Consider the following 56380-nt stretch of genomic DNA (forward strand, 5'->3'; position numbering starts at 1 on the left):
GCAGCCGTTCGCGGGGTAAGGTTGACGGCCTATGAGTTTTCTGGCTGTCAGGCTTTCCAAGCTGAGCGCATTTGCGTAGAATGCGGCCTCTTCATGCGTGGGTGTTACCCAAATACGTCAAAAACGTAGTGGTGGCAGCGCTCAATGAAGGCCTTAATGGTACTAAGCATGGTCATTCCAGCCGCTTTGTGGCTGTGTGTCAGCTGAGTGCCAAGAAAACAGCACGACGAGTGTTCCGATAGCGGTTAGCGCTATGACCACACTCTCGTAACTTCAACCGAAGGATAGTTATCGTATGGTTACCATTCGTTTGGCCCGTGGTGGCGCCAAGAAGCGTCCCTTTTACCACCTGACTGTTACTGATTCGCGTAATGCACGTGATGGTCGTTTTATCGAGCGTGTTGGCTTCTTCAACCCGGTTGCCCGTGGTCAGGAAGAGCGTCTACGCGTTGATTTAGACCGCGTTGTTCATTGGCAGAGCCAAGGCGCCCAGGTTTCTGGCCGTGTTGCTGAGCTGCTTAAAGAAGCACGCAAACAGGCCTAAGCCTGCTGTGTGGGATCTTTATGTGGAATAAATTGAGTGCTGTGGCTAGCTGAGGTCGTCAATGTCGCGTTTTGAAATAAGCCAAACTGACGACACACATGTGGTGCTAGGCAAGCTGACTAGCCCTTATGGGGTGAAAGGTTGGCTCAAGGTGTACTCCTACACTAGCCCGATAGACAGCATTCTAGAGTACCCGGAATGGTGGGTGCGCCAAGGCGAAACGCTGAATCGCATTAGTATTGTTCAGGGGCGTCGGCAGGGCAAAGGACTTGTAGTGCAACTGGAAGGTGTCGACGACCGTAGTGCGGCTGAAGCATTGGCCCAAACGGACATCTTGATGCCCAAACAGGCACTGCCTGAGCTTACTGACGACGAGTATTATTGGCACGAGCTTGAAGGCATGGTGGTCTTCACTCAGGCTGGCGAACGGTTAGGACGGGTAAGCTATCTGTTCGAAACCGGTGCCAACGATGTCATGGTAGTCCGCGGCGATGTTGATGCAATCGACAAGCGTGAGCGGCTGCTGCCATTTTTGCCAGACGATGTCATTATCGAAATCAGTTCCCAAGAGGGCCGCATGGTCGTCGATTGGGACCCTGAGTTTTGACCAAACTTATGAACAGTTTGAGTAATGATACATCTTCCGGCTCAACTGAGTTGGATAGTGGCAACGCTCCGGCAGCGGAGAGTGAAGCAGTAGCGCCTGCAATGTGGATTGGTGTGGTGTCGTTGTTTCCCGAAATGTTCGACGCGTTAACGCAACAGGGCGTGGTCGGGCGAGCGGTAGAGAAACAGCGTATCGCATTGGAGTTTTGGAACCCGCGGGACTACGCCACTGACCGCCATCGTAGCGTAGATGACCGCCCCTATGGCGGTGGTCCAGGGATGTTGATGAAAGTCGACACTCTGCGCGCAGCGATCTTTGCGGCTCGTGAGCGGGCGCAACAAGCCACCGGCTTAGTGCCGACGGTGATCTATCTATCGCCTCAAGGGCGAAAGCTGGATCAGCAAGGCGTTCAAGCACTGGCTTCCGCCGGGCCTTTAGTGGTCGTGGCAGGTCGCTATGAAGGCATTGATGAACGCGTGGTGGAGAGTGACATCGATGAAGAGTGGTCGATTGGTGACTATGTGCTGAGCGGCGGTGAGCTGCCGGCGATGGTGCTGATCGATGCAGCGGCAAGGCTGATACCCGGCGTGCTGGGCCATCAGGATTCCGCTGTCGAAGACTCGTTTAATGACGGTCTGCTAGACTGCCCGCACTATACTCGTCCGGAAATAATTGACGGGCGCCAAGTGCCAGATGTGCTGCTAAGCGGTAATCATGCAGCTATCAAGCGTTGGCGATTAAAGCAGTCGCTAGGCCGGACATGGCAACGCCGTCCAGACCTGTTGGAAGGGCGAACGTTAGATGCCGAACAGCGCAAGCTGTTAAATGAGTTTATCGAGGAACACGCTCTGTCCACTAAGTAGGTTGTTTTCAACTAGTTTTATTAACTAGGTTGTTTTCAACTGCTTGAACCAGAGCGGCGGTGCAGGGCGAATACGGCAGTAGCTTACATAGAAGTCTATGTTTGAATAACTAGCCAACGCACCTGTGTCACCCATAACGACTCCCGCGAAGCTCGTTTCGAGCGCCGGGATCACGGCTTCCGCCACCCATGTTTGAGCGGTTAAGCCAACACGTTATTCAGGAGTATGAAGATGAGCAGCAAAAGCAAAGTGATCCAGGCGATCGAATCTGAGCAAATGGGCAAGGAAATTCCTCCCTTTGCCCCCGGCGACACTATTGTCGTTCAGGTAAAAGTAAAAGAAGGCACCCGCGAGCGTCTGCAGGCGTTTGAAGGTGTGGTCATCGGTAAGCGTAACCGTGGCCTGAACTCCGCGTTCACCGTGCGTAAAATTTCTCACGGCGTTGGCGTTGAGCGTACCTTCCAGACTTACAGCCCGCTGGTTGACTCGATTGAAGTCAAACGTCGTGGTGATGTGCGTCAAGCCAAGCTTTACTACCTGCGCGAGCGCAGCGGTCGTTCTGCACGTATCAAGGAAAAGCTGGCTTAAACGCCACTGTTCCGTGGGCGTACGCTGTGCTTCTATAGGCGTGGCGCCCAGATACCAAGACCCCGTCACCGCTTTGCGGGGCGGGGTTTTGTTTATACAGCTGCTTGATAACAAACAGCCGGAGACTGCTGCCGTATGAGCGTGATTGATGCTTTCCTGGATGCCCTCTGGCTTGAACAGGGCGCCAGCGATCATACGCTAGCTGCCTATCGGCGTGATTTAACCGCGTGGCAACGTCATTTGGAGAGCCATGGCGAAGCGCTGTTGGCGCCACCGCCGGAACGGATTAGCGAATGGTTCGCCAGCCGCCGGGGACAGGGTTACCAACTGCGTAGCAATGCCCGGCTGCTGTCGACACTGCGCAGCTTCTATCGTTGGGGGCGTTTAAACAACCAAGTGGCGAGCGATCCGCTCACCGATATCAAGCTGCCGCGCGTCATTCCCGGCTTGCCTAATACGTTGGAAGAAGACGAAGTAGAGCGCCTGCTGATGGCGCCGGATACGGAGACGCCTTTAGGCGTGCGCGATCGTGCCATGTTGGAGTTGCTTTACGCCTGTGGCCTGCGGGTCTCAGAACTGGTGGGGCTGACCGGCGATGCAGTCAACCTTCGCCAAAACGTGGTGCGGGTGCGCGGTAAGGGTGATAAAGACCGCCTGGTGCCGATGGGGGAAGAGGCCGCGGATTGGATTGCGCACTACATGGAGACCGCACGATTGGCCTTGATGAGCGACCCAACACGCCCAGCGTTGTTTCCAGGCCGGGGCGATAAAGCCATGACTCGGCAAACGTTTTGGCATCGTATTAAGGTGCATGCGATAACAGCGGGGATTACCCGGCCACTGTCACCTCACACGCTTCGCCATGCATTTGCCACCCATTTATTGAATCATGGGGCCAATTTGCGGGTCGTACAGCTGCTGCTAGGTCATAGTGATCTGTCGACGACCCAAATTTATACCCATGTAGCCCAGGCCCGCTTGGAAAGCCTACATGCAGAACATCACCCACGAGGTTAAATTGAAGATGCGTCAACGCCGTTTTGTAACTCTACCTTTACTAACACCTTCCTCGATGTTGGCGTGTTTGCTAACCGCCACCCTGTTACCTTCCGCTGCTCAGGCTGACGACGTGGCAGATCGACTGGCTGAATCACTTAGCGTCAATGGCCAGTCGATGCCCGTGGAAGCGGTCACCGAAACACCGATGGATGGCGTTTATCACGTGCGGTTGGAGAGCGGCGAATCGTTTTACACCAATGCAGACGGCAGCCACTTTCTGGTCGGCGACCTATATGAAAATGCGCCCGATGGGTTGGTCAATTTGACCGAGCAGGAACAGAACCAAGAGCGTGCCGATGCGCTGGCGGCAATACCTGAAAGTGAGCGAGTGATCTTCCGCGGAGCTGACGAGCCGAAGGCGACCATAACGGTGTTTACCGATCCTAGCTGCCCTTACTGCGCACGTTTGCACGACACTATTCCAGAATTGAACGAGCGCGGCATTGCCGTTCACTATTTGGCGTTTCCTCGCGCGGGTATGGGAAGCCAAGCCGCTACAACGCTGCAGCAGGTGTGGTGTTCGGACAACCGCAGCGAAGCGATGACCCAAGCCAAAGAGGGCCAGGCTATTTCCAGCTCGGCAAGTTGCGACAACCCGGTGGCAGGTCAGTATGAGTTGGGCAAAGCGTTGGGCGTGCAGGGTACGCCAGCGATTATTTTGCCCGATGGGCAGTTGGTTCCCGGATTTGTGCCACCCGAGCGGCTCACGGCCATGTTAGGCTTGGATGATGAGGAGTAGTGCCGCAACGATTAGACGGCACACAACGCTGAGACACTGTCTTAACGCGCGATTTTAAAGAGTTTATAAAACCGCTTCTAAGACTAAATTTAAGACCAGCACCACCAGGTGCACGAGACGAAAGGGGAAGTATTTTGAAACCGGTAAGAGTAGGTATCTGTGGTCTAGGCACTGTCGGTGGCGGCACCTTTAACGTATTGACCCGCAATGCTGACGATATTTCGCGTCGTGCTGGCCGCCCTATTGTGATTGAGCAGGTTGCTCATCGCAGTATTCATCCTGACTGCGATATTACCGGCATCAATGCCACCTCCGACGTGTTTGAAGTCGCGACCAATCCCAATGTGGATGTCCTGGTGGAGCTGATAGGCGGTTACGATATCGCCCGTGAACTGGTACTTACCGCCATTGCAAACGGCAAGCACGTGGTCACCGCCAATAAAGCGCTGATTGCTGTGCACGGTAACGAAATCTTTAAGGCCGCTCACGAAAAGGGCGTCATCGTGGCGTTTGAAGCCGCGGTGGCTGGCGGTATACCGGTGATCAAATCGCTGCGCGAAGGCCTGGGCGCCAACCGCATCGAGTGGGTGGCGGGTATTATCAACGGCACCGGCAACTATATTCTTACCCATATGCGCGACGAAGGCCGGGCGTTTGAAGATGTACTCGCGGAAGCTCAAGCGTTGGGCTACGCCGAATCTGATCCCACCTTTGACGTTGAAGGCATCGACGCGGCGCACAAGCTGACGATTTTGGCCTCGATTGCCTACGGCGTGCCGCTCCAGTTTGAGAAAGCTTTTACTGAAGGCATTTCACGGATTACTGCGGAAGACGTCGAGCAAGCCGACAATCTGGGCTATGTGATCAAGCACCTGGGTATCTCCAAGCGCACCGATCAGGGCCTGGAACTGCGGGTCCACCCCACGCTGATTCCTAAAGAGCGCCTGCTGGCCAATGTTCACGGTGTCAAAAATGCCATCGCAGTCATGGGCGACGCGGTAGGGCCAACGCTCTACTACGGTGCCGGTGCGGGTGCCGAGCCCACCGCGTCAGCGGTGGTGGCCGATTTACTCGACGTGGCGCGGGATATCTCCACCGAGCACCGCTACCGGGTGCCCTACCTGGCCTTCAGTGGCATCGACGAAGATGTCAGCCAACTGCCCATCATGCCAATGGAAGATATCATCACGGCCTACTACCTGCGCCTGCTGGCGGTGGATCGCCCCGGCGTGTTGGCGCGGGTGGCCACGATTCTATCTGAGCAGGGCATCTCGATTGAGGCACTGATTCAGAAAGAGGCCACCGAAGGCGAGCTGGTGCCGATCATTCTGCTCACACACCGCACCAAAGAGAAGCAGATGAACGCAGCGATTCGTGAAATCGAATCCATGGCCGATATTGCGGGCCCCGTCACGCGTATTCGCGTGGAAAGCTTGAGTGAAGGGGAGTAAGCCTTGATGCGCTATATCAGTACGCGTGGGCAGGCGCCCGCGCTCTCCTTTGAAGAAGTGGTGCTCACCGGTATGGCCAGCGACGGCGGCCTGTATGTGCCGGAAACACTGCCGGAGTTCTCACGGGAAGAGCTGGCCGACATGGCCGGGCTCTCCTACGCGGAAATCGCCTTTCGGGTGATGAAGCCGTTTGTGAACGGTGAAATCGACGACGCGACCTTCCGCAGCATCGTCACCGAGGCCTACGCGACCTTTAATCATGACGCCGTGCTGCCGCTCAAACAGCTGGATGCCAATCACTTTCTGCTTGAGCAGTTCCACGGTCCGACCCTGGCGTTTAAAGACGTAGCGCTACAGCTGCTCGGGCGCTTGCTCGATCATTTCCTGAAAAAACGCGACGAGCGTGCGGTGATCATGGGCGCGACCTCCGGCGATACCGGCTCGGCGGCCATCGAAGGCTGTCGCCACTGTGACAACCTGGATATCTTTATCCTGCACCCGCACAACCGGGTCTCGGAAGTTCAGCGTCGTCAAATGACCTCGGTACTGGCCAATAACGTCTTCAATATTGCCATCGAAGGCAATTTCGACGACGCCCAGGCGATGGTCAAGGCCAGCTTTGCCGATCAAACGTTCCTGAACGGCACGCGCCTTGTGGCGGTGAATTCGATCAACTGGGCGCGCATTATGGCTCAGATCGTTTACTACATCGCCTCAGGCGTCGCGCTGGGTGCACCGCACCGCGAGGTGAGCTTCTGCGTACCTTCCGCCAACTTTGGTAACGTGTTTGCGGGCTATATGGCCTACAAGATGGGCCTGCCGGTGAAGCAGTTCATCATCGCCACCAACGCCAACGATATTCTGCACCGTACGCTGGCTGCTAACGACTTCTCCAAAAAGGAGTTGGCGGCGACGTTGGCGCCTTCCATGGATATCGTGGTGTCGTCTAACTTCGAGCGGCTGCTGTTTGATGCCTATGATCGTGACGGCTTAGCCGTGGCAGCCCTGCTTGAGCGCTTCCAGCAGGAGCCCTCGGCTCTGGCCGATGCGCCGCTGGCCAAGCTGCGCGAAAAGTTCTCAAGCTATAGCGTGGACGATGCAACGATTCTGGAAGTGATTCGTGACGCTCATAAGCGCACCGGTGAGATGCTCGATCCGCATACGGCGACCGGTTATATTGCCGCAGAGCGCGCTCGCGCTGATCAGTCAACGCCGGTAATTACCCTGGCGACTGCGCATCCGGCCAAGTTTGCCGAAGCCGTAGTGAAAGCGGGCTTCTTAGGCGTGCCACTACCACCGCATATGGAAGACCTGCTAGAGCGCGAAGAGCGTTATACCGTGCTGCCAGCAGAGCTTGCCGCCGTTCAGCAGTATGTCGCGGAAAACCGGCGTTGAATGCCCGTTCGTTGAGACAGCGATGACCTCAGTGACCGATTTACCCCATAGCACGCTGACGTCTAGCAAGAGCGAACCGCGTTTAGAGCCTCGTCCTGTGGACGAGGCGCTGTATGCCCGTGCCCAAGCCGAAGGCTTAAGCGAACTGCAGGCGCGGCTTCTGGCGTCACGTTTGCCCGGCTACAGCGGCGAGCTGTTGCCGTTAATCTCGCCGAGCCTGCGCTATCTGGCCCACCCGGAGAAACTGGCCGACGGTCGACGCGCCGCTGAGCGTATCGCCCAGGCGGTGGCAGAGGGTGAGGCGATCGGTATTCTCACCGACTACGACGTGGATGGCATTACCTCCCACGTGGTGATTAGGCGCACGCTGGTGGAGCTGTTTGGGGTGCCGGAAGGCAAACTGCACAGCTTGATCGGCCATCGTATTCACGACGGCTACGGGATTAGCCTACCGCTGGTAGAGCGCACCCTTGCGCAAAAGCCGTTTCCTACCCTGGTGATTACCGCTGACTGCGGCAGCTCCGATGAGCCGCGTATCGCACGCCTAAAAGCGGCGGGTATCGATGTAGTAGTTAGCGACCACCATGCGCTGCCTATCGAGGGGCCACCATCTTCTGCTTATGCCTGTGTAAATCCTACCCGCTCGGACTGTGATTACCCTGACAAAACTATCGCCGGCTGTATGGTGGCGTGGCTGTTGATGTCACTGGCGCGCGGTGTGCTAATTGAGTGGGGAGCGCTGTCAGAGTCGACGCCCAAGCTGTCGCCCTGGCTCTCCTACGTGGCATTGGGCACTGTGGCTGACTGTGTGTCATTGGGCGGCAGTCCCGCCAACCGTGCGGTGGTCAATCAAGGGTTAAAGCTGATCAATCGGATGGATGCGGCGTGCTGGCGTGCCATGGCCACGCGGCTAGGTGCCGACAGCGTGCCGTTTAACGCGGAGACGTTAGCGTTTCAGATGGGGCCGCGTATCAACGCCCGCTCGCGGCTGGACGACCCCTACGCGGCACTGCACTTTATGCTGGCCGAGAACGATGGGGTCGCCAATCGTCAGCTCGACGTGCTGGATCAGGATAACCAGTCCCGCAAAGCGATTGAGGCCGATATGGCCGCCGAGGCGCGCACTCTCGCTGCGGCGGCTCTGGACGCCGACGAGCCCGCCGTGGTGGTGCTGCTGGAAGACGGGCACCCCGGCGTACAGGGTATCGTCGCCTCGCGGTTAGTGCAGGCCTACGGGCGCCCGGCACTGGTGCTAACTCAAGCATCGGCACCGGGCATGCTAACCGGCTCTGGCCGCTCGATTGACGGGCTGCACCTGCGCGATGCCCTTCAGCGTACCTTTGAGCTTGCTCCCCAGGCGTTACCACGCTTTGGTGGCCATAGTGGCGCGGCAGGGGTAGGCGTGCCACGGGATCAGCTTGAGGCCTTTAAATCGGCTTTCTTGCAGGCAGTGGGTGAGCAGTTAGAGGGACGAACGCTCTATCCGCGCCTTTGGACGGATGGCGAACTCTCCACGGCGCAGCTTTCGCTGACGACATTAACGGAGATCGAAACACTCGGCCCCTACGGGCGTGAATTCGACCCACCGTTGTTTGAAGGCCGCTTTATTGTTGAGGCGCTGCGCCCGGTGGGAGCTGATGGCGCGCACCTGATGCTAGAGCTTTCCACTGGCCCCGTGACCTGCAAAGCGATCTGGTTTCGTGCCTTAACACCGGGGGAGCTGCCAGGGTTTAACGTGGGCGATACGCTGCACTGTGCCTATAAGCTCAATCGTAATCGTTGGCGTGGCCGCGAAACGCTGCAGTTAATGGTTGAGCACGCTAGCGCTATCTAAACTAATCACTTGATAACCTCAACAGCCTAAGTAAGGACGCTCCCATGCGTGTTGAAGACTTACCCAAGGATCAACATCGTCCCTATGAAGACGTGATGGCGATGCTGCTGGGCACGTTCTTTGTCGCGCTGGGGGTGACCTTTTACACCCATGCGGTGTTGCTGACCGGCAGTACGGCAGGCTTGGCGCTGCTGCTCAGCTATATGACCAGCAGCGTGACCGGCTGGGGCTTTGGGGTGTACTTTTTTGCAATTAACCTGCCGTTTTACTACTTGGCGGTTAAGCGCATGGGCTGGAGTTTTACCCTGCGCACTTTCGCCGCTATTGGTCTGGTATCGCTATTTTCGGAGCTAACCCAAGGGTGGGTGCAGTTTGACAGTGTGCCCTCAATCTACGCTGCGTTAATGGGCGGCGCGCTGATGGGCATTGGTATGCTGATGCTGTTTCGTCACCGCACGAGCCTAGGCGGTATCAATATTCTCGCGCTCTACTTGCAGGATAAACACGGCTTTCGTGCAGGTTACGTTCAACTGGCGATTGATGGCGTTATCCTGCTGATTGCGCTGACCCAACTACCGCTGGATCGTGTGGGGTATTCGGTACTAGGGGCGCTGACGCTCAACCTGATTATCGCCCTGAACCATAAGCCAGGGCGCTATATTGGAGTGAGCTAAAAACGTTTAGCCAAGCCAGAACCACCACACTATCAGTGCGATGAGTCCCAGACCTGCCAAATTGATCAATAAGCTCATGAGGCGTCCTCCTGGCTAGCTTTCCACAGCCGCAAGCGGTTGGCGTTACTCACCACGGTGATGGAAGAGAGCGACATGGCAGCGCCCGCTATCATCGGTGAAAGCAGCATGCCGGTGATCGGATAAAGCACCCCCGCCGCGATAGGAATACACAGCAGGTTGTAGCCAAAGGCGCCCACCAGGTTCTGTTTGATATTGCGCAGCGTGGCGCGACTGATCTCTATCGCAGACGCCACGCCGTGCAGCGAACCACGCATTAGCGTGATCCCCGCGCTCTCAATCGCCACATCGGTGCCTTGGCCAATCGCAAAGCCCACATTCGCTCGGGCCAGCGCTGGGGCATCATTGATGCCATCGCCCACCATGCCAACGATTTCCCCTGCCTTTTGACGGCGCTCAATCTCGGCGTGCTTATCTTCAGGCAACAAGCCCGCGCGAAACTCATCGATGCCCACCTCCCGAGCAATGGCTTTGGCGGTGTGCTCGTTATCCCCGGTTAACATAACGATGGTTAAGCCGTCTTTCTGAAGGCGCTTAATCGCGGCCACCGTGTCGTGGCGAAGCGGGTCGCTGATGCCAAAAAGCGCGGCCAGTTTTCCATCTACCGCTAGATAAACCAGCGTGCGGGCCCGCTCCTCCAGAGCGCGAGCCTGCTCTTCACCTGCTTTGAGATCCACACCGGCCTCGCTTAACAGGCGCGCATTGCCCAGCAGCAGCGCTTTGCCGTCGGCGGTTTGGGCTTTTACCCCGCCACCGGTCACGCTGTCGAAACCATTAACCTCGGCAGGGGGAGCGTTGTGTTCATCTGCGTAGTTCATTAACGCCGCTGCCAGGGGGTGTTCGGAGCCGCGCTCAAGCGCGTTCACCAGCGCCAGCACGGTAGATTGCTCCACGCCAAACATCTGTGCATCAGTAACGCTGGGCTTGCCCTGGGTGAGCGTGCCGGTTTTATCGACGACTAGCGTGGTCAGCTTGCTCGCGGTTTGCAGCGCCTCGCCGCTGCGCACAAGCACCCCGTGCTCCGCTGCTTTACCGACGCCTATCATGGTCGAGATTGGCGTGGCCAGGCCCAGCGCGCAGGGGCAGGCAATGATCAGCACGGTGGTCGCCGTCACCAGCATATGGATCACTTGGGGAGCGGGCCCTAGGTTGAACCACACCAGGGCAGTCAATACGGCAATGATCATTACCGCAGGCACAAAAACGCTGGAGACCTGGTCGGCGAGCTCGCCAATCGGAGGCCGCGAGTTCTGAGCGCTTGCCACCTGCTCGGTAATCTGGCCCAGCCGGGTGTCGGCGCCTACTCGCGTTGCTTGATAGACCAGCCCGCCACGGCCATTCACCGTGCCAGCGCTGACTTCATCCCCCTCGCGCTTCGCTACAGGTACAGGCTCGCCGGTGAGCATCGACTCGTCGATATGGCTTTCGCCTTCGGTCACCTGACCATCCACAGGCAGGCGTTCTCCAGGCCGCACTCGAACGTGATCACCCGTTTGCACGGCATCGATCTCAATCTCCTGCTCGTGACCATCGCGAATAACCCGCGCTGTTCGGCTCTGTAGATCAAGCAGGCGCTTTAAAGCATTGCTAGTGCGCCCACGGGCGCGAAGCTCCATGGCATTGCCGAGCAGAATCAGCCCGATCACCATGGCGGAAGCTTCAAAATAGATGCCTTGAGCGACTTCCGGTAACCATGGTGCGAACAGCACCACCGTCATGGAGTAGAGCCAGGCAGTGCCGGTGCCTATGGCAACCAACGTATCCATATTGGCTTGGCGATGCTTAAATTGCTTCCAGGCGTTGACGAAAAAGTGTCGCCCAGGGAAGGCCATAATGCCCAGAGTTAATAGACCAATCACCAACCAGTAGAGACGCCCCAGCCCCATGGGATGAGGGTGGAAAAACAGCATGCTAACCATGAGTGGAATCGCCAGTGCCAACGAGATGGTGCTGCCGCGTAGCCGTTTTTGGTAGGTCTTGGCATCCTGCTCTGCCCGGGTGCGTTCGGCTTCCCGCATATCCACAATCGGCTCGGCACCATAGCCCGCTGACTCAACGGCGGCGATTAACGCTTGGGTCTCGGCACTGCCAAACACCTGGGCGGAGTGGCTGCCAAAGTTGACGCTGGCGGTGTCCACACCCTCGGTACGTTCAAGCGCTTTCTGAACGCTGTTGACGCAGCTGGCGCAGGTCATCCCGCTAATTGCCAAGCGCTGTTTCTTGCTTTGCCCTTGAGAATGGGAGTGAACACTTGCAGTTTTTTCAGCTTCGGCATCAGCGGGTGCCGCGGTTTCTGGCTGCTTATCAGCATCGTCTGGGGCTGCTTCCTCCAGCGCTGCTTCGCCTGGCGGGTAGCCCGCCGCGGTCAAGCGTTGATCAAGCTCGGCGTCGGTTAGAGTCGAAACAACCTCGAGGCGTTTTTCGCTAGGCATGCCGGTGACGTCTGCTTCAGGGTCACCACTTTGAATCGCCTCGCGCATACGCTTGACGCAGCCCTGGCAATTCATGCCGGGGATGGTTCGCGTGGTGGCTCCATTGGCAGGGCTTACGCTTGAGGCGGCTTCGGTAGAGGCGTCGCTCATGGGGTCTCCTTGGTAGACGTGGCGTCAGGAAAACTCTCAATCAGGCGGCACACGCTGTGGCCGTCGGGGGAACCGTCGGGCATCTGCTGCCAGCTCTCCATGGCCTGTTCCATTCGTTCGGCTAGCGCTTCCAGCTCGGCAATGCGTGCGCGAATTTGTGGCAGGCGGCTGGCAAGTAAGTCGCGTACCAAGGGGCAGGGGGAATCGCCTTGATCGGCATGAGTGAGGATGTCGCGAATTTCCGCCACGCTAAACCCTAGTTTGCGCGCCCGCTGGATAAACCGTAGCCGCTCTAAGTCGTTATCTGAAAATAGCTGATAGCCGTTATCCGGGTGGCGCTGAGGAGCAAGTAGCCGCTCACGAGCGTAGTGGCGCACGGTCTCCGCAGTAACCCCGCCACGTTTGGCAAGCTCGTTAACTTTCATGGCCTGTTCTCCCGACCGGTTAAATAGTCGCTATTGAGTGTAGAACCTATGGGTTACCCATAGGTCAAGGGTGCCTTTATTCAATCAGCTGAAATGACTAAAACACTGATTTAAAACGGTCGTGCGACTAATGTATAAGCCAGAAATAAAATAAAACGAACGTTTGCCCTTGAACCTTTGGCTCAGTTGCGAGAAAACAGTCATGTAAAAATAAAGAGGGTGGATCGTCGGTATCCACTGGATCATCGGGAAGAGAGGCCCACTATGAATAATAAATTTAATAAGCTCACCCTGGCTGCTGCCATTACGGCCGCTTTCGCTAGCCAAGCCCACGCGGGCGGGTATCAAATTAACGAGCAGAGCGTGAGTGGGCAGGGTTATGGCCATGCCGGGCGAAGCTCTAACATCCATGATGCAACCATTGTGTACGGTAACCCGGCGGGTATGTCGTTTTTGGATCGTGCGCAAGTGACGGTTGGGGGAACCTATCTAAACGTAAATACTGATCTTTCTAATGTCGAAGCTAGCCGCTTTATTGATTCGGGTGTGGCCGCTGGCGGGGCCCCCAATGGCAATCAGATTCCCATCGGCAGCATTCCTGGGGGGAATGATGGCGATATGGTGCCAGGTACTCCCATTCCTTTTGCATTCTATGCGCAGCCAGTGACTGATCAGTTAGCGTTTGGGTTCGGGGTATATGCACCCTTTGGCTCCAAAACCGACTACGAAGATGATTTCCAGGGACGCTATTTTGGCGACTATACCGAAGTCAAGGTGATCAGTGCGCAGCCGACGGTTTCTTATCGCTTTAATGATCAGTGGTCGGTTGGTGCGGGTATTACCTATAACCAAGTGGAAGGTGAACTGCGTCGCCAGCTACCCTCTGAAGCTACGTTTAATCCAGCTACCGATATCGACTCGCGCGTTGACGGCGAAGACGAAGCGTGGGGCTACAACTTAGGCGTGATCTATCGCCCGATACCCGAAACCACCTTGGGTCTGACTTACCGTTCAAAAGTGGACTACACATTGGAAGGGGATTTTAGCGCTACCGATCCCCAGGGTAATGTCCTTCGCTCAGATACCGCGAACCTGGATTTAACCACCCCGGAGACGGTTAACTTCTCCGTAACCCAGCAGATGACCGATCGTCTCAAACTGATGTTCGGGGCGTCCTGGGTTCGCTGGAGCCAATTTGATCAAATTTTGGTTACCGGTAGCCAAGGCGATACGATTACCCAAGAAGTTCAGAACTATTCAAACGCCTGGGCGTTTGCCTCCGGCGGCGAGTATCAGTTAACGAAGACATTAGCGCTTCGTGCTGGGGTAACGTTGGACTTTACACCCACCAATGATGAAGACCGCAGCGTGCGTATTCCTTCTGACGATCGGCGTATTTTCTCGCTGGGGGCAGGATGGAGCCCAACGCCTGATATGACCATTGACGTGGCGTACTCCTATCTCACGGAGCGAGGCACCTTTGTTGAACAGGATCGTAACGACCTGCTCCAAGGTGCAGGCGGCGCGTCCTACGCAGCCGACTATAAAAACGAAGCCCACGGTTTCGGTGCGCAGTTAACCTATCGCTTTTAAGCCCTTACAGCGTTAATCTCCAACGAAACCCGGCGCCTGCCGGGTTTTTTATTGCCTTGTGGCAGGCCATTGGATGCGGGGCGTGTCGGCTTTCGTTACACTATGCGCTTTTCTGATCGATACACCTCTGTACGACCAGATACAGACAAAGCTAGGGCGACCCCATGTTGGAAACCAACCCGATTCATAACCAGATCAAGGACCTGTCTGAGCGGACAGATGTTCTTAGGGGGTATCTTTGACTATGCCGAGAAGAAAGATCGGCTAGAAGAAGTTACTCGCGAACTGGAAGATCCCAATGTCTGGAATGATCCAGACTACGCGCAGAAGTTAGGCAAAGAGCGCGCCTCCCTCGAAGCCATTGTGGCCACTATCGATGATCTTGAGCAGGGCCTGGGCGATAGCCGGGATCTGTTGGAGCTTGCCGAGATGGAAGAGGACGAAGGCACGGTCGACGAAGTGCGCCAAGAGTTGGACGGTATGCAAGCCGCGCTGGAGAAGCTCGAGTTTCGGCGCATGTTCTCCGGTGATATGGATCAAAATAACGCTTACCTGGATATTCAGTCCGGCTCCGGTGGTACCGAAGCGCAGGATTGGGCCAATATTTTGCTGCGCATGTATCTGCGCTGGGCCGAGAGCCACGGGTTTAAAGCCGATATCACCGAAATCTCCGCGGGTGAAGTGGCGGGCATTAAATCAGCGACCGTACATGTTCAGGGCGATTACGCTTTCGGCTGGCTGCGTACCGAAACCGGCGTGCACCGGCTAGTGCGTAAAAGTCCGTTTGATTCTGGTGGCCGCCGCCATACTTCCTTTGCCTCGGTCTTTTTGTCACCGGAAATTGACGACAGTTTCGAAGTGGAAATTAACCCATCGGACCTGCGCGTTGATACGTACCGCTCCAGCGGCGCAGGCGGTCAGCACGTTAACACCACCGACTCAGCGGTGCGGATTACCCACGAGCCGACCGGCATTGTCGTCGCCTGTCAGGGCCAGCGCAGCCAGCACGCTAACCGCGACTTTGCCATGAAGCAGTTGAAAGCGCGGCTCTGGGAACACGAGATGCAGAAGCGTAATGCCGCCAAGCAGGAGGCCGAAGACTCCAAGGCGGATATCGGTTGGGGCAGCCAGATCCGTTCTTACGTGCTTGACGACCAGCGCATCAAGGATTTGCGCACCAGCGTGCAGTCCAGCAACTGCGATAAAGTGCTCGATGGGGATATCGATCAATTTATCGTCGCCAGCTTGAAGCAAGGTTTGTAATTTTTTTAGCGTTTGAACATGAACAGGGTGCCCCATGGCTAACCAAGACGCGTCTCCTGCAGACAACGAAAACCACCTGATCGCCGAGCGCCGTGCCAAGCTGACTGCTCGCCGCGAGCGCGCCGCTGAGCAGGGAAAGAGTGCTTTTCCCAACGATTTTCGCCGCGACAGCTTAACCGTCGAGCTGCAAAACGCCTTTGGCGATAAAGACAAGGCCGAGCTTGAAGCGCTGGATCACCACGCCGCTGTGGCCGGTCGTGTGATGCGTCAACGTGGGCCCTTTATCGTTATTCAGGATGTGGCCGGGCAAATCCAGCTCTACGTGGATAAGAAAGGCCTGCCCGAAGATGTGCTCGAAGACGTTAAAAGCTGGGATATCGGTGATATCGTCGCCGCCCACGGGCCGGTACATAAATCTGGTAAGGGCGATCTGTATGTGATGATGAAAGAGGCGCAGCTGTTAACCAAAAGCCTGCGCCCGCTGCCGGATAAGTTTCACGGCCTGACCGATATGGAAGCCCGCTACCGTCAGCGCTATGTGGATCTGATCATGAATCCGCAGTCGCGTAAGGTGTTTGAAACCCGCGCAGCGGTCATTAGCTCCATGCGCCGCTTCTTTGAGGCGCGCGGCTTTATGGAAGTGGAAACGCCGATGCTGCAGCCGATTCCCGGCGGCGCCGCGGCGCGGCCGTTCATTACCCACCACAATGCGCTGGATATTGACATGTATCTACGTATTGCGCCTGAGCTCTACCTCAAGCGTTTGGTAGTGGGCGGTTTTGAAAAAGTGTTCGAGATTAACCGCAACTTCCGCAACGAAGGGTTATCCACGCGCCACAACCCAGAGTTCACCATGGTGGAGTTCTACTGGGCCTATGCGGATTACCGTGATCTGCTCGATATGACCGAAGCCATGCTGCGCACAGCGGCCGAAGAAGTGCTCGGTAGCGCGGTGATCGAGTATCAGGGCGCGAGCTACGATTTCGGCAAGCCCTTTGCCCGTTTAACGCTGCGCCAAGCGATTCTGGATCACGGTGACGGCATTGCCGACAGCGATCTGGATTCCTTGGACGCTGCGCGGGCCACCGCTGAAAAGCTCGGCATCAAGGTCAAAGAAAGCTGGGGCCTGGGTAAGGTGCAAACGGAGATTTTTGAAGAGGTGGCCGAGCATAAGCTTGACCAGCCAACCTTTATCACCGAGTACCCAGCGGAAGTCAGCCCATTGGCGCGGCGCAATGACGCGAATCCCTTCGTTACCGATCGTTTTGAGTTCTTTGTCGGTGGCCGTGAAATCGCTAACGGGTTCTCGGAGCTCAACGACGCCGAAGACCAGGCGGAGCGTTTTCGCGCCCAATCGGCGGAAAAAGACGCCGGCGACCTGGAAGCGATGTATTACGACGCCGATTACGTGCGCGCCTTGGAGTATGGCATGCCGCCCACGGCCGGTGAGGGCATCGGTATCGACCGTCTTGTGATGCTGTTCACCGATAGTGCCTCGATTCGTGATGTGCTGCTATTTCCGGCGATGCGCCCTGAAGTGGACTAACACGCTAAGATAACGGATGAAAAGTTGGTAAGGGCGCGTCATAGCGCCCATAATGATCAACGTTTCGACGGCGAGGAGAATCCCATGAAACTGCTTAACCGCTCCGCACTGAGCGTCAGGCCGACCCAGCCCTTTGTGGACTGGATCAATGCGCTCGAACCCACCATGGGAGACGACGACCTGACCCTGGACGACGTCGAGCGCGAAAGTACCATTTACCTAATTCCCGAGATGGACACTCCGGAAGCGCTGGAAGCGTTTGTGCGCGAGCGGTACGTGGAAATCCTCGAGACTGAGCTGCGCGCTTGGGAAGAGGATGAGCGCCAGTGGCCGGACAAGATAGATTGGGCACTGTTTCAAAAATTTGTGCGCGTTGAACATAGCTACCTAGCAATTGATTTGGACGACGAAACAGCCCTTGAGATTTCCGAAGTCGATGATGCATTGTTATTAGACAGTGAGCAGGATTAGCGTGCTAATATTTTAGGCAAGCTCAGTGCTGCCTGCGCGGCTGTTTGATACAGCCATTTAGCGCACTAGGAAACCGGCTTAGGCCGGTTTTTTTGTTTTCAAGTTAATTGTTTTGAAAACAATAGTTTTGAAGACGGCGGTTTTGAAAATAAGCATTCTGAAAATAATGGTTTTAGCCGTTTCGTTTAAAGAAATCTCTTCCCTAGGACTTCGCTATGCGACTGTTTGAAACTCGCCCTGGCGACGATGGCCTGCCTGGGCCTGAGCGTGCCTTGGCCGTACTGGCGTTGGTAACCGGTACCTTGATGGCGGTGGTGGACACCACCATGATCAATCTGGCGCTGCCCACCATCGCTGCGGATCTAAATGTGTCAGCATCCCGAGCGGTATGGATCACCAACCTCTTTCAAGTGGTCTGTGCGGCATTTTTACTCGTCTTCGCAGGCATCAGTGAGCTGATCACGCGTCGCAGGCTTTACCTGTTCGGGCTGGCGACCTTTGTTGCTGCTGCACTGGGGGCGGCGCTATCACGCAACCTGGAAACGCTGCTGGTGTTTCGCGCTTTCCAGGGGCTAGGCGCCGCTGCAACGCTCTCCATTGGTCCGTCGCTCTATCGGGCTATTTTCCCTTCGCGATTGCTGGGCAGTGCGCTTGGTTTGAGTGCGCTGGTCGTGGCCGGAGGTTACGCCGCGGGGCCCACATTGAGCGGCGTAATCTTGTCCTTTGCTGACTGGCCCTGGCTGTTTGCTTTAAATGTGCCGCTTGGTCTCTGCTCGCTATGGCTGGCTAAGCGTGCGTTGCCCCGAGAAGAGCCGCGCAAAGGCAGTTTTGATGTCGCTGGGGCATTGCTCTCGATCGTTATGCTGGCCAGCTTCTTTATTGCCATGGATGCCGTCAGCCACGCAGCGCCGATTTGGCAAAGCGGTGGCTGGGCGCTGCTGGCGATATTGGCTTGTGTTGGGTTTATTGCGCGCCAGCGACGTGCGCCGTACCCACTATTGCCACTGAGCGTATTTGCCGAGCTGCGGTTTACCCTGGCGGTATCAGCCTCTGGGCTTGCCTTTATAGGCCAGGGCCTGACGTTTGTCGCGCTGTCGTTTTTCTACCAGGAGCAGATGGGCTTTTCGCCACTGGAAACCGCATGGCTGTTCACACCTTGGCCGCTGGCTATCATGCTCGTCGGGCCTATGGCGGGGCGCTTAGCTGACCGTGTTAATCCCAGTATTCTTTCCAGCACAGGGCTTAGCTTGCTGATCATTGGCCTGATTGCGTTGGCGTTAGTCGATGAGTCGACCGGCGTGTCAGGGAGCTTATGGCGCACCGCGTTATGCGGTATTGGCTTTGGGCTGTTCCAGCCGCCCAATAACCGCGAAATGATGAGTAGCCTGCCGTCGGAGCGCAGCGCTAACGTTTCAGGGGTAATGAGCACCACGCGCACGGTGGGCCAGTCGTTCGGCGTCGCTCTGGTCGGTGCCGCCCTGGCGTTGGGGTGGCCGGTGCAGGTAACGCTCTGGTTGGGGGCGGTAACCACGCTGCTAGCGCTATTGGCAAGCGTTGCACGTATGCCACTGGCAAGGCGTGCATTACACGCTCGTCGGGCATCGTCTGCCGGGCAGTAAGCGCGTACAATAAAATGGTTTGTAATCTCAAGGAGACTCCCATGACGCTGCAGACACAGATTGAGCAGAAGTTAGCGGCACTCGCGCCCGATGTGCTGCAGGTTGAAAACGAAAGCCATATGCATAACGTGCCCGCGAACTCTGAAACGCACTTTAAAGTGACGCTGGTGAGCGATAGTTTTGACGGCCTGATGCCGGTCAAACGCCATCAAAAGATTTATGCACTATTGGCCGATGAGCTGTCAGGTCCGGTGCACGCCTTGGCGATGCATCTCTATACCCCCAGTGAGTGGCAGGCGCGGGGCGGTGAACGGCCTAACTCACCCAACTGTCGCGGCGGCGGAAAGTGACCCAGGAAGTTATTCGGCGTCACTACCTGGAGGCCATGGGCATTACCGCCTGGGCCTCTCGATATCAATTGCCCAATGCACTGCCCACTGAAGCCTGCGAGTGGGACGATGTTGCGCCAGCTCCTACGCCACCCCGGGAGCGGCTGCAGGCGCTGTTGAATGATGCCCCCGCTCCAAAGCGGAACGCGCCTGAACCTCAGGCGTCAGGCGAGGCTATCGCCTCGCCTTCGGCAGTACGCGCGTTGTTGCTGAAGGATAAGCCCAGCTCAGAAAAATCGGACCAAGCCAAACAGAGCCAAACCAAGCAGGTTGGCGCCCAATCCGATAAGGCTGAGCCTACTGCTGATACAGCACTTGCTACGCCAGCTAAGCCCCTTAAGTTCTCCCTCTCCTGTCTATGCCTTAATGGCCGCTGGTTAGTGCTGCAAGCGGGCGAAATGAGTGCACTTGAGCAGCAATTGTTGGCTAATCTACTTCAAGCAGCGGGTATTCAGCAGAGCGCATTGCCGGAAGTAACGCACTTTACGTGGCCGCAAATGACCAATGCCTTTGCTGTTGAGGACCCACTAGATGAAGCGCGCGAAGGGTTAGCAGCCTTTATTGCAGGCCAAGTAAGTCGGCAGGAGTGGCAGCTAACCCGGCTGATCTGGTGGGGCGAGCTGGGCGCTGAACAAGCGCCGCTGGATCGTATACTGAACGTGAACGAAGGCCAAAGTCACACGCTCTCGCTGCCTGTCTGGCAGGGGCCAGCGCTTGCCGCCCTTCTCGACGGCACCCGCAGTAAGCGCGATCTATGGCCAGAGCTGCAGGCCTTAAACCAGCAGTGGACGCGCGATAGTTCAACCGGCGCTGAGCCAGCAGTTAATGATCACTGAACTTGGCGTTGAGCATCTAGCCTTACTAACGGCACTAGAGAGTCAGGCACAAAGCGGCACCTCCGACTCGCAAATGCTGGAAGCACTGGGCAGTCAAGATACCTGTGTAGTGGGCTGGTGGCAGGGTGAACAGCTGCAAGGTTATGCCATCGTGGCGCGACTGCCGTTTGAGGCGGAGCTTCAAGCGATAGGGGTTGTGCCTGAGTACCGCCGAAGTGGGGCGGGCTTGGCATTAATGGAAGCCGTTTTAACGCAGGCTGAGCGCTGGTCAAGCGAGCGTTTGCTGTTGGAAGTGCGAGTGGGAAATCTAAGCGCTATTCGGCTCTATCAGCGCATGGGGCTTACCGAAGATGGGTACCGGAAAGGATACTACCCGGCTCAGGCCGCTCATTCGGCCCAAAGCGACCCAGCAGCACAAAGTGCCGCTGGGCGCGAGGATGCACTGCTGATGTCGCGGACACTCTAAGCTGGTCGTGAGACTCTGTCGGCCGCGAGTGGCGTCAATTAAGAGGCGCTGGACGTGTCGAGACTATCGAATTTGCTGAGTAGGCTATTGAGGCGACGCTCCCACTCTTCACGCTCTTCTTTCAGCTTGGCGTTCTCGCCACGCAGCTCTTCATTTTCCAGTTTCATCATTTCCAGCGCGTCAACAGTATCGGTGACTTTCTGTTCAAGCTGATTAAATAGTTCCAAGCTCATGTATATCTCCCTAGCGTAAAAACGAGAACCCAAAAAACGGTAGTCAAAAAGTACCCAACAAAACAAGCGGAAAGCTTGCTAATAGGTACGAATGAAGCGAGCGTAACGCCACCACCGCGCGGCGGCAAGCGCTGTTTAACGCTATTGACGTTGATAAAGCCGAGCGGTGCTTTCACCCGCCTGGGTTTCGCGGTGTAACTGCCAGTTGGCGGGCACCCCTGGGGCAAGCGATGTCTCGGTTTCTAGGTAAATCATTGCCCCGTCACTCAACCAGCCGCCACTCTCCAGCGCTTTACAGCATGGTTCGGCCAACTGCTGATGAAAGGGCGGGTCGAGAAATACCAGTGAATAGGGCTGTGCAGGACGTGTCAGGTAGGCCTGAACATCGTTAATATGCACCGCGCTTGAGGTAATATGCAGAGATGCCAGATTAGTCGACAGCTGCGCTGCCACGCGCGGGTCGCGCTCGACAAAATCGACACAGGCCGAACCGCGAGAGACCGCTTCAATGCCGAGTGCGCCGGTACCGGCGAAGAGGTCGAGCACCTGCTGACCATAAAGCTGCTGCCCTAGCCAATTGAACAGCGTTTCACGCACGCGGTCAGGTGTTGGACGTAGGCCGGGGCTATCCAATATGGGCAGCTGGCGGCGGCGAAACTCACCGCCGATAATGCGCAGTTTGCCAAGTGATTTGCCACCTCGCTGAGCAGGCGTGCGGCGGGAAGCGGATGAGTGGGAGGAGCGTTGTCGTGTCATGAGGCGGATTGTAGCGGGCTGCTTATCCAAAGTCTCGGGTTAGGGTGTTAGCATAACCTTAATGTTCACTATTTATATCGAGTAACACACATGTTTGGTTTTTTTAAGCGTAAGAATAAGCAAGACCCGCAGCAGGCGCCCCAAGACCCGCAGCAGACGCCCCAAGACTCGCAGCAGGCGCCAGAGGAAGAGCAGCGTCTAAAAGATCAGCCTCAAGAGCGAGCTGATGAGGGTGACATCGAGGCGCCAGATACTTCTTCGGAAGCCGTTGAAGAGGTCCCGCCCGTGCCGGATACTTTGCCAGAGCCAGAGCCAGAGCCAGAGCCAGAGCCAGAGCCAGAGCCAGAGCCAGAGCCAGAGCCAGAGCCAGAGCCAGAGCCAGAGCCAGAGCCAGAGCCAGAGCCAGAGCCAGAGCCAGAGCCAGAGCCAGAGCCAGAGCCAGAGCCAGAGCCCGTTCGTGAAACGGCGCAACGTCCTGCTTTACAGGAAAAGCCCGTCGCCGAAAAAAGTAAACAGCAAGGCGAACAGAAAGGCTGGTTTGCACGTATCAAATCAGGCCTAGGGAAAACCCGTGCCAATTTAACCGACGGCATCGCCGATCTGTTTTTAGGCAAGAAACAGATTGATGACGAGCTGCTGGAAGACCTGGAAACGCAGCTGCTAATGGCCGATGTCGGTATTGACGCGACGACCGAGATTATTGGGCGCCTGGAAGCGCGCGTCTCACGCAAAGAGCTAAATAACCCTGAGGCGCTTTACCGTGGCTTGCAGGAAGAGCTATCTACTATGCTGGCGCCGGTCGCCAAGCCGCTGGTGCTGGAGAAGGCGGGCAAGGGGCCGTTTGTTATTTTAGTGGTAGGCGTTAACGGCGTGGGTAAAACCACCACCATCGGCAAACTTACCCAGCGCTTTCAGCGCGAAGGCAAAAGCGTCATGTTGGCGGCCGGTGACACTTTCCGTGCCGCGGCCGTTGAGCAGCTCAAAGTATGGGGCGAACGCAACCATGTGCCGGTAATCGCCCAGCACACTGGCGCGGACAGCGCCTCGGTAATTTACGATGCGGTAGCGGCCGCCACTGCGCGAGGTGTTGATGTGCTGATCGCCGACACCGCCGGGCGACTGCATAACAAAAGCCACCTGATGGAAGAGCTGAAAAAGGTCCACCGGGTGATGCAGAAGCTAGATGACACCGCGCCACACGAGGTGATGCTAGTGTTGGATGCGGGCACCGGGCAAAACGCTATATCCCAAGCCAGCACCTTTAATGATGCCGTACCAGTGAGCGGGATCACGCTAACCAAGCTGGATGGCACCGCCAAAGGCGGCATTATCTTTGCACTGGCCAAACAGTTGGAAACACCCATTCGCTTTATCGGCGTAGGGGAGGGTATCGACGACCTGCGCCCCTTCGAGGCTAATGATTTTGTCCACGCGCTGTTTGACCGCCAAGGGGACGATGCCAGCGCATGATCGCCTTTGAGCATGTGGGAAAACGCTACGGCGGTCGTTTCGAAGCCCTGGCGCATCTCAACTTTCGGGTTGCTCGGGGTGAGATGGTGTTTCTGACCGGCCACTCCGGCGCGGGTAAAAGCTCGCTACTACGCTTAGTGATGCGTCTTGAGAAGCCTAGTCGCGGGCGCGTCGTCGTGGCGGGGCACGATATTGCCCAACTACATGCCAGTCAGGTGCCGTTCTATCGGCGTCAGATTGGCGTGGTCTTTCAGGATCACCAACTGCTATTTGATCGCAGTATTTTCCACAATGTCTCGCTGCCACTGGAGATCCAAGGGGTTGAGCCCCGTGAAGCCGCCCGCCGTGTGCGCGCAGCGTTAGATAAAGTAGGGCTGCTGCACCGTGAAAAGGCGTTGCCGATAGAGTTGTCGGGCGGCGAGCAGCAGCGCGTCGGCATTGCCCGGGCGGTGGTCAATAAGCCTGCGCTACTGCTCGCTGATGAGCCCACAGGTAATCTGGATCCACAGCTGTCAGCGGATATTATGGCGCTGTTTGAGGATTTTAACCGAATTGGTACCACGGTAATGATCGCCAGCCACGACTTGGCCCTGATTGCTCAATTGCGCCACCGCATCCTGCGTTTAAGCGATGGTCGTTTGGTGGCCGACGAGGGGGCAGCATGAAGTCCTCCGCGACCCCAAGGCGCCAGCAGGGAGCGGCATTAAAAACGCCGCGAAAAGCCGCTGCTAAACCACCGGCCGATAAACCCTCACAGCGAGGTGCACGTTCCCAGCAAACGCGCTTTTCCAGCCGTCTGCGGGCCTGGGGACGCCACCATCGCAGCATGGCGTGGGATAGTTTTCAGCGCTTGGTACGTTATCCCTTGGGTAACCTGCTGACGATGCTAGCCATCGCCATTGCCCTGGTGCTGCCCGCTGCGCTGTGGTTGACCCTGGACAGTGCGCGCCTGCTGGATGCCGAGCTTGATGAAAGCGCCACGCTTACCGTTTATCTGGAATTGAGCACTGATGATGCCCAGGCGCAACGTATTGAAGAGGCGGTCAACGCTGAGCAGAGCGTGCTCGAAACCCGGTTGATCAGCGCTGAGCAGGGCATGGCGGAGTTTCAGCAGTCGCTGGGTCTGGATAATGCCTTGGCGGGTTTGGAGAGCAACCCGTTACCCATCAGTATCGTGGTGCATCCTTCAAGCATCGAGCCGGCCGCCATGCAGCAGTTGGCTGCTACGCTTGAAGCCTTTTCCGGGGTTGATGAGGTGCGTCTTGATCTGGCTTGGGTGGAGCGGCTGAGAAACCTGGCTGAACTGGGAAGGCGCGTTGCCCTGGCGCTGGGAGCGCTGTTTGGCCTGGGCGTTTTGCTAGTGGTTGGCAACACTATTCGCCTGTCGGTGGAAAGTCGCCGCCGCGAGATTGAAGTGGTGATGCTGATTGGCGCCACTCACGCCTTTGTCAGACGCCCATTCCTGTACAGCGGGGCTTGGTACGGTGTTGGTGGTGGGCTGTTAGCGCTGGGTCTGTTAGGCCTGGGCAATCATTGGCTTTCCCTCCCGGTAGCTGCCCTGGCGGCGAGCTACGGTGCCAGCTTCTCATTACCTCAACTCGACGTGACAGGCTCTACAATTCTGCTATCTTGCAGTACACTACTAGGCTGGTTGGGTGCTTGGTTGGCGGTAACTCGTCATCTCTCAAGTATCCGTCCAAAATGATTCAGCAGGCCGATTCAATAGCGCGTGAACCTTATTCTCGCGATAAGGTCTTTGTAGGACAGAATTTAAGGTAATAGGTTATTGATAACGTGCTACGTCAACCACGATGGGTTACAGGGGAGACCACCTGCACATGAGCACTAGTCTTATACCGGTGGGGCAGCTTTCACCCGGCGGTGATCTGGGCGGCTATATCCGCGCAGTTAATGGAATTTCGGTTTTAACCGCTGATGAAGAGCGAGAGCTCGCCTATCGTCTTTACGATGACGGTGATCTGGAAGCTGCTCGGCGTTTAGTGATGTCACATTTGCGCTTTGTGGTTCACATTGCGCGTAGTTATTCTGGCTATGGGTTACCCCAAGCAGATTTAATTCAAGAAGGTAACGTCGGCTTAATGAAAGCCGTCAAGCGCTTCGATCCTAATCAGGGTGTTCGATTGGTCTCTTTTGCCGTGCATTGGATCAAAGCGGAAATTCACGAATTTGTGCTGCGTAACTGGCGCATCGTCAAGATTGCCACCACCAAAGCGCAGCGTAAGCTGTTCTTTAATCTGCGTAGCGCGAAGAAGCGCTTGGCGTGGCTGAACAACGACGAAGTGTCCGCCATTGCTAAAGATCTCGACGTTAAGCCTGAGATCGTGCGCGATATGGAAGGGCGTCTCTCCTCTTACGATGCTGGCTTTGATGCGCCCGCAGGCGATGATGAAGAGAGTACCTATCAGGCGCCGGTGCATTTCCTGGATGACGCAGCATCAGACCCTGCCACGCAGTTGGAAGATAGCAACTTCGAGGAAGACTCAACGCGCCGGTTACAGGTCGCGCTTGAGGGGCTTGATGAGCGCTCGCGGGATATCCTGCAGCGTCGCTGGTTAGCCGATAGTAAAGAAACGCTGCACGACCTAGCCGATGTCTATGGGGTCAGCGCTGAGCGTATTCGTCAGCTTGAAAAGAACGCGATGAAAAAGCTGCGCCAGAAAATGGGCGAGCCGATGGTGGCTTAAGTATAAGCTGGCTAGTATTTGTCGCCTTAAAAAACCGGCCCCTGCAAAGGGAGCCGGTTTTTTTGTGCTGCCTTCATCTGTGGCTTAGCCTATGCGGGCTGTACCGCCGTGCGTAGTAATTGCGCAGATAATAGCGACCATTGATCTTCCCAGTGTTCGGTGGGTAGGCGCTTAAAGTCGCTGCGTACGTACTGCGAAATCCGGCCTTCTGCCTGGGCCGCTAGTAAATTAGCAGCGGCGGAGGCGGGAATCGTAGGGCGCAGACCTTCACGCAGCTCGGCTTCGCGCAGAATCTGTTTGAGCTGCATCTCCAGGCGTTCAAACAGTTGGTTGACCCGCTGGCGTAGCCTGGCGGTTTCGCCGGTGAGTACGTCGCCTCCCATTACCCGGGCCAGCCCAGGATTTTTCTCGGCGAAGCCCAGCAGCAGCGCCAAGATGGTGCCGCAACGGGTAGTGGCGTCGGGTACGTCGTCTAAAATACGCGTAATGCGCTCAAAAATGCTCTCTTCAATAAAATCAATCAGCCCCTCAAACATACGTGCTTTGCTGGGGAAGTGACGGTAGAGCGCTGCTTCTGAAACACCTACCTGACGAGCGAGAGCGGCGGTAGTAATGCGTTTGCCACTGTCTTCTTCAAGCATTAATGCCAGTGCTTGGAGTATCTGCTCGCGGCGGCGAGGTTTTTGATCTTCGCTCATGATGTGCCCTCCGTCGCGGTTAGCTCGCGTCCGTGATTAGGGTGCCCACCCCAGCATTGGTGAAAATTTCCAGCAATACCGCGTGGGGGACACGGCCATCAATAATGTGCGAGCTATTCACGCCGCCTTTTACTGCATCTAACGCGCAGCGAATTTTGGGCAGCATGCCGCCATAGATAGTGCCATCTTCGATCAGGGCATCGACTTGTGCGGTGGTTAAGCCTGTGAGCACCTCGCCTTCGGCGTTCATGAGACCAGCGACGTTAGTGAGCAGCATCAGCTTTTCAGCGTTAAGCGCTTCGGCAATCTTGCCTGCTACCAGGTCAGCATTGATGTTGTAGCTATGGCCTGCAGCGTCGACGCCAATCGGGGCGATCACCGGGATAAAGTCGCGCGCCGCCAGCATCTCAATCAACTCGGTTGAGATCGACTCCACTTCGCCCACGTGGCCGATATCGATAATCTCCGGGGCCGTCATTTCAGGGCTTTGGTGCTCGACCTTAAGTTGGCGGGCACGAATTTGCGCGCCGTCCTTGCCTGTCAGGCCGATCGCCTTGCCACCGCTCTGGTTGATCAGGTTCACAATACTTTTATTAACCAAACCGCCCAGCACCATCTCGACCACGTCCATGGTTTGCGAGTCGGTGACCCGCATGCCGTTGACGAAGCGCGACTCGATGTTGAGCTTTTTGAGTAGGTCGCCGATTTGCGGCCCGCCGCCGTGCACCACTACCGGGTTGATGCCGACTTCCTTCATTAGCACGATATCGCGGGCAAAGGAGTCAATCAGGGTGCTTTCGGTCATGGCGTTGCCGCCATATTTGACCACCACGGTTTTACCGGAAAACTGCTGAATATAGGGGAGGGCTTCGGAAAGCACCTCCACAACGACCTGCGGGTCGCGACTGGCTGAACTCATGAGGTTGTCCCTTGCGAACGTTTATTATGCTGCATAACGTTTATGTCGATTGTGTCGTGAGGGTCGCGCTTTCTAAGCGCGCGATCCCTTCAGCGCCTGACTATGTAAAGAGCTATGTGAAGAGCTATATGAAAAGCTATTTCAAGAGCTATCTATCCAACAATTTGCTTACTGGGGTAGCTCGATATCTGGCGCGACGCGCTGTAGCGCGTTATTAAATACCGCTTTGATACGTGCGAGGGCGGCATCGTCCTTCCCTTCGAAGCGCATGACCAGGGCAGGCGTGGTGTTGGAGGCGCGGCACAACCCCCAGCCATCCGGGTAATCAACGCGAATGCCATCTAACGTGGTTTTGATACCTTCGCCGAAGTCGCCCTCGCGAGCAAGCTTATCTATTAGAGAAAATTTGTTAGCGTCGGTAACCGCAATATTAATCTCTGGGGTACCAACGTCTTGGGGAAATGTGGCGAAAAAAGTATCCGCATCGTCAGGCTGGTTGGCGAGAATTTCTACCAGCCTAGCGGCGGCATAAAGGCCATCGTCAAAACCATACCAGCGCTCTTGGAAAAAAATATGCCCGCTCATCTCTCCGCCCAACTGAGCGCCGGTCTCTTTCATGCGCGCTTTGATCAGGGAGTGACCGGTTCGCCACATCTCAGGCTCGCCCCCAGCATCACTAATCACTTTGACTAGGTTGCCGGTGCACTTGATATCAAAAATAACCTTGGCGCCGGGCAGGCGCGTGAGCATATCGGTGGCAAATACCATCAGCAGGTGGTCGGGATAAATCAGCTTGCCGGTGGAGGTGACCACGCCTACTCGGTCGCCATCGCCATCAAAGGCAAGCCCAATGTCAGCGCCCGTTTCTTGCACCTTGCGCGTCAAGTCCTGCATATTTTCCGGTTTGCCAGGATCCGGGTGGTGATTGGGAAAGTGGCCATCGATCTCATCGAACAGCGCAGTTGTATCAATACCGAGGCGAGTCAGCAGCTGCGGGCCAAGCTCGCCGGCAACCCCGTTGCCGCAGTCGACCACGGCTTTGATCGGCCGGTTGATCTTAACGTCACCTAATATGCGCGCTAAATACGTTTCGCGGAGATCCTGCTGGGTGATGCTGCCTTGACCGCTCTCCAGGTTGCCAGACTGGATACGCTCAAACAGCGCGGTAATCGCATCGCCGGAGAGCGTTTCGCCGCTCAGAACGATTTTAAAGCCATTGTAATCAGGCGGGTTATGACTGCCGGTAACCATCACGCCTGATTGGGTGCCTGGCAAGATATGGGTGGCGAAGTACAGCACCGGCGTGGGCACCATGCCGATATCAATAACGTCTCGTCCTGCAGCGTTCAAGCCACGCATCAGCGCTGCTTGCAGCCGAGCGCCTGAAAGGCGACCGTCGCGTGCGACTACCACGCTGGATTCTCCCCGTGCGGCGGCTTCCGAGCCAACGGCACGTCCGATCATTTCTACCGTCTCTTCGGTGAGCGTGTCGTCAACGATACCGCGGATATCGTAGGCGCGAAAAATCGAAGCGGGTACGGTCTGTGCGTTCATAGGCTTCCCAGCTAAACAGAAATTTCCTTGCAAAGGTTTCTTAACCACGTCCTGTCAATTGCTACTGCTAATGGCTATTGCTAATAGCTACTGACTGCCGGTGCTGCCAAACCCGCCGCTTCCCCGCAGGGAGTCTTTAAACGCGTCCACAAGAGTGAGTTCGGCTTGCACAACAGGCACAAGCACGTACTGTGCCAGGCGGTCGAAGGGGGCAAGGGTAAAGTCGCTCTGGCCCCGGTTCCAGACCGAAATCATCAGCTCGCCCTGGTAATCGGAGTCGATCAAGCCGACCAAGTTGCCCAGCACAATGCCGTGCTTATGCCCCAAACCGGAGCGCGGCAGAATCATGCCTGCTAAGCCTGGGTCTTCAATATAGATGGCAATGCCCGTACGCACGAGCTGGCAGTCGCCGGGTGCCAAGGTCAGTGGCGTGTCCAGCAGGGCACGTAGATCCATGCCTGCAGAGCCTGCTGTTGCATAGGTGGGGAGATAATCGTGCAAGCGTTCATCTAACACTTTGCACTGCAGACGGGGGCGGGCACTCATTGGGATTCTCCAGAAGCGTTAGTAGAAGTTGTTTCAGATGCTGTCGTCGAAAGCAGGGTGAGCGCCTGATGAATGATCGTAGCGGCCAGCTGGGTTTTCGGCTGGGGTGCTTCCGCCCGGCTTTCAACGCCTTCTGCGGTGCGCCATAGTAACCAGGCGGCATTCTGGTCGCTGCCAAACCCCAGGCCCGCCTGGGAAACATCGTTAGCCACGATCATATCCAGCCCTTTGCGCTGCAGTTTATCCTGCGCGTAGCGCTCTATTTCTTGGGTTTCGGCGGCAAAGCCAACTACCAGCGGGCGCTGCCCAGCGGGAAGCGCCGCTATGCTGGCGATAATGTCAGGATTTTTCACCAAGGTCAGGGTGAGAGTGTCGCTATCGTCCTGCTTCTTGAGCTTGTGCTCGGCGGGGGCTACCGCACGGTAGTCAGCCACCGCCGCGCAGCCGATAAATAGCGCCGCTTGGGGCGCTAACCGTTGTGCTTCACGGTACATCTGTTCGGCTGACTCAACGTCAATCCGTGTGGCGCCCGGCGGGGTGGATAAATTAACTGGCCCGCTGATCAACGTCACTTTAGCGCCCTGCGCCACTGCCGCTGCAGCTAAAGCAAAGCCCATTTTTCCCGAACTGTGATTGGAAATATAGCGTACCGGGTCCAGCGGCTCGCGAGTTGGGCCAGCGGTGATCACTACATGAGGGGCGCCAGCGGAGGAGCCATAATAAGGAGAAGGTGGCGCTGCAAACAGTGCTATCACAGCGCTAAATATCTCTTCAGGCTCACTCATGCGGCCAGGCCCCACATCACCACAGGCTTGATCGCCCGCGGCAGGGCCTATTTGCTGCCAGCCGTCTTGCTGCAGCTGCGCCACATTGCGCTGAGTGGCCGGGTGGCGCCACATCGCCTGGTTCATTGCCGGGGCAATCAGCTTGGGCGCTTCTGAGGCCAGGCAGAGCGTGGTGAGCAAATCATCAGCCATGCCGAGCACTAATCGAGCGATTAAGTCGGCCGTGGCTGGGGCGATGAGTACTACATCCGCCCAGCGGGCCAGCTCAATATGGCCCATGCCCGCTTCGGCTTCCGGGTCGAGTAAGGAGGTGCGCACCGGCTCACCGGAGAGTGCCTGCAGGGTGAGCGGCGTAATAAAGGCCTGAGCCCCATCGGTCATTACCACACGCACCTCGCAGCCCGCTTGCTTAAGCAGGCGCACAAGCAACGCGCTTTTGTAAGCAGCAATACCCGCGCTAACCCCGAGTAGCACCCGTTTGCCAGCGAGTGTTGAGGCAGCGGTGAAAGCGATTGTCGGGGTGCTTGTTGTGTCAGCAACAGAAGCCATGTTCAGTCATCCGCATCAGCGTTCGTGAGGAGGCTTACCATACCACTGGCACCATCAATTTGGCATATTGAGGGGAAACAAGGGTAAGCTAGGTTTACTGAGGCTGATCGCGTGAGTTGGTTTGAAGGCGGTTTGCGTTAATTACCAAGGGCGGACAAAGCGGGAAGGTGCGATGGGAATCAATCACTGGCCAGAGGGTGAGCGGCCGCGGGAGAAATTATTAAACGCAGGTGCCCAGACGCTTTCGGATGCGGAGTTGCTGGCGATTTTTTTGCGCGTCGGCGTACAGGGGCGCTCGGCGGTTGATTTGGCGAGGGATTTGCTCACAAGCTTTGGTGGCTTACGCCAACTGCTGGAGGCTGATCAAGCAAGTTTCTGCGCTGCCCATGGGCTAGGCACCGCTAAGTATGCCCAACTACAAGCTACGCTTGAGTTGTCGCGGCGCCATTTGGCTAGCCAGTTGGCGCGTGGCAATGCACTGACATCGCCTGCTTTGGTGCGCCACTACCTGAGTTCCCAGCTGCGCCATTTAGGCCATGAAGAGTTTGCCGTGCTTTTTTTGGATACACAGCACCGAATTATTCGCTATGAATCGCTGTTTCGCGGTACCCTAGACAGCGCATCTGTTTACCCCCGCGAAGTTGCCAAGCGCGCTTTAGAACTTAGTGCTGGCGCCGTTATCCTGGCTCACAATCACCCATCGGGTGTGGCAGAGCCAAGCGATGCTGATCGACGAATCACCGAACGCTTAAAAGACGCGCTCGCGCTGTTTGAAGTGCGCGTGTTGGATCATTTCGTAGTGGGAGATGGAGAAGTGGTCTCTTTTGCCGAGCGTGGCTGGCTATAAGCAGAATCAACGCGCAGTACATTGCGTGACGCTATCTAAGTTAAATGAGTAAAATGGCGCTTATTTAACCTTTTTAGTGGGTTTTGCTTGCTGCTAGTCGGGTGCTCTGGTATAAAGTGCCACCTTTAAACTTGGGTTGAATAACGGATTTGGATAAAGCTTGGCGGTTAACGGCGCCGACACCTTCCCTTCCGGTCCGCCCGACAGTTTTGAACACTCAGGTTATTATATCCTGGCCAAGCAGTTGGAGGCTCTAATGTCCAAAGTATGTCAGGTTACCGGCAAGCGTCCGGTAACTGGAAATAACGTTTCACACTCAATGCGTAAGACACGTCGTCGTTTCTTGCCAAACCTGCACACCCATCGTTTTTGGGTTGAGTCTGAAAACCGCTTCGTCAAGCTGCGCGTTTCCACTAAAGGAATGCGCATCATTGATAAAAACGGTATCGACGCAGTTTTGGTTGATATTCGTAAGCGTGGCGACGCTGTCTAAGCTAGCTTTCGGGCCAAGCGTTTCGGACCAAGCATTTTGGAAGGATTAAATCATGCGCGATAAAATCAAGTTGGTGTCTAGTGCCGGTACCGGTCACTTCTACACCACTGATAAGAACAAACGGAATACTCCGGATAAGTTCGAGTTCAAGAAATTCGATCCGGTTGTCCGTAAGCACGTTATTTATAAGGAAGCCAAGATCAAGTAATCGCGTAAGCGATGATGATCGGCTTTCTCTGCAGGCGAGCGTCTGTTCAAAACCCGGCCCAAAGCCGGGTTTTTGCATGCACGCTTTTTATGCGCAGCATGCCTAGCGAATCCATCTTCATTAGGCTGTCATCACAAGCCGTTACGATGCTCAAATATGCCCGAACTGCCCGAAGTTGAAACCACCCGCCGAGGGATTGCGCCTTATATTGAAGGTCAGGAAGTCACCGAAGTGCTGGTGCGTCAGCCGCGGCTGCGCGTGCCCATGCCGGATGACTTGGCCGAGCGGTTGGTGGGCGCACGCATTGGCGTATTGAAGCGGCGGGCAAAATATCTGCAGATTCCCATTCAGCCGGTTAGTGCGCTTGCAGATGATGCTAGTGCCACGCTGTTATGGCATTTGGGCATGTCGGGTAGCCTGCGTATTGCCCAGGTGGGGGATTTGCCTAAAAAGCATGACCATGTCGATGTGGTCACCGCTAACGGCTATGTGTTGCGTTATCACGACCCCCGTCGGTTTGGCTTTGTGGATTGGCAGGCCAAGGATGAAACGCAGGATAAGCGTCTTGCGCATTTGGGGCCCGAGCCATTGTCTGATGCGTTTAATGGCAAGTGGCTTTACGCCCGCTCGCGCAACAAGCGTGTGGCAGTAAAGCCATTTCTGATGGACAACCAGGTAGTGGTGGGTGCCGGTAATATCTACGCCGCGGAAGCGCTGTTTATGGCGGGCATTGATCCGCGCCGTGCGGCAGGGAGAGTTTCTCGCGCTCGTTATGACGCTTTAGCCCTTGCTGTGAAAGAGGTGCTGGCGGCGGCGATTACCCAGGGTGGCACTACGCTGAGAGACTTTGTCAGCGGCCAGGGTGAGCCCGGCTACTTTGCTCAGCGGCTAAATGTTTACGGCCGCCACGGTCAGCCCTGTTTGCGCTGCGGCGCGGAGCTTCGCCGCATTACGCTTGGCCAGCGTGCCAGCGTTTTCTGCCCCGGCTGCCAGCGTTAATGCCTGCCTATAAGTGCTGACGTTTTACTTAAGTTTTGCTTACGATTTTTGGAGATTGCTGTGACCCAACGCCTGCGCCTGAATAAAAATGCTGATCGCCGCCTCAAAGCGGGCCATCTCTGGATCTACTCTAATGAAGTAGATATCAAAGAGACGCCGCTGAAAAACTTTGCGGCAGGCGAAACCGCCCTGGTAGAAGCCTCCAACGGAAAAGTCATGGCGGTGGCTTACGTTAATCCCCATTCGTTAATCGCTGCCCGCGTTATGTCGCGTGACCCTGAAATGCGCTTGGATCGTTCGCTGTTTGTGCACCGCTTTAACCAAGCGTTGGCACTACGTCAGCGTCTTTATGAGCAGCCGTATTACCGCTTGATTCACGGTGAAGGCGATTTGCTGCCAGGCTTGGTGATTGATCGTTTTGGCGATGTTCTCGTCGTGCAGCTCAATACCGCTGGCATGCAGGCGTTGGCGGATGAGATTGTTGATGCGCTGGAAAAAGTCATCAAGCCTGAAGTGATCGTTTTCCGTAACGATACCGGCGGTCGTCGTCAGGAGGGTCTTGAGGCCCACGTTGACGTTATCAAGGGCACGTTGCCCGACGAAGTGGTGTTGGAAGAGAACGGCGCACGTTTTGTCGTGCCGGTACTTAATGGCCAGAAAACCGGCTGGTTCTTCGATCACCGCGTTAATCGCGAATGGCTCAATCGCCAAGTGGCCGGTAAGCGCGTGCTGGATGTCTTCAGCTACGTGGGTGGCTGGGGCGTGCAGGCAGCCGTTCATGGCGCGAAAGAGGTGGTGTGCCTAGACTCTTCAGGCCCAGCGCTAGACCAGGTTGCACGCAACGCTGAGCTCAATGGCGTTCAGGAAAAAGTGGCTGTTAGCGAAGGGGATGCATTTGAAGCCTTAGCAGCCTTGAAGGCAGAGGGTGAGGAGTTTGACGTGGTCATTCTTGACCCGCCTGCGTTCATCAAAAAGCGTAAGGATATCCCTAACGGCGAGCGTGCCTATGCCCGCTTGAACCGCGAAGCCATGCGATTGCTGGGTCGCGACGGCCTGTTGATGTCCGCCTCCTGCTCAATGCACCTAGCGCCCGAGCGGTTGATGGATGTGGTGCGTGGCGCCGTTCGCCATCAGGACCGCCATGGTCAGGTGATTTTCCAGGGCCATCAAGGCCCCGATCACCCGGTGCATCCCGCTATTCCTGAGACGTCTTACCTGAAAGCGTTGGGAGTGCGCGTGTTCCGCGACTAATTCACACGAGAGTCAGGATAAAGAGGAGCCAAGGATGGAGTGGGCGCTGCCCGATCCTTTTGTGATCGATATCCGCGTCGCTGATGAGGCGATTGATGCTTATCAGCACGTTAACAACAGCGAGTACCTGCGCTGGGTTGAGCAGATTAGTTGGGCGCACTCTGAAGCGCTCGGCCTCTCGATTGAGCGTTACCGAGAGCTTGACCGTGCGATGGTGGTTCATCGTCATGAACTGGATTACCTCGCGCCTGCTTTTGCAGGCGATGAGCTACAGTTGGTGACCTGGATTGTCGATTGCGATGAACGCTTCAGTCTGACACGGCGTTTTCAGCTAGTGCGCACCAGCGATTCCAAAACACTGCTTTATGCCCGCACGCGCTTTGCCTGCGTGGCGCTCTCAACGGGGCGGCCCAAACGTTTGCCCGAAGAGTATCGGCGCATCTATGGTGGCGCCGTTATCGTTGAGTGATTTAAAGAAGAGTGGAATTTTTCGTGCAGAACCGGCAATCGCTAGATTTTTCTCCTAAAAAACGCCTTAACCGGCGTTTTTTTTGTTTTGCGTTCCTGGGGTGGTGGTCAACGTTCGCTGTGCTGTAATTTGCTTAATAAGACGAATGACCTTTAAAAGCACAGGAAAAATCCAATGAAAATCGCCGTCCCCAAAGAGATTAAAAATCACGAGTATCGCGTCGCGTTAACGCCCACTGGCGCGCGAGAGTTAACCGGTCGTGGCCATCAGGTCAGCGTTCAAGCTAGTGCTGGTGAAGGGGCTGGCTTTACCGATGCCGATTACCAGGCCGCCGGTGCTCAGATTGAAGCCGATGTGGACACACTGTGGCGCAATGCCGAGCTAATCCTCAAGGTGAAAGAGCCCCAGTCTGACGAGGTGGCGCGGCTCACTCCGCAGCATACCCTGTTCACCTATCTTCACCTGGCCGCCGAAGAGCCCCTTACCCGTGGTTTGATGAAAAGCGGCGCCACCTGCATCGCTTATGAGACGATTACCGATGCCCGCGGCGGCTTGCCGCTACTTGCGCCTATGAGCACCGTAGCAGGGCGAATGGCCGTTCAAGCCGGTGCTCATAGCCTGGAAAAAGCCCAGGGCGGTGCAGGCGTGCTGCTGCCCGGCGTGCCCGGTGTGGCGCCGGGGAAAGTGACGGTCATCGGTGGCGGCGTCGTCGGCGAAAATGCCGCTCGCATGGCATTGGGGTTAGGCGCAGAGGTCACCATTCTGGATAAATCTCTGGCGCGGCTGGAAGTGTTGGATGACCGCTATCAGGGGCGCATCAAAACGGTTTATTCCACCGCCGATGCACTTGAAACGGCTACCCTTGAGTCGGATATGATCATTGGCGCGGTGCTGGTGCCTGGCGCCGCTGCGCCAAAGTTGATCACTCGCCGCATGCTAGCTGATATGAAGCCTGGTAGCGTGTTGGTCGATGTAGCGATTGATCAGGGCGGCTGTTTTGAAACCAGTAAGCCCACCACCCACGCCGAACCGACCTATATCGTTGATGGCATTGTTCACTACTGCGTCGCCAATATGCCCGGCGCCGTGGCCCGCACCTCTACCCAGGGGCTGACTAACGCCACGCTGCCCTTCGTGCTTGCCCTGGCGGATAAAGGCTGGCAGCAGGCGCTACGTGACGACCCGCACTTCCTGCCCGGTCTTAATGTGCATGCTGGCCAAGTTACTTATCAAGCCGTGGCAGACGCCTTTGGGCTGGAAAGTAGTAATCCCGCGAGTGTTGTTGGAGGCTAATAAATACGCAGTCGTTGGCGCTATCATTAGCTTAATAGTGTGGCGGAAGTTCATCCTCGGGGCGCTGGCCGCCCTGGGGTTCGCTTGCTTGAAGTGCTTGATGCTGCTCGCGGAGGCGTTCGCGCATCAACCCACTCAACTGCTCCAGTTTTTCCAGGCGGCGCTCCTGCTGAATCACCGCTTGGTCTAGCGTGTCCAGCCAGTGCTCTTGGTGCGCTAAGCGGCTTTCTAAAGATTCCACAAGCTGGGTTAGCTCAGCAGGCGATAATTCGTGGGTCATGATAACATTGCAACCTTATGTAGTAGTATGCCAGTGCTATTGGGAATGGGCCTGATAGTGCGGGTATTGTCCTTCGTCTGTTACCCATACAACAAGAGAGCTTTTATTTTCTATGAACCCAAAAGTTGTGTTTCGCTGTTTCTTAATCAGTGTATTACTTGCCGCCCCCACGCCACTTCTGTTGGCGGGGATTGTTCGTTTAACCAATAGTGCCCTCGCCGAGCAATTAATGGAGGTGTTGGCAGACAGTAGCGGTGTCTATATTGCTGTTGCTATCGGGTGTTTTATTGTTCTGTGTATTGGCACATTAGCGTCTGCTGCTTTTGCGCCCTCAGTAGTGGTGGCGTCTGATGTGGTAGCGCGTCCTAAGCCTGCATCGCGCCAGCCTCAAGCGGCTGCTCCCTTGGACGATGATGAGGAAGAAGACATCATCGACCCCAATGATGGCCGTGAAGAGGGGGAAGTGAAGTGGTTCAATACTAACAAAGGCTATGGTTTTATTACCCGCGATAATGGTGAAGATGTCTTTGTACACTTTCGCGCCATTCGCGGCCGTGGCCCGCGTATGTTAGCTGAAGGCCAAATTGTGCGTTATCACGTGATTAAAAATGAGCGTGGTTTGCAGGCCGACGATGTGAGTATTATTGAGTAAGTTTAACGACTAGCTAAAGTGATCGTAGGATAGTAAACGACCCCGCTTCGGCGGGGTCGTTTACGTTTATAGGGCCTATTATCGGCCTGAATCGGGCCACTCGATGGCTCCCTCTTTGCCGCCGGGCATCACTTGCCAGAAGCGGTCAGGATCATCGCCGGGATTCCAACCGCCCAATGAGCATCGCACCTCGGTCTGAAGCGCCTCTGCGGCTTGTTGGGCGCACTCCTGGTCAGTCATCCAAGGGGTGTGGTTGCTATCAAACCATAGGCTGGCAAAGCCATCGGCGGCTTTGTCTACTAATAATACCGGTACGCAGTCGCCCTCATACTGACCTCGGGTTTGCCATTTGCCTTTGCCTGCCGGGCTGAGCGGCGGTGCGATTAGCGTGCTTTTTAGCCACTCATTGAGTGCCTCCAGCGAGACGCTAGCCAGGTAGATTTCTATATCGGGGTAACGCTCCATCATACGTTTACCTCGCCGGAGATGAGCAACGCCTGCAGTGTCGCTTCGTAAATCCGGCTTAAGTCGTCGAGGTCGCTAGCGCGAACGCGCTCATTGACCTTGTGGATGGTGTCGTTCAGCGGACCTAGCTCGACCACCTGAGCACCCAGGGTGGCAATGAAGCGGCCATCCGAAGTGCCGCCACTGGTAGAAAGCGCGGGGCGCTCGCCAGTCACTGCTTCAACGCCTTTGATGGCGGCGTCGACAAGCTCGCCTTCAGCGGTCAAGAAAGGCTCGCCGTTAAGCGTCCAGTCTATCTGATACTCCAGGCCATGCTGAGCGAGAATGGATTCCGTGCGAGCCTGCAACTGTTGGTGGGTCACTTCGGTCGAGAAGCGAAAATTAAACACCACTTCGACATCGCCAGGAATCACATTAGTGGCACCGGTGCCTGCGCGCAGGTTAGAAATCTGAAAGCTGGTGGCAGGGAAGAAATCGTTGCCCGCGTCCCAATGCTCATTGACCAGCGCGTCGAGTGCTGGCATCGCTTGATGGATAGGGTTACGCGCTAAATGCGGATAAGCCACGTGGCCTTGCACGCCCTTGATGTGTAGCGTGGCGCCGAGCGATCCGCGACGACCGTTTTTGATCACATCGCCCAGTCGATCGGTGGACGAAGGCTCGCCGACAATGCAGTAATCGAGGCGCTCATTGCGCTCGCGCAGATGTTCAACCACCGCGCGAGTGCCGTCGACCGCCGGACCCTCTTCATCGGAAGTGATCAGAAAGGCAATGCGGCCGTCGTGCTCTGGATGATTCGCGACAAAGCGTTCAACGGCGGTCAGCATGGAAGCGAGGCTGCCTTTCATATCGGCAGCGCCACGCCCGCACAGCATTCCCTCTGCGTCGATGCAGGGCTCGAACGGGGGGTACTGCCAGTTGATATAAGGGCCGCTGGGCACCACATCGGTGTGGCCCGCGAAAGCCACGACGGGGCCGTGATGACCGCGCACTGCCCAAAAATTCGTTACATCGCCAAATGGCAGCCGCTCAACATTGAAACCGAGCGCTGTTAAACGCTCGATCATGAGTTCCTGGCAACCTTCGTCGTCCGGCGTTACCGAGGCTCGGCTGAGCAGCTCAAAGGCAAGTTGCAGCGTCGGCGACAGCGCTTCAGGCTCAGTTGTGGGCATGCAACGCCTCGTTCAGGGCGATGGCACTTTTGTTGGTCAGGCACTCAATGCGGCCGTTCTGCGAGTTGCGGCGCCACAGCTGATCGTCCTGGCTTGCCAGCTCGCGGGCAGAAACGGTTTTTACTTCCTGGCCCTGATCATCCAGCAGCGTTACTTTGGAGCCAGCAGTAATATAGAGACCCGCTTCCACCGTGCAGCGGTCACCCAGGGGAATGCCGATGCCAGCGTTGGCGCCGATTAAGCAGCCTTCGCCGACTTTAATGACGATATTGCCGCCGCCGGAGAGGGTGCCCATGGTCGAGCAGCCGCCGCCGAGGTCTGAACCTTTGCCGACCATTACACCCGCCGAAATGCGGCCTTCTATCATGCCGGGGCCTTCGGCGCCTGCATTGAAGTTGACGAAGCCTTCGTGCATCACTGTGGTGCCTTCGCCCAAGTAAGCGCCAAGACGCACGCGGGCAGTGTCGCCGATGCGGATACCGGTAGGTACCACGTAGTCGGTCATTTTGGGGAATTTGTCCACGCAGTCCACGGAGAGCGCGCGCCCCGCCAAGCGCGCCTTTAAGCGGCGTGTAGGCAGCTCTTCAATATCGATCGCGCCTTCGTTGGTCCAGGCAATATTGCGTAGCAGACCAAACATGCCGGTCAGATCCAGCCCGTGGGGCTTCACTAAACGGTGGGAAAGCAAATGGAGCTTGAGGTAGACCTCGGGAGCGGTCTGTGGTGGCTGGTCGGTGTCCAGAAACATGGCCACCAGCGGGCGCTGGCTAGCGGAAAGCGCTTCAGCGAGCTCTGCTTGAGCGGAGTGGCCAGCGGCCTCTAAGGCTTTTGCCAGGCGTGTGCAGTCTTCAGGCAAAAAGCTAATCGCAGCGTTGCCTTGCGGCGCATCCAGCGCTTGCTGAGCAGCGGCTACCAAGCTCGCATCGGGATTGAACAGCGGTGCCGGGTAGTAGATTTCCAGCCAGTCGCCTTGGGTGTTTTGGGTGCCAATTCCAAGCGCAAAGCTCAGCATAAGAGAGTGTCCTGTAGTGATGAATGGTGGAGAATGAAGAATGAGTGCGGCTAGCGACTAACTGCTCAGCTTGTCGTAATCGCCGTCGCGGTAGCCAACCAGAATGGTTGAGTCGTCTACTTCTAGTAGCGGTCGCTTCAGTAGCGTGGGATGTTTCACCAGCATCTGGCGAGCTGACGTATCAAAGGCATCTTTCTCTTCTTGAGGGAGGTCGCGCCAGGTTTTGCTACGTTTGTTGACGACATCGGCAAGCGGTAGGCGTTCTAAAATATGCTCAAGCAGACCCGCCGAAAGGCCATCTTTGCGCAGGTCGTAGGTCTTGAACGCAATACCTTTGCCTTCCAAGGCTTTTCGCGCCTTACGGCAGGTGTCGCAGGTATTAATAATATAGAGCGTCAGCATACAGCCTCCATGAACTAAAGCGTTATCGCGGTTAACCGCGCTCAATAAGATGACGGATACGCTGCGCCGCTTCCAGCGTAGGCGCCAATTCGGCTACCAGCGCTAATCGCACACGTCCTGCGCCAGGGTTAATGCCGTTTGTCCCCGTGCGGCCCATTAAGCTGCCGGGCAGTACGCTGACATGCTGCTCGGCAAATAGGCGCTGGGTGAAAGCGATGTCATCGCCGCCGGGTACTGCGGGCCAGAGATAGAAACTGGCTTGAGGTGCTGGGAAGCTCATGACAGGCGCAAGCACATCGGTCACCGCGCTAAATTTTTCCCGGTAGGCGTCGCGGTTAGCGCGCACGTGCTGCTCATCCTGCCAGGCAGCAATAGACGCGTGCTGAATGGGTATCGACATAGCGCAGCCGTGGTAGGTGCGGTAGCGCTTGAAGGGGGTTAACAGAGCTGCATCGCCTGCCACAAAACCCGAGCGCAGGCCGGGCAAGTTAGAGCGTTTGGAGAGCGAATGAAATACTACGCAACGCCGATAATCGTTACGGCCCAGTTCGGCGCAGGCTTGTAATAGGCCGGGTGGTGGCGCGGTCTCGTCCAGATAAAGTTCCGAATAGCACTCGTCTGAGGCGATGATGAAATCGTACTCATCGGCCAGTGCAATGAGTTGCTTGAACTCCTCAATGGGCGTGACAGCCCCGGTGGGGTTGCCCGGTGAACAGATAAACACCATCTGCACCTCACGCCACGTAGCGGCAGGCACCGCACTAAAGTCAGGCCGAAAATTGTTCTCAGCGGTGCAGTCTAAGTAGAGCGGTTCACCGCCTGCCAGCAGCGTCGCGCCTTCGTAAATCTGATAAAACGGATTGGGTACCGCAACTTTTGCCGGGCGCGTGCGATCCAGGGCTGCCTGCACAAAGGCAAAAATTGCTTCCCGAGTGCCGTTGACCGGAACGACATGCTGTTCGCTGTCGAGGTCGCGTAGCTGAAAGCGCTGCGTTGCCCAGTTAGCGATGGCTTCACGAAGCGCTGGCAGGCCGTTGGTGGCCGGGTAGCGGGCCATTTCCAATTGGTGCGCTACTAGGGCATCAAGCGCTGCTGGGTAGGGCGCGTGCTGTGGTTCGCCAATGGTCAGCGGTATATGGGCGAGCTCGGTGGGCGGGGTGAGCGTCGCCTTTAGCGCCGCCAGCTTTTCAAACGGGTAGGGATGCAGGGCGTCGAGGTCGGCGTTCATGATGTGTCCGTTAGTGGCTGGCTGGCGTAGGGCGACGATTATAGGCAAGCCCCGGTTCAGGCTCAAACTTGTTATCTTTGCAGGCAGCAAGAGACGTAACAGCAGGCAGTGCTAGCTAATAAACATTGCCCGCTGCTTTTAATTTATGAAAGAAGCTGAGCGAAAATTCGGCTTAAATAGGAATCGCCGTCACGGAGCTTAGTAGAGGACTGACCGGACTCATTTTTATCATGCCAATCAAGACGTAACACACCGCGCTGAATCATCGCTTCAGCTCGCTCCATGTCTGAGTTTGTTGGTGAGGAACCCCTCCAACGTCCCAGTGGCGATGTATCTCGTAACAGGATAAAGGAATGCACTGACCAGATACGACCTGTTTGGCTCTGTAGATCCTTAGCCAATTCGTTCAAGTGGCCGTTGGTGGCAATGCGTACCTTGTCGTTCATGCTGTCTGCACTTTTCAAGCCAAGGTCATCTTCCTTGACAATGCCGGTCTGACCCTTAGGGTCGAACAGGGCAAGCGTGGTTTTGTTGGCTTTTTCATCCACAATCCAGAGCACAAAGTCGGGATAGAAAACGCGGGTTTCGCCTTCTAAGTAGATGCCAATGGATCGCAACGACTCTACATTGCGCATCAGATAGAACTCACGATGATCGCGCGGGTAATTATCGTCAATAAATTCCAAAATATCGTGAAGGAATTTACGTTCCCCCGGATTCAGGCTGTCAGGTGATATGCCGATACGCTTGAGTTTATGCTTTTTGAGTAACGTATCGGTGGCTTCGCCTAGTAAATGTTCGTAGATATGATAATCACCACGAGCCTCTTCAAGGTCGAGCTGAATCTGTTGGTTCAGTGTGGCATCATTCTCGAAGGCGATTTTCTGTTCTAGTTCAGCAAATTCATAGGTCAGGCTGTAGCGGTCGATAAAGTCGCCGCGCGCACTCGGCGCGTTCTGACGTACGGTCTCAAAACGATACTGCCGTTTGTCGATGTCGTAGCGTACCTTATGAAAAATCTTTTCCAGCAAGTCGCGTTGTACTTCTTCCAGCAGGCGCTCGATAACCGGCCATTTGCGCTCACTCAATGGCTGGTCATAAAGAATTTCTTTAGTTGGTTTGAGCAGAGCTTCCACGCTGAGAGGTTGTATGGAAGCACTTTGGTCTACGTAAAGTTGCACACGTTGTTGGTGGCCCCAGGTTAGCAGACGGGTTTGCAGCCAATCGCTGTCAACGAATGCTGTCTGGCTTTTGAGGCAGTCACGTAGTTCATGCACAAGGTTATGGCCTTTCTGAGTACGATCCGTACGATAATCGAGGCTAAAACCGGGGTTAGCCAATCGACCACTGAGCTCAACGTTGCGCTGAACATTGTTACGCTGAAAATAATGCCAACACCACTCATGAGTTTCATCATCCAACGTGATGCGTAGGGGGGAGTCGAATTCGGAGCGTCCCACCTTAAATGTGTGTAACTTGTGTTGATAATCGGTGAAGGCCAGTGCTGCCCGCTTCTGCTTGTGTGTGCCCACCTTAACAATAGCGGGATTGACCTCCAGGCTATAAGGCCCTGCGATTATAGGTAAATCCTTCTCTAGCGCGCCGAGAAAAACAGCCAACCATGATTTGTTAAGGCTAAAAACGTTTAAAGTTTCTAAGCGACGAAGTTGGCTATCCGACGTGTCACTATCTACGAGCGCTGCATAATCATCGCTATGAACTAGATGTTGACGCTTGCCGTCCCCTCGTAAGCCTTTCAGGCGTACGCCTCTTCCGAAAATCTGAATGATCTTGTTGCCCTTGCTCGAACCGAGGTTGATCAGACCGATAATCGACACTCGGAAGCAGTTCCAGCCTTCGGCGAACTTGCGACTGCCCACCAAAACATTGATCGGAGATCCTACGTCATCAATAGCGTCGAAGTGATAGCGCGCATTGACAATGGGGGCCTTGCTCAGTATTACCAGTGGTTCACCATTGGTGTCACGGAGCTGTGGGTGTGCTTCACACTCTTTAAAGAACTTGTCACCATTGCCGACGTTGATCAGTCCCCAATACTGCGCATCGCCCCAGGAAAGCCAGATTTCATCGGCTACGCCGGGAGATCGGGTCAGGGTCAGCTTGCCGTTGTGCTGACCGTTGAATATGGGGGAATAAGCCGCACGGCTAGCATTATCAAGGTGGGCGAGCCAGACCACGAAGCGGCGAATGTCGGAAACCTCATCCTTTGCGCTGCCCTCTTTCTTGGGATCTTCTACCGTATTGCCCATGTAAGCTAGCAGAGGCTTGTCGGGGAAGTGCCCGGTGAAGGGCAGCTCTCCAGTACCATGCGCTTGGCTGATGGTTAGCTGTTCATGTGCAGTGAGTTTTTCATGCAGTGTGTCGAAAGTGGCGGTGAAAAAGGCGGTATCGCCCTTGCCAGTATCGGCGAAGCGATCATCAGCTAGACTCTGTAGTGAGTAGTCTTTGCCATAGCCATCCTTGAAGAAACGATAGTAGTTGTAGTCGTAGACGATCTGTTCTTCGTAGTCGCGGACATGAGTTTCGGATATACCGTGATAGGTTGCCGAATACTCAAACAAAAAAGCATTGTCCGGTTTAAGTAGGTTTTGGCGCAGTTGCTTGAAAGCGCCTACTTCCTTGCCTCCGCTGGCCAAGCCTATGTGACCTTCATCCACCAGTACTAGCCGAAAAAGCCGGGTGCTGTCTGGCATGTTGAAGAAGCCGGGCTCTTTATTGAGTAGCGCGCTGGTGGTGGCAACCGTTAGCTTGATTCGGTTGTTGTAGAGGCGGTTCAACTGACGAACTACTTCGCCCAGTTCGCGCTCGTGCTGTTCAATCAGGTTAGCGCCCGGCGTGGTTAGAATAATTTGCAGTTCATCAAAAGCTGCTGTACCGCCAATGTGCTCGATGTATTGCAGAATATTTAGGTGCATCAGCAGCGTCTTACCGCTGCCAGTGGCCATCCAGTACGCCAGGGCTTTCTGTTCGGCAAACCCCTTGCCAGCGCGCTTTTGTTCAAGCACGTATTCGGTAAAGTAGAGCGCCAAAGTTTGGTAGTAACGCAACGTGAAAGGCCGTGAAAGCAGTTGGTTATAGTCACTCAACCACTTCTGTATCTTGCGTCCTATTGGTTTGGGCAGGCCACTGCTTTGACGAGAAGCAAAGCTTTCTACCTGTTTTTGGTAGTCACGGTCGTGCCCTTCAGCGCGTGTGGAAAATTCGCCCAGCAGTTCGCGTTTGAGTCGGTTGTAGAGTTTTAGCTCCATTGTGCGCCCCGCAGGAAATCGCTGGCCTGAATCAGGTAGGTTTCGAATGTCAGTTGGCGTAGGTCAGCGTCGAAATTCAGTTCCAAGCGCTGGACACGGCTGACGCCCTGCTCGTCGGTATAGTGGGCAAGAATAGTATGAAGGCTGTCGGTGTCGTCTTCCGCCGGGTTGATATCGCGGAAAACTACCAATGTATCGTGAATGGTTTCAACGACTAGATAGGGGCGGCCGATGTCTGGATGAGTATCTGGGCGATATGTGCGGCGTGATTTGACCCAATAGCCTTGCAGATAGCACCACGTCTCCATTAGGTCGATGGTTTTTTCTTCACGGGCCTTGCCGACGCGTAGCGTTTGGCTAAACGGTCGTGAAATATCCAGTGAGCTGGTCGGGCTGCTTTGCTCAGGGCGAAACAAGTAGCTGACCGGCACTTGCTTGGGCAGTTCAACTTCGTCCCAGTGAGTACGTAACTGACCGCCATCATCCAAGGTCAGGTTATCTAACAGGTCTTCGTACTGCTCAATACTCTGCACTTTTACTAAGCGTTTATGAAGGCCACGATTAATTGGTGCCCCGTCTTTCCACTGGGTTGAGTAAAGCACGCGTTTGATGCGCGGCTTGAGAATTGAGTCGAAGTAGCCACCCATTTCGGTGAGTAGGAAGCGTCGCTGCTCATCGCTGCGTATAACTGCGTGACCTGTAGTGCCAGAACCAGCAAAAAAATCCATCACCCATTCACCCGAGCTAGTGGTTTGCTGGGTGAAGCGTTCAATTAAATTTACGGGTTTTGGGCTAGCAAACGTTCTGGTTTTACCTGTGGTAGCAGTCAGATCCTTTTCGCCGTCGGAATAATCGGTAACAACCGATTTGGCAACATTTGATTCTGCCTCATGCAGGTAGCGCTTAACTTGAGGAACCTTTTTTTCATCTTTTCCCCAAACAATACGCTTATCAGCATCAAGCTCTACAAAACAGGATGTCTGGCCTTCCATTCTTTCAAATGGCCACGCCCAGCCACGCTTTGGATGTGGACACGGCTTTTTTGTAACAGGATGAATCGGTTTGTAGAATCGAAATGCAGGGTCACTCGGATCTCGAAAAATAGCCTTTTGTGAATCTTGCTTCACCTGGGGCATTGAGGCATCACTTTCACGCCAAATCCATATCAGCGCCTCTTGTTCTTGGGCGAGGTGTTCTTCAACATAATAACCATTCACATCCCGGTACTCAGCATTTTTATAGTTGTATAAACCCTTCCAGGGATCAAGGTTCTTGTCGAACTCAATACCTTGTGTCTCCAGCTCGGCTTTGAGCGCTTCGCGATGGTTGGCGTATAGCTTAATAATTTCCGCTTCAAACTCATTGCTACTTAGGTACTGAGAGTTCAATTGTTCCACTAGTTCCATCATCTCGGCATAGCCGGGCTTAGGTTCGCGAAACATGGTCGGTTCAGCCTTGACTGTTTCCAGGTCTTTAGCGAATACCTCCACATACTCATGGTTTGTTGAATAGGTTGGAGACTTGTTTTTATTTGAATTTTGCGCCCAGATTATTTCTTCTACTCGATTGCTCGCGCCGAAAGTCTGGCGTAGTTGGTTTTCAAGCTGGGTGCGTTCCTTTTCATCAATGCTAGCGAACAGCACTCCATGTTTGCTCAAAAATGAATGCGCCAGCATGAGACGATCGTGGATCATGCTAGCCCAACTCGAATGCCGAAAGCTGTCTTTGTACAGAAAACCATCACCACCGGTATTGTAGGGAGGGTCGATATAGATGCACTTGATTTGCTCGCGGAATTTCTCCTGCAGTAAATTCAGTGCCTGCCAATTTTCTGAGGCGATAAGTAGGCCGTCGGTCTGTTCATCAAGATTGTCGAATTCGGGCAGACTGATCAAATCATCCTGAAAGTTGGGGTCACTTGCACGGAAAAGGCTGGTATCTACTACTAGCGTAGGGTGTTCTATCAGCTCTGATGCGTTACTAATATTTACTTTGAAAATATCGCGCCATTCGTCGCGCTGTGCCATGTTAGCGAAAACTCGCTTATGAAAGTGCGAGGGAATCTTGCCTACGGATACCAGGTAATGCGTATCAACAATTTTCTTTTTTAACTCGAATAGGCCTTTCTGGAAATTCTCAATGGCTGCGAGAAAACCAATCAAAGTGTCAGCGACTTGGTTAAACGCACGAGCGATCAGAGCAGTACTATTATCCTCGCCAGCATGCAGTAGGGCATCAAGATCTGAGAAGATCACCTGCTTGATGAAGCGGCTTTTCTCGCCAGTTAGAAATTCTTGCAAGTTCTTATGGATAAAGTAATCGGCGTCATTACCAACGTAGAACTTATTGAGATTGCGGTCGATTTCCCATAAAGAAGTGGCAATCCAATCTTGTTCAAGTTCCTTTCTTCGTTCGTCAACATTACCGCCAAGATCGGCGAATTCGTTGCGCTTAGCCAACTCTTCCAGATATTTTTCAAACTTGAGACGCAGTTGACCAATACCCTTGATTTGGCCTCCGTCGCTCTTGTCAAAGTCGCTGGTCAGATCATTAAATAACGGTTTTCCAAGCTTAGGGTCACTTTTGTCGGGTTTTTTATAGAGGTACGGCGTCAGATCATCTTCTTTTTGAAAAACTTCTTGCCACAGGTAAGTGTATAGCTCGATTTTAGGAGTGGACCTGGCTGCCAGGGTGAAGCGCACTTGCCAGACAGTCTTTTCATTGCCTTCGGCATCCTGCTCGACAATGGGTTGAATATCCTTCAATTGATAGTGCTTGCTGTCGCCGTCTTTGTTGTTATTACGCTCGCTGGTTTCTACGTCTTCATCGCCGCCACTGACTAGACGGAATTCCACCCACTCGCCAGCGATCTGGCAACGTACGCTGTGAAAGCCGTTGCCAGTTTTAATGTAGTAACTATCTTTGTGCTTCCAATGGAACAGCGTATCGGTGCCATCGTAGTCGGCTTCGTAGGGTACTTTGAATGCGCTGGTGGCGCGGGTATTGTAGCCGAAATCGCCATTCTGGTAGTACAGCTCGAAGAAGTTGAGCAGATGGTTATAGACTTTGGTTTCCAACTGCTCGGATGTCAGTTGCCGAGTTTCAAGGAAGGTCGTTAGCTGGGCTTCTGCCTGCTCGCGTTGCTCATCACTGAGTACCGGCATGGCGAATAAGCTTCTGAATCGAGCCTGTGCGGTTTCATCCTCTGGGTTTTCCGTAACAGCTTGCCAAAGTGGACGACCCATATCGCCGAATTGAGCGGCGAAGGCCGCTAACCAATTACTAGCAGTTTCGCTCTGGCTGTTATGTACGCTATTTAAGGCATTACTGACAATGCTTTGCAGGCTGCTATCCGCTTTGCCATCGATAAAAGTCTGGATGAATTGACGTTTCAGGCGGGTGATACGGTAGATGCCGAAATCTAGATCATGGGCTTCGAACTGAAACATGTCCTTAAGAAAGCGGCGTAGTTCATCGAAAGCTGGGGTCGGTGCGGTCATCTTTGTTCCTACAGTGGTTACGCCTGAGAGCTTCATTTTTTACTGAATGCTGTATTTTTAGACAGTTATTTGCCATTAAAAATAGCGCTTCTGCCTTATGCCAGCAATAGTTGAGAAAGTTAGAGTGTAATTTGTCAAACCCCTAACACTTCAATCAGCCGCTCGCGTAGCTGCTGTTGTCGTTCAGGGTCGGTCAGCGGTTCGCCAGCCTTGGTGGTAATGAAGAAGACGTCTTCCACCCGCTCGCCGAGAGTGGCAATTTTTGCCGCTGAAAGGGAAATATCCTGCTCCATAAAGATTCGACCCACGCGAGCCAGCAGGCCGGGGCGGTCGGGGGCCGTTAGTTCCAGCATGGTGCGCTCATTGGCCGGGTCCTGCTCAATCAACACTTCCGTGGGTACCTTGAAATGCTTGAGCTGGCGCGGCGTGTGGCGCGTGACGATATCTGGATAGTCATCGGGGTCATCAAGCTCTTCAACTAAGTGTTGGCGCATTTCTTCGATGTGCGCAGGGTCGCGAATCGGTTGGCCGTGACTATCGAGCACAATAAAAGTGTTCAGCGTCCAGTCGTTGTGGGAAGTGGCGATGCGTGCGTCGTGGATCGATAGCCCCAGCTGCTCCATGGCGGCGGCAGTGGCGGCGAACAGATCATCCACCGAACGGGTATGGATAAACACCTTGGTGCCGCCTTCGGCCATGTCGGCGGTGGGCGCGCTGATCAACACCAGCGGCAGCGGCGACTGGTTGTGGTTCAGGATGCCTTGGGTCTGCCAGACAATTTCGCTAGGCGCATACTGGAGAAAGTAGTCCTCCCCGAGGGATTCCCAAAGCTGGTCGATTTGTGCCCGGTTAACGCCAATAGTTTGCAGTAGCGAGCGCGCCTCGGTGCGCGTTTCGCGTACCCAGTCATCTCTGTCAGGTGGGTTGTTTAGGCCGCGGCGCAGAGCACGCTTGGTCTCAGCATGCAGCTGGCGTAGCAGTGTCGCCCGCCAGCCGTTCCACAGCGTTGGATTGGTCGCGTTGATATCGGCAACGGTGAGCACATACAGGTAATCCAGGCGGGTTTCATTACGCACCACCAGGGCAAAATCGCGAATCACATCGGGGTCGCTAATATCGCGCTTTTGCGCGGTCATCGACATCAGCAGGTGGTGCTCCACCAGCCAGCTGACCAAGTTCGTATCGTGAGGCGAGACGTGATGCCGCTGGCAGAACTGTTCAACGTCCCGGGCACCAATTTCCGAGTGGTCGCCGCCACGGCCCTTGCCGATATCGTGAAATAGCCCGGCAATCCACAGTAGATCCAGCTTGGGAAGCTGCTGCATCAGCGCTGCCGCCACGGGGAAGTCGCCTTTCGCTTCCGGCTTACGGAAGCCGTGCAGAAACTTGAGCAGCCGCAAAGTGTGGGCATCGACGGTATAGATATGAAACAGGTCGTGCTGCATCAACCCCACGGCGCGGCCAAATTCGGGCAGGTACTTGCCCAAAATGCCGTAGCGGTTCATGCGGCGAAGCTGGCGCGGTACGTTGCCAGGGGCGCGCATAATGGCCATAAACAGCCGCTGGTGGCGCGGGTCTTCCCGGTAGTGGTCGTCAATCTGGTGGCGATGATCACGAATCAGTCGGATGGTATCGGCGCGAACCCCTTCAATTTCGGGGTGCTTGGCCATCAACAGAAACAGCTCCAGCATCGCTGCCGGTCGCTCGCGGAACAGGTTACGCGAGCGTACTTGAATATAACCGCCCTTAGTTTCAAAGCGCTCGTTCAATTTAACGGTGGTCAGTGCCTCTTTGCCGCGCAGGATGACTTCGTCAAAATGCTGCAGCAGCATATCGTTAAGGCCCGCTAGCGCGGTGACATGGCGGTAGTAGCGCTTCATAAACTGCTCAACCGCGAGGCGTTCAGGCGTATCGCGGAAACCAAACATCTCGGCAATGGTGCGCTGGTGATCAAACAGCAGGCGGTCTTCGGCGCGGTCGGTGAGCATATGCAGGGCGTAGCGCACTTGCCATAAAAATGCCTGCCCCTGGCTCAAAATGCGCAGTTCGGCGTCGTTCATAAAGCCGTTAGCGACGATGTCGGTGTACTGTTCGGTGCCAAAGTGGCGTTTGGCTACCCAGCCGATCATCTGAATATCGCGCAATCCACCGGGGGAGCTTTTGAGGTTTGGCTCCAGGTGATATTCGGAGTTGTTGTAGCGGTAGTGACGAGCAATCTGCTCCTGCCACTTGGCCTCAAAGAAGCGGTCGGCGGGCCAAATGTGCTCGGCGCTGAGGCGCTCGCGCATGGCTTCACGCAATGCCTCCGGCCCCGCGATCAAACGTGATTCGAGCAGGTTGGTAATCACGGTCACGTCCGCTTCGGCTTCCCGTTCGCAGTCGTTGAGCGAGCGTACGCTGTGACCTATCTCCAGGCCAATATCCCACAAAAACGTGATAAAGGCAGTGAGCGGTTCGCGGTAGGCGGTGTCGTCGTCCTGCTCCAGCAACAGCAGCAGGTCAATGTCGGAGTGTGGGTGCAGCTCGCCCCGGCCATAACCGCCGACTGCGACCAACGCGATGCCGTCATCGGGCCACTCGTGTTGCGACCAGGCAATGGCCAATAGCTGATCTAGGTACCAGGCGCGACCACGAACGAGATCGCGAATATCCGCTCCGGCGCGAAACTGGTCATCGAAGCGTGCTTGTAGTTCACGCAGCGCGGCCTTGAACGGGGCGACCGGGGAGCGAGAACCTGCAAGCTCGGTGCGAAACAGGTCTAAATCGAAAAGCGAGGTGTCCGGTTCAAACCGGTAGTGGTGAAGAAGCATTAGTTGTTCAAGAAACTGAAGTCTTCGTCGCGACGCGCGGTCAGCACTTCAACACCAGATTCAGTGACCAGCAGCGTGTGTTCCCACTGGGCGGAGAGGCTGCGATCCTTAGTGACGGCGGTCCAGCCATCGCGCAGTACCTTGGTTTTATAGTCACCGACATTAATCATCGGTTCGATGGTGAAGCACATGCCGGCAGCAAGCTTGATATCGGCGTCCGGCGCGTAGCCGTCGTAGTGCAAAAACTGCGGCTCCTCATGGAAATCAGCGCCGATACCGTGTCCGCAGAAGTCGCGCACCACCGAGTAGCCGTGCTCTTCGGCATGCTTTTGAATCACTCGAGCCAGTTCGGAAAGACGTACGCCAGGCTTCACCAGTTCAATGCTCTTATACAGGCACTCCTGGGTGATGCGGCACAGCCGTTCGCCCTGGATAGTCTCGCCCACCACGAACATCACGCTGGAGTCGCCGTGGTAGCCATCCTTGGTCTTGACGGTGATGTCCAGGTTCATGATGTCGCCGTTCTTGAGCTTCTTGGCGTCATCGGGAATGCCATGGCACACCACATGGTTAATAGAGGTGCAGGTTGCCTTGGGAAAACCGTGGTAGTTCAGCGGTGCCGGGGCCGACCCCAGTTCGTTAACGATATAGTCGTGACAAAGACGGTCGATTTCCCCCGTGCTGACCCCTGCCTGGACATGAGGGGTGATCATTTCGATAACGCTAGCCGCTTGGCGCCCGGCTTCGCGCATGTGTTCGATTTCAGAAGGCGTCTTGATAGGAACGTTCATGAATACTCGATATGGATTCAGAATGGAAAAATTGAATGGCGCAATTTAAGACCGTCAAACGGGGTGCGACTTCATCTTGGCAATGATCTATGGTATAAAGCCGCGCGCTTTCCTGCAATCGTGATTCCAAGCTTCTTAGCTGGGAAAGGCGGCAGTAGGGTAGGGCGATGAATCCGCAGCATGCTCATTAAAGAGCAACTGCTTGTTTGATCACTAAAAACATCAAGCCTTAAAAACACACATGCACCGGCACATGGTCCCGGGTGCCGCTGGCAGCGTTTAACGCGGTCAACGGTCGGATCCATGGGGTGCGTGGAGGCCTAACCCGAGTTTGAGGAGTTTTACCATGTCTCACGTTAATATGCGTGACCTGCTGAAAGCAGGCGCTCACTTTGGTCACCAGACCAAGTACTGGAACCCGAAGATGAGCAAGTTTATCTTCGGCGCGCGCAACAAGATTCACATCATCAACCTTGAGCACACTCTTCCTGCGCTGAATGAAGCGATCGATGTGGTCGAGAAGATGGCGGCATCCAACAACAAAATTTTGTTTGTTGGCACCAAGCGCAGCGCTAGCAAGGTAATTAAAGAAGAAGCGAACCGTGCCGGTCAGCACTTCGTCAACCATCGCTGGTTGGGCGGCATGTTGACTAACTTCAAGACCATCCGTCAGTCCATTAAGCGTCTGCGCGATCTTGAAACCATGCGCGAAGACGGCACGTTCGAGAAGCTGACCAAGAAAGAAGTCCTGGTAGCAACTCGCGAGCAAGAAAAGCTTGAGCGTTCTATCGGCGGTATCAAGAACATGGGCGGCCTGCCGGACGCACTGTTCGTGATCGACGTTGACCACGAGCGCATCGCGATCAACGAAGCCAACAAGCTGGGTATCCCGGTTATCGGCGTGGTGGACACTAACTCCAACCCCGATGGCGTTGATTACGTAATCCCAGGCAACGATGACTCCATTCGCGCTATCCAGATTTACGTTAAAGCGATTGCGGATGCGTGTGGTCGTGCCAAAGAAGGCAACGCGCAAGAGTTTGTTGAAGTGACCGAAGAGGCCGCTGCAGCTGAAGACAAGACTGCCGCCGAGTAATCGCAGCAGTGGGTGCGGTAAGCAGGTGTGCCGCATCAAGATAAAAGGGGGCTATGCCCCCTTTTTCCCGCGACAGATGAACTGTCTGAGCGGACGAATTTGCCGGCACTCATTACCGGCCCCGCAATTCAGAGAGACATAGGGCAGTGTGATATATGATGGTCATTTATCATGCCTATACTCTGTGTTGCGTTTAACTCTCATAGAACCATTTCAGAGGTGAATTCTCATGGCAGCTATCAGCGCCTCTCAGGTCAAGGAACTTCGCGAACGTACCGGTCTCGGCATGATGGAGTGTAAAAAAGCACTCACCGAAACCGACGGTGATATCGAAGTTGCGATTGAAAACCTGCGCAAAAGCTCAGGCCTAAAAGCGGCTAAGAAAGCCGACCGCATCGCCGCCGAAGGTGTTGTGGTAACGCGTGTAGCGGAAGATGGTAGCTACGGCGTAATGGTCGAAATCAACTCCGAGACTGACTTTGTTGCTCGTGATGACAATTTCATCGCGTTTGCCGACAAGATCGCCGGTGCTTTCTTTACTGCGAAAAGCGAAGATGTTGCAGCCGTCATGGCGGGCGAGCTTGAAACAGCACGCGAGCAGTTGGTTCAGAAAATCGGTGAAAACATTGGCGTGCGTCGTGCCGTCGTTGTTAACGCTGCTGACGGTGGCTTAGTGGGTGAATACGTCCACGGTGGCCGCATTGGCGTTCTAACCGTGCTGACTGGTGGCACTTCGCAAGTCGCTAAAGACGTTGCGATGCACGTAGCTGCGATCAATCCTGCGGTTGCCCATCCTGCCGACATGCCCCAAGAGCAGCTGGATCAGGAAAAAGCGATTATTCTGGCGCAGCCGGATATGGCCGGTAAACCGGAGCAGATCGCTGAGAAAATGGTCCAGGGTCGCTTGAAAAAGTACCTGGCGGAAAACAGCCTAACCGAACAGCCGTTTGTTAAAGACCCGAACCAAACCGTTGCTGAGTTCGTCAAAGCGGCAGGCGGCGAAGTGGTTGGCTTTACGCGCTTTGAAGTTGGCGAAGGCATCGAGAAAGAAGAAGTCGACTTTGCTAAAGAAGTTATGGAACAGGCTGGCCGTCGCTGAGGTCAGAGGTTTCAGAAAGAAGATGGCGTGCGCGCGAGCGCACGCCTTCGCGTATCCGGCCTCTGTATAATTGATGCTAGTATGACCGGCTCTTTTTTATCGGTTTTATACGTTATCAGTTTTATACATAGGGGCTGCACCGCCTGCCTGTGTTCAGGTCTGCCTCAGGAGAGATGCCATGTCACGTGATGTTCAAGAGCCTACCCCCCACGTAGCACCCAGCAAAGGCACTGCTGAGAGTTCGAAGTCAAAATACAAACGTATTTTGCTCAAGCTTTCTGGCGAAGCGTTGATGGGTGAACACGATTTTGGGATTGACCCCAAGGTGCTTGACCGCATGGCGCTGGAAATAGGTCAGCTAGTCGGCATTGGGGTGCAAGTCGGTATCGTGATTGGCGGTGGTAACTTGTTCCGCGGCGCGGCGCTCAATGAAGCCGGTATGGATCGCGTCACGGGTGACCACATGGGCATGTTAGCCACCGTGATGAACGCGTTGGCTATGCGCGACGCCTTAGAGCGCTCTAATATCCGTTCGCGGGTGATGTCTGCTATCCCGATGAGCGGTGTGGTAGAGCATTATGACCGCCGAACCGCTATTCGTTATTTAACCTCCGGGGACGTAGTGCTGTTCTCTGCAGGGACGGGTAATCCCTTCTTCACCACCGATTCGGCTGCTTGCTTACGCGGCATTGAAGTGGACGCAGATGTGGTCATTAAAGCGACCAAAGTGGATGGCGTCTACAATAAAGACCCGGTAAAACACCCAGATGCTGTGAAGTATGACCAGCTCTCTTACGATGACGCCTTGGATCAAAAGTTGGGCGTGATGGATTTGACCGCAATCTGCCTGGTACGTGACCATAATATGCCGGTGCGGGTATTTGATATGAATAAGCCTGGTGCTCTACTGAATATGGTTGTAGGGGGCAAGGAAGGCACGCTGATATACAGAGGTTAATGACGTGATTAACGATATTAAGAAAGATGCCGAATCGCGCATGAAAAAAAGCGTTGAGGCGCTGAATAGTAACTTCAACAAGATTCGTACCGGCCGTGCTCACCCGAGTATTTTAGACGCCGTTACGGTGGAGTATTACGGCAGCCAGGTGCCGCTTAGCCAAGTGGCGTCGGTTAACGTTGAAGATGCTCGCACGCTGAGTATTGTGCCGTGGGAGCAGGGCATGGTGCCGAAAATTGAAAAGGCCATCATGACCTCTGATCTTGGCTTGAACCCGGCCAGCGCCGGTACGGTGATTCGGGTGCCGATGCCGATGCTAACCGAAGAAACCCGCAAAGGTTACATTAAGCAAGCACGTAGCGAAGCCGAAAATGCTCGCGTTGCGGTGCGCAATGTACGTCGTGATGCCAACGGTGATTTTAAGTCGTTATTGAAAGATAAAGACATTACCGAAGATGATCAGCGTGAAGGCGAAGACGCCATCCAAAAGCTGACCGACAAATATATCGCTGAGATCGATAAAGCGCTGACTGCAAAAGAGCAGGATTTGATGCAGGTATAAACCTGTGTTTTATGCAGCCACGGGCAGCTTATGCTGCCCGTTTTGCCACACTCTGGCTGGTTTTTTTATGACTGATCTTTGGTGCGAGAAACCATGACGTCACCGCAGTTTCCTGAAGAACAGCAGGACGAGACCGGTGCACTTTCTCAGGCCGGGGAGGCGCCGCCGGCACACGTTGCTATCATTATGGATGGCAATAATCGCTGGGCGCGCGCGCGTGGGCTTTCAGGCGTACGTGGGCACCGCGCGGGGGTAGAAACGGTGCGTGCAGTGATACAGCGGGCCGC

General features: G+C 55.3%; 54 protein-coding genes (1 of these 54 running past the window's edge). 35 read left to right on the forward strand and 19 right to left on the reverse strand.

Annotation, left to right across the window (positions count from 1 at the left end; translation table 11 throughout):
- Window positions 1-295 precede the first annotated feature (295 nt).
- The 10 genes from rpsP (at window position 296) to ACWI0H_RS02415 (ending at window position 9754) form a co-directional block, all read left to right on the forward strand.
- Window positions 296-544, forward strand: coding sequence for a 30S ribosomal protein S16 (rpsP, locus tag ACWI0H_RS02370; RefSeq protein WP_290829182.1), 249 nt, complete (start codon window positions 296-298; stop codon window positions 542-544).
- Between the two features lie 61 nt (window positions 545-605).
- Window positions 606-1151 (forward strand): ribosome maturation factor RimM, encoded by a 546-nt coding sequence (gene rimM / locus ACWI0H_RS02375; protein WP_485874701.1) that lies wholly within the window; start codon window positions 606-608, stop codon window positions 1149-1151.
- 101 nt (window positions 1152-1252) lie between these two features.
- On the forward strand, window positions 1253-2014 hold the full coding sequence (gene trmD, locus ACWI0H_RS02380; protein ID WP_035583021.1) for a tRNA (guanosine(37)-N1)-methyltransferase TrmD: 762 nt from the start codon (window positions 1253-1255) through the stop codon (window positions 2012-2014).
- A 231-nt stretch (window positions 2015-2245) separates the two neighbouring features.
- A complete protein-coding gene (gene rplS / locus ACWI0H_RS02385) occupies window positions 2246-2602 on the forward strand; it encodes a 50S ribosomal protein L19 (RefSeq protein WP_027957738.1) in 357 nt (118 codons plus the stop codon).
- A gap of 135 nt (window positions 2603-2737) precedes the next feature.
- Window positions 2738-3619: a site-specific tyrosine recombinase XerD gene (xerD, locus tag ACWI0H_RS02390; protein WP_485874702.1), complete on the forward strand. Its 882-nt coding sequence runs from the start codon at window positions 2738-2740 to the stop codon at window positions 3617-3619.
- Window positions 3594-4400 (forward strand): DsbC family protein, encoded by an 807-nt coding sequence (locus ACWI0H_RS02395; RefSeq protein ID WP_485874703.1) that lies wholly within the window; start codon window positions 3594-3596, stop codon window positions 4398-4400. The genes xerD and ACWI0H_RS02395 overlap by 26 nt, the downstream gene beginning before the upstream one ends.
- A 134-nt stretch (window positions 4401-4534) precedes the next feature.
- Window positions 4535-5851: a homoserine dehydrogenase gene (locus ACWI0H_RS02400; protein WP_280105548.1), complete on the forward strand. Its 1317-nt coding sequence runs from the start codon at window positions 4535-4537 to the stop codon at window positions 5849-5851.
- A 6-nt stretch (window positions 5852-5857) separates the two neighbouring features.
- The gene (thrC, locus tag ACWI0H_RS02405; RefSeq protein WP_485874704.1) at window positions 5858-7246 is read left to right on the forward strand and encodes a threonine synthase; all 1389 of its coding nucleotides are present in this window, start codon (window positions 5858-5860) and stop codon (window positions 7244-7246) included.
- A gap of 22 nt (window positions 7247-7268) precedes the next feature.
- Window positions 7269-9080: a single-stranded-DNA-specific exonuclease RecJ gene (locus ACWI0H_RS02410; RefSeq protein ID WP_485874705.1), complete on the forward strand. Its 1812-nt coding sequence runs from the start codon at window positions 7269-7271 to the stop codon at window positions 9078-9080.
- A gap of 44 nt (window positions 9081-9124) precedes the next feature.
- Window positions 9125-9754 carry a YitT family protein gene (locus ACWI0H_RS02415; RefSeq protein WP_008958720.1) on the forward strand — a complete coding sequence of 210 codons (630 nt, stop codon included), beginning with the start codon at window positions 9125-9127 and terminating at the stop codon, window positions 9752-9754.
- Between the two features lie 74 nt (window positions 9755-9828).
- On the opposite strand, the gene ACWI0H_RS02420 is transcribed toward ACWI0H_RS02415, so the two are convergent.
- Both ACWI0H_RS02420 and ACWI0H_RS02425 read right to left on the reverse strand, forming a co-directional pair.
- Complete coding sequence (locus ACWI0H_RS02420; RefSeq protein WP_485874706.1) at window positions 9829-12414, reverse strand: heavy metal translocating P-type ATPase; 2586 nt, start codon at window positions 12412-12414, stop codon at window positions 9829-9831.
- A complete protein-coding gene (locus ACWI0H_RS02425) occupies window positions 12411-12839 on the reverse strand; it encodes a MerR family transcriptional regulator (protein ID WP_035564945.1) in 429 nt (142 codons plus the stop codon). Before ACWI0H_RS02425 ends, ACWI0H_RS02420 begins: the two co-directional genes overlap by 4 nt.
- Window positions 12840-13103: 264 nt before the next feature.
- On the opposite strand from ACWI0H_RS02425, the gene ACWI0H_RS02430 reads away from it, so the two are divergent.
- From ACWI0H_RS02430 to ACWI0H_RS02465, 8 genes are all read left to right on the forward strand, one after another.
- Window positions 13104-14432 (forward strand): OmpP1/FadL family transporter, encoded by a 1329-nt coding sequence (locus tag ACWI0H_RS02430; protein WP_485874707.1) that lies wholly within the window; start codon window positions 13104-13106, stop codon window positions 14430-14432.
- Between the two features lie 164 nt (window positions 14433-14596).
- Window positions 14597-15695 (forward strand): peptide chain release factor 2 gene (gene prfB, locus ACWI0H_RS02435; RefSeq protein WP_336273589.1). Its coding sequence is split into 2 segments (ribosomal slippage): window positions 14597-14671 and window positions 14673-15695, totalling 1098 coding nucleotides; the frame shifts between segments, so codons are not numbered across the junction.
- 34 nt (window positions 15696-15729) lie between these two features.
- Window positions 15730-17241: a lysine--tRNA ligase gene (lysS, locus tag ACWI0H_RS02440; protein ID WP_485874708.1), complete on the forward strand. Its 1512-nt coding sequence runs from the start codon at window positions 15730-15732 to the stop codon at window positions 17239-17241.
- An 84-nt stretch (window positions 17242-17325) separates the two neighbouring features.
- Window positions 17326-17712 carry a hypothetical protein gene (locus tag ACWI0H_RS02445; protein ID WP_485874709.1) on the forward strand — a complete coding sequence of 129 codons (387 nt, stop codon included), beginning with the start codon at window positions 17326-17328 and terminating at the stop codon, window positions 17710-17712.
- Window positions 17713-17927: 215 nt separating this feature from the next.
- Window positions 17928-19331 (forward strand): MFS transporter, encoded by a 1404-nt coding sequence (locus ACWI0H_RS02450; RefSeq protein ID WP_485874710.1) that lies wholly within the window; start codon window positions 17928-17930, stop codon window positions 19329-19331.
- Between the two features lie 41 nt (window positions 19332-19372).
- Window positions 19373-19681 (forward strand): BolA family protein, encoded by a 309-nt coding sequence (locus ACWI0H_RS02455; protein WP_113268476.1) that lies wholly within the window; start codon window positions 19373-19375, stop codon window positions 19679-19681.
- Window positions 19678-20556, forward strand: a complete 879-nt coding sequence (locus ACWI0H_RS02460) for a hypothetical protein (RefSeq protein WP_485874711.1) — start codon at window positions 19678-19680, stop codon at window positions 20554-20556. Before ACWI0H_RS02455 ends, ACWI0H_RS02460 begins: the two co-directional genes overlap by 4 nt.
- Window positions 20546-21022, forward strand: a complete 477-nt coding sequence (locus ACWI0H_RS02465; RefSeq protein WP_485874712.1) for a GNAT family N-acetyltransferase — start codon at window positions 20546-20548, stop codon at window positions 21020-21022. Before ACWI0H_RS02460 ends, ACWI0H_RS02465 begins: the two co-directional genes overlap by 11 nt.
- Before the next feature lie 38 nt (window positions 21023-21060).
- Here the strand turns inward: ACWI0H_RS02465 and zapB are convergent, their stop codons facing one another.
- Together zapB and rsmD are read right to left on the reverse strand one after the other, a co-directional pair.
- Window positions 21061-21255 (reverse strand): cell division protein ZapB, encoded by a 195-nt coding sequence (gene zapB, locus ACWI0H_RS02470; RefSeq protein ID WP_008959905.1) that lies wholly within the window; start codon window positions 21253-21255, stop codon window positions 21061-21063.
- 141 nt (window positions 21256-21396) lie between these two features.
- Window positions 21397-22011: a 16S rRNA (guanine(966)-N(2))-methyltransferase RsmD gene (gene rsmD / locus ACWI0H_RS02475; protein WP_485874713.1), complete on the reverse strand. Its 615-nt coding sequence runs from the start codon at window positions 22009-22011 to the stop codon at window positions 21397-21399.
- Between the two features lie 90 nt (window positions 22012-22101).
- Between rsmD and ftsY the strand changes: the two genes are divergently transcribed.
- From ftsY to rpoH, 4 genes are all read left to right on the forward strand, one after another.
- Complete coding sequence (ftsY, locus tag ACWI0H_RS02480) at window positions 22102-23481, forward strand: signal recognition particle-docking protein FtsY (RefSeq protein ID WP_485874714.1); 1380 nt, start codon at window positions 22102-22104, stop codon at window positions 23479-23481.
- A complete protein-coding gene (gene ftsE / locus ACWI0H_RS02485; protein ID WP_008959902.1) occupies window positions 23478-24146 on the forward strand; it encodes a cell division ATP-binding protein FtsE in 669 nt (222 codons plus the stop codon). The genes ftsY and ftsE overlap by 4 nt, the downstream gene beginning before the upstream one ends.
- A complete protein-coding gene (gene ftsX / locus ACWI0H_RS02490) occupies window positions 24143-25186 on the forward strand; it encodes a permease-like cell division protein FtsX (protein ID WP_485874715.1) in 1044 nt (347 codons plus the stop codon). The genes ftsE and ftsX overlap by 4 nt, the downstream gene beginning before the upstream one ends.
- Window positions 25187-25319: 133 nt before the next feature.
- Complete coding sequence (gene rpoH, locus ACWI0H_RS02495) at window positions 25320-26186, forward strand: RNA polymerase sigma factor RpoH (protein WP_008959900.1); 867 nt, start codon at window positions 25320-25322, stop codon at window positions 26184-26186.
- Between the two features lie 89 nt (window positions 26187-26275).
- On the opposite strand, the gene slmA is transcribed toward rpoH, so the two are convergent.
- From slmA to coaBC, 5 genes are all read right to left on the reverse strand, one after another.
- The gene (slmA, locus tag ACWI0H_RS02500; RefSeq protein ID WP_336273581.1) at window positions 26276-26884 is read right to left on the reverse strand and encodes a nucleoid occlusion factor SlmA; all 609 of its coding nucleotides are present in this window, start codon (window positions 26882-26884) and stop codon (window positions 26276-26278) included.
- A 19-nt stretch (window positions 26885-26903) separates the two neighbouring features.
- A complete protein-coding gene (gene argB, locus ACWI0H_RS02505; RefSeq protein ID WP_008959898.1) occupies window positions 26904-27803 on the reverse strand; it encodes an acetylglutamate kinase in 900 nt (299 codons plus the stop codon).
- Between the two features lie 168 nt (window positions 27804-27971).
- Entirely contained in the window at window positions 27972-29357 is a 1386-nt protein-coding gene (locus tag ACWI0H_RS02510) for a phosphomannomutase/phosphoglucomutase (protein WP_485874716.1), read from the reverse strand.
- An 87-nt stretch (window positions 29358-29444) separates the two neighbouring features.
- Entirely contained in the window at window positions 29445-29903 is a 459-nt protein-coding gene (gene dut, locus ACWI0H_RS02515) for a dUTP diphosphatase (protein WP_339881739.1), read from the reverse strand.
- Window positions 29900-31237: a bifunctional phosphopantothenoylcysteine decarboxylase/phosphopantothenate--cysteine ligase CoaBC gene (coaBC, locus tag ACWI0H_RS02520; protein WP_485874717.1), complete on the reverse strand. Its 1338-nt coding sequence runs from the start codon at window positions 31235-31237 to the stop codon at window positions 29900-29902. The genes dut and coaBC overlap by 4 nt, the downstream gene beginning before the upstream one ends.
- A gap of 172 nt (window positions 31238-31409) precedes the next feature.
- Here coaBC and radC point away from each other — a divergent pair, with 172 nt between their 5' ends.
- The 7 genes from radC (at window position 31410) to ald (ending at window position 36797) form a co-directional block, all read left to right on the forward strand.
- Entirely contained in the window at window positions 31410-32084 is a 675-nt protein-coding gene (gene radC, locus ACWI0H_RS02525) for a RadC family protein (RefSeq protein ID WP_485874718.1), read from the forward strand.
- Between the two features lie 256 nt (window positions 32085-32340).
- Complete coding sequence (gene rpmB, locus ACWI0H_RS02530) at window positions 32341-32577, forward strand: 50S ribosomal protein L28 (protein ID WP_485876146.1); 237 nt, start codon at window positions 32341-32343, stop codon at window positions 32575-32577.
- Between the two features lie 52 nt (window positions 32578-32629).
- Window positions 32630-32785 carry a 50S ribosomal protein L33 gene (gene rpmG / locus ACWI0H_RS02535; protein ID WP_007111734.1) on the forward strand — a complete coding sequence of 52 codons (156 nt, stop codon included), beginning with the start codon at window positions 32630-32632 and terminating at the stop codon, window positions 32783-32785.
- A 156-nt stretch (window positions 32786-32941) separates the two neighbouring features.
- Window positions 32942-33784 (forward strand): bifunctional DNA-formamidopyrimidine glycosylase/DNA-(apurinic or apyrimidinic site) lyase, encoded by an 843-nt coding sequence (mutM, locus tag ACWI0H_RS02540; protein ID WP_485874719.1) that lies wholly within the window; start codon window positions 32942-32944, stop codon window positions 33782-33784.
- 60 nt (window positions 33785-33844) lie between these two features.
- A complete protein-coding gene (locus ACWI0H_RS02545; protein WP_176302512.1) occupies window positions 33845-35035 on the forward strand; it encodes a class I SAM-dependent methyltransferase in 1191 nt (396 codons plus the stop codon).
- A 34-nt stretch (window positions 35036-35069) separates the two neighbouring features.
- Entirely contained in the window at window positions 35070-35504 is a 435-nt protein-coding gene (locus ACWI0H_RS02550; protein ID WP_485874720.1) for an acyl-CoA thioesterase, read from the forward strand.
- A 174-nt stretch (window positions 35505-35678) separates the two neighbouring features.
- Window positions 35679-36797 (forward strand): alanine dehydrogenase, encoded by a 1119-nt coding sequence (gene ald / locus ACWI0H_RS02555; RefSeq protein WP_485874721.1) that lies wholly within the window; start codon window positions 35679-35681, stop codon window positions 36795-36797.
- Between the two features lie 31 nt (window positions 36798-36828).
- On the opposite strand, the gene ACWI0H_RS02560 is transcribed toward ald, so the two are convergent.
- Window positions 36829-37077 (reverse strand): SlyX family protein, encoded by a 249-nt coding sequence (locus ACWI0H_RS02560; RefSeq protein WP_101147424.1) that lies wholly within the window; start codon window positions 37075-37077, stop codon window positions 36829-36831.
- A gap of 112 nt (window positions 37078-37189) precedes the next feature.
- Between ACWI0H_RS02560 and ACWI0H_RS02565 the strand changes: the two genes are divergently transcribed.
- Window positions 37190-37729 carry a cold-shock protein gene (locus tag ACWI0H_RS02565; protein WP_101147423.1) on the forward strand — a complete coding sequence of 180 codons (540 nt, stop codon included), beginning with the start codon at window positions 37190-37192 and terminating at the stop codon, window positions 37727-37729.
- A 78-nt stretch (window positions 37730-37807) separates the two neighbouring features.
- Here ACWI0H_RS02565 and ACWI0H_RS02570 read toward each other — a convergent pair whose 3' ends face one another.
- From ACWI0H_RS02570 to map, 9 genes are all read right to left on the reverse strand, one after another.
- On the reverse strand, window positions 37808-38197 hold the full coding sequence (locus ACWI0H_RS02570; RefSeq protein ID WP_485874722.1) for a hypothetical protein: 390 nt from the start codon (window positions 38195-38197) through the stop codon (window positions 37808-37810).
- The gene (dapE, locus tag ACWI0H_RS02575; RefSeq protein ID WP_485874723.1) at window positions 38194-39366 is read right to left on the reverse strand and encodes a succinyl-diaminopimelate desuccinylase; all 1173 of its coding nucleotides are present in this window, start codon (window positions 39364-39366) and stop codon (window positions 38194-38196) included. The genes ACWI0H_RS02570 and dapE overlap by 4 nt, the downstream gene beginning before the upstream one ends.
- Complete coding sequence (gene dapD / locus ACWI0H_RS02580) at window positions 39353-40378, reverse strand: 2,3,4,5-tetrahydropyridine-2,6-dicarboxylate N-succinyltransferase (protein WP_336273574.1); 1026 nt, start codon at window positions 40376-40378, stop codon at window positions 39353-39355. The genes dapE and dapD overlap by 14 nt, the downstream gene beginning before the upstream one ends.
- A gap of 57 nt (window positions 40379-40435) precedes the next feature.
- Window positions 40436-40780, reverse strand: coding sequence for a Spx/MgsR family RNA polymerase-binding regulatory protein (locus ACWI0H_RS02585; RefSeq protein ID WP_336268872.1), 345 nt, complete (start codon window positions 40778-40780; stop codon window positions 40436-40438).
- A 31-nt stretch (window positions 40781-40811) separates the two neighbouring features.
- Window positions 40812-42008 (reverse strand): succinyldiaminopimelate transaminase, encoded by a 1197-nt coding sequence (dapC, locus tag ACWI0H_RS02590; RefSeq protein ID WP_336273572.1) that lies wholly within the window; start codon window positions 42006-42008, stop codon window positions 40812-40814.
- 143 nt (window positions 42009-42151) lie between these two features.
- The gene (locus ACWI0H_RS02595; RefSeq protein ID WP_101147417.1) at window positions 42152-45277 is read right to left on the reverse strand and encodes a DEAD/DEAH box helicase family protein; all 3126 of its coding nucleotides are present in this window, start codon (window positions 45275-45277) and stop codon (window positions 42152-42154) included.
- Complete coding sequence (locus ACWI0H_RS02600) at window positions 45268-48777, reverse strand: site-specific DNA-methyltransferase (RefSeq protein WP_157826562.1); 3510 nt, start codon at window positions 48775-48777, stop codon at window positions 45268-45270. Before ACWI0H_RS02600 ends, ACWI0H_RS02595 begins: the two co-directional genes overlap by 10 nt.
- Before the next feature lie 134 nt (window positions 48778-48911).
- Window positions 48912-51587 (reverse strand): [protein-PII] uridylyltransferase, encoded by a 2676-nt coding sequence (locus tag ACWI0H_RS02605; protein ID WP_336268874.1) that lies wholly within the window; start codon window positions 51585-51587, stop codon window positions 48912-48914.
- Window positions 51587-52378, reverse strand: a complete 792-nt coding sequence (map, locus tag ACWI0H_RS02610) for a type I methionyl aminopeptidase (protein WP_339934251.1) — start codon at window positions 52376-52378, stop codon at window positions 51587-51589. Before map ends, ACWI0H_RS02605 begins: the two co-directional genes overlap by 1 nt.
- Before the next feature lie 346 nt (window positions 52379-52724).
- Here map and rpsB point away from each other — a divergent pair, with 346 nt between their 5' ends.
- The 5 genes from rpsB to uppS all read left to right on the forward strand — a co-directional run.
- Entirely contained in the window at window positions 52725-53474 is a 750-nt protein-coding gene (gene rpsB, locus ACWI0H_RS02615; protein ID WP_179915350.1) for a 30S ribosomal protein S2, read from the forward strand.
- A gap of 229 nt (window positions 53475-53703) precedes the next feature.
- Window positions 53704-54573: a translation elongation factor Ts gene (gene tsf, locus ACWI0H_RS02620; protein WP_101147413.1), complete on the forward strand. Its 870-nt coding sequence runs from the start codon at window positions 53704-53706 to the stop codon at window positions 54571-54573.
- A 178-nt stretch (window positions 54574-54751) separates the two neighbouring features.
- Window positions 54752-55531 carry a UMP kinase gene (pyrH, locus tag ACWI0H_RS02625; RefSeq protein ID WP_176302523.1) on the forward strand — a complete coding sequence of 260 codons (780 nt, stop codon included), beginning with the start codon at window positions 54752-54754 and terminating at the stop codon, window positions 55529-55531.
- A 4-nt stretch (window positions 55532-55535) separates the two neighbouring features.
- Window positions 55536-56093, forward strand: coding sequence for a ribosome recycling factor (frr, locus tag ACWI0H_RS02630; RefSeq protein ID WP_008959876.1), 558 nt, complete (start codon window positions 55536-55538; stop codon window positions 56091-56093).
- 93 nt (window positions 56094-56186) lie between these two features.
- Window positions 56187-56380, forward strand: the beginning of a protein-coding gene (gene uppS, locus ACWI0H_RS02635; RefSeq protein ID WP_485874724.1) for a polyprenyl diphosphate synthase. 595 nt of this gene lie beyond the right edge of the window; only the first 194 of its 789 coding nucleotides appear in the window; the start codon lies at window positions 56187-56189; the stop codon falls past the right edge of the window.

The organism is Halomonas sp. NYA30, from assembly GCF_976980765.1.

What these genes read in the sequence shown, in the direction of transcription:
- rpsP (WP_290829182.1), top strand. Translation starts at nt 296, where the DNA reads ATGGTTACCATTCGTTTGGCCCGTGGTGGCGCCAAGAAGCGTCCCTTT.
- rimM (WP_485874701.1), top strand. Translation starts at nt 606, where the DNA reads ATGTCGCGTTTTGAAATAAGCCAAACTGACGACACACATGTGGTGCTA.
- trmD (WP_035583021.1), top strand. Translation starts at nt 1,253, where the DNA reads ATGTGGATTGGTGTGGTGTCGTTGTTTCCCGAAATGTTCGACGCGTTA.
- rplS (WP_027957738.1), top strand. Translation starts at nt 2,246, where the DNA reads ATGAGCAGCAAAAGCAAAGTGATCCAGGCGATCGAATCTGAGCAAATG.
- xerD (WP_485874702.1), top strand. Translation starts at nt 2,738, where the DNA reads ATGAGCGTGATTGATGCTTTCCTGGATGCCCTCTGGCTTGAACAGGGC.
- ACWI0H_RS02395 (WP_485874703.1), top strand. Translation starts at nt 3,594, where the DNA reads ATGCAGAACATCACCCACGAGGTTAAATTGAAGATGCGTCAACGCCGT.
- thrC (WP_485874704.1), top strand. Translation starts at nt 5,858, where the DNA reads ATGCGCTATATCAGTACGCGTGGGCAGGCGCCCGCGCTCTCCTTTGAA.
- ACWI0H_RS02410 (WP_485874705.1), top strand. Translation starts at nt 7,269, where the DNA reads ATGACCTCAGTGACCGATTTACCCCATAGCACGCTGACGTCTAGCAAG.
- ACWI0H_RS02415 (WP_008958720.1), top strand. Translation starts at nt 9,125, where the DNA reads ATGCGTGTTGAAGACTTACCCAAGGATCAACATCGTCCCTATGAAGAC.
- ACWI0H_RS02420 (WP_485874706.1), bottom strand. Translation starts at nt 12,414, where the DNA reads ATGAGCGACGCCTCTACCGAAGCCGCCTCAAGCGTAAGCCCTGCCAAT.
- ACWI0H_RS02425 (WP_035564945.1), bottom strand. Translation starts at nt 12,839, where the DNA reads ATGAAAGTTAACGAGCTTGCCAAACGTGGCGGGGTTACTGCGGAGACC.
- ACWI0H_RS02430 (WP_485874707.1), top strand. Translation starts at nt 13,104, where the DNA reads ATGAATAATAAATTTAATAAGCTCACCCTGGCTGCTGCCATTACGGCC.
- lysS (WP_485874708.1), top strand. Translation starts at nt 15,730, where the DNA reads ATGGCTAACCAAGACGCGTCTCCTGCAGACAACGAAAACCACCTGATC.
- ACWI0H_RS02445 (WP_485874709.1), top strand. Translation starts at nt 17,326, where the DNA reads ATGAAACTGCTTAACCGCTCCGCACTGAGCGTCAGGCCGACCCAGCCC.
- ACWI0H_RS02450 (WP_485874710.1), top strand. Translation starts at nt 17,928, where the DNA reads ATGCGACTGTTTGAAACTCGCCCTGGCGACGATGGCCTGCCTGGGCCT.
- ACWI0H_RS02455 (WP_113268476.1), top strand. Translation starts at nt 19,373, where the DNA reads ATGACGCTGCAGACACAGATTGAGCAGAAGTTAGCGGCACTCGCGCCC.
- ACWI0H_RS02465 (WP_485874712.1), top strand. Translation starts at nt 20,546, where the DNA reads ATGATCACTGAACTTGGCGTTGAGCATCTAGCCTTACTAACGGCACTA.
- zapB (WP_008959905.1), bottom strand. Translation starts at nt 21,255, where the DNA reads ATGAGCTTGGAACTATTTAATCAGCTTGAACAGAAAGTCACCGATACT.
- rsmD (WP_485874713.1), bottom strand. Translation starts at nt 22,011, where the DNA reads ATGACACGACAACGCTCCTCCCACTCATCCGCTTCCCGCCGCACGCCT.
- ftsY (WP_485874714.1), top strand. Translation starts at nt 22,102, where the DNA reads ATGTTTGGTTTTTTTAAGCGTAAGAATAAGCAAGACCCGCAGCAGGCG.
- ftsE (WP_008959902.1), top strand. Translation starts at nt 23,478, where the DNA reads ATGATCGCCTTTGAGCATGTGGGAAAACGCTACGGCGGTCGTTTCGAA.
- ftsX (WP_485874715.1), top strand. Translation starts at nt 24,143, where the DNA reads ATGAAGTCCTCCGCGACCCCAAGGCGCCAGCAGGGAGCGGCATTAAAA.
- rpoH (WP_008959900.1), top strand. Translation starts at nt 25,320, where the DNA reads ATGAGCACTAGTCTTATACCGGTGGGGCAGCTTTCACCCGGCGGTGAT.
- slmA (WP_336273581.1), bottom strand. Translation starts at nt 26,884, where the DNA reads ATGAGCGAAGATCAAAAACCTCGCCGCCGCGAGCAGATACTCCAAGCA.
- argB (WP_008959898.1), bottom strand. Translation starts at nt 27,803, where the DNA reads ATGAGTTCAGCCAGTCGCGACCCGCAGGTCGTTGTGGAGGTGCTTTCC.
- ACWI0H_RS02510 (WP_485874716.1), bottom strand. Translation starts at nt 29,357, where the DNA reads ATGAACGCACAGACCGTACCCGCTTCGATTTTTCGCGCCTACGATATC.
- dut (WP_339881739.1), bottom strand. Translation starts at nt 29,903, where the DNA reads ATGAGTGCCCGCCCCCGTCTGCAGTGCAAAGTGTTAGATGAACGCTTG.
- coaBC (WP_485874717.1), bottom strand. Translation starts at nt 31,237, where the DNA reads ATGGCTTCTGTTGCTGACACAACAAGCACCCCGACAATCGCTTTCACC.
- radC (WP_485874718.1), top strand. Translation starts at nt 31,410, where the DNA reads ATGGGAATCAATCACTGGCCAGAGGGTGAGCGGCCGCGGGAGAAATTA.
- rpmB (WP_485876146.1), top strand. Translation starts at nt 32,341, where the DNA reads ATGTCCAAAGTATGTCAGGTTACCGGCAAGCGTCCGGTAACTGGAAAT.
- rpmG (WP_007111734.1), top strand. Translation starts at nt 32,630, where the DNA reads ATGCGCGATAAAATCAAGTTGGTGTCTAGTGCCGGTACCGGTCACTTC.
- mutM (WP_485874719.1), top strand. Translation starts at nt 32,942, where the DNA reads ATGCCCGAACTGCCCGAAGTTGAAACCACCCGCCGAGGGATTGCGCCT.
- ACWI0H_RS02550 (WP_485874720.1), top strand. Translation starts at nt 35,070, where the DNA reads ATGGAGTGGGCGCTGCCCGATCCTTTTGTGATCGATATCCGCGTCGCT.
- ald (WP_485874721.1), top strand. Translation starts at nt 35,679, where the DNA reads ATGAAAATCGCCGTCCCCAAAGAGATTAAAAATCACGAGTATCGCGTC.
- ACWI0H_RS02560 (WP_101147424.1), bottom strand. Translation starts at nt 37,077, where the DNA reads ATGACCCACGAATTATCGCCTGCTGAGCTAACCCAGCTTGTGGAATCT.
- ACWI0H_RS02565 (WP_101147423.1), top strand. Translation starts at nt 37,190, where the DNA reads ATGAACCCAAAAGTTGTGTTTCGCTGTTTCTTAATCAGTGTATTACTT.
- ACWI0H_RS02570 (WP_485874722.1), bottom strand. Translation starts at nt 38,197, where the DNA reads ATGATGGAGCGTTACCCCGATATAGAAATCTACCTGGCTAGCGTCTCG.
- dapE (WP_485874723.1), bottom strand. Translation starts at nt 39,366, where the DNA reads ATGCCCACAACTGAGCCTGAAGCGCTGTCGCCGACGCTGCAACTTGCC.
- dapD (WP_336273574.1), bottom strand. Translation starts at nt 40,378, where the DNA reads ATGCTGAGCTTTGCGCTTGGAATTGGCACCCAAAACACCCAAGGCGAC.
- ACWI0H_RS02585 (WP_336268872.1), bottom strand. Translation starts at nt 40,780, where the DNA reads ATGCTGACGCTCTATATTATTAATACCTGCGACACCTGCCGTAAGGCG.
- dapC (WP_336273572.1), bottom strand. Translation starts at nt 42,008, where the DNA reads ATGAACGCCGACCTCGACGCCCTGCATCCCTACCCGTTTGAAAAGCTG.
- ACWI0H_RS02595 (WP_101147417.1), bottom strand. Translation starts at nt 45,277, where the DNA reads ATGGAGCTAAAACTCTACAACCGACTCAAACGCGAACTGCTGGGCGAA.
- ACWI0H_RS02600 (WP_157826562.1), bottom strand. Translation starts at nt 48,777, where the DNA reads ATGACCGCACCGACCCCAGCTTTCGATGAACTACGCCGCTTTCTTAAG.
- ACWI0H_RS02605 (WP_336268874.1), bottom strand. Translation starts at nt 51,587, where the DNA reads ATGCTTCTTCACCACTACCGGTTTGAACCGGACACCTCGCTTTTCGAT.
- map (WP_339934251.1), bottom strand. Translation starts at nt 52,378, where the DNA reads ATGAACGTTCCTATCAAGACGCCTTCTGAAATCGAACACATGCGCGAA.
- rpsB (WP_179915350.1), top strand. Translation starts at nt 52,725, where the DNA reads ATGTCTCACGTTAATATGCGTGACCTGCTGAAAGCAGGCGCTCACTTT.
- tsf (WP_101147413.1), top strand. Translation starts at nt 53,704, where the DNA reads ATGGCAGCTATCAGCGCCTCTCAGGTCAAGGAACTTCGCGAACGTACC.
- pyrH (WP_176302523.1), top strand. Translation starts at nt 54,752, where the DNA reads ATGTCACGTGATGTTCAAGAGCCTACCCCCCACGTAGCACCCAGCAAA.